The organism is Bradyrhizobium sp. AZCC 1588, from assembly GCF_036924735.1.
GTDB lineage: Bacteria > Pseudomonadota > Alphaproteobacteria > Rhizobiales > Xanthobacteraceae > Bradyrhizobium.
In genome coordinates this window covers 3,984,422-4,040,798 of sequence record NZ_JAZHSC010000001.1, presented here as the reverse complement: position 1 = coordinate 4,040,798, position 56,377 = coordinate 3,984,422, and the positions used below count along the sequence as shown (strand labels likewise).

The following is a 56,377-nucleotide window of genomic DNA, read 5'->3' as shown; positions in this document are numbered from 1 at the left end:
GGGTTCCGGCGCGGCTGATCGGCGAACACCGCGCGCTCTGCGTCTACTCCTTCGTCCATCGCGGCACGCCGGAAAAGCCCGGCCTTGTCCTCGGACTCGATCGCGGCGGCGCCTGCCGCGGCATCGCATTCCGCGTCGCGGAGAAGCACCGCGCCGCCACCATCGCCTATTTGCGCGAGCGCGAGCAGGTCACCTCGGTCTACCGCGAGGTGATGCGGTCGGTGTGGCTGGAGAACGATGCGCGTCAACGCGTCAGCGCACTCGTCTACGTCGTCGATCGCGGCCACGTGCAATATGCCGGCCGGCTGTCGCTGGCAGAACAATTACGTCACGTGCTGCAGGGGCACGGCCAGTCCGGCGTCAACCGCGATTACGTTCTGGCCACCGTGAAGGCGATCGAAGCGGAAGGCCTTCGCGATTCGCAACTGCACCGGCTCGCGGCGATGCTGCACACCCAGCATCCACCGCCTGTTCCCGCAGAGGACAGCGACCGTTGAGCTGGGGTGTGTACTCATAAGCGGACTGGAATGAAACCCAGTGGCCGCGATAGCCAGTATCCGGCATTGGAGGCAAAGCGGACCTCGAAAGTCGGGACTGGGCATGTTTGTTAATGGGCCCTTAGCGGACGTCGAGCGCGCCAAAATCAACGCCGCTTTTCAAGCGGCAGGCTAACTTGCTATCTCGTATTTGACACGCGAGCAGCAATCAGACGGGCGGCTTGTAGTGCGGCCCGCCTACCACCGGCTCCGCCATTTGCAAGAATTCGTCGAACGCGATGGCGCCTTCCGCAACAGTGTGACATGCGCGGCTGTCGACAAAAAGTTGCGCGTCATGGTCAAAGACATCGACGATGAAAAGCGGCTGCTTCGCGGCACTAGTCGGCGCGGCCGCGTGCATACGAATTTCATAGTCTCCGATCCACGCCAGAGAAATCGCCGTCGCGTCACCCTCAGGGCGGGACAGCAGGCTGACATATGCTCGGGAAATTCTCAGCGTTGTAAGATTGTATTCCAACGCACGGCCCACAACAAAACCTCACGCTTTGATGGTTCGCCGCATGATTGCCAACTCCGCCATTACGAGATGCTGGCGGAGAAATTAATATTTCGAAAGAGGGGGCACAGCTTCAGGTGCAAATGGCCCGCGACTGCGCGGGTTTAGTTCCAGGGCTATTGCGGTTGACCGTCCCGTCCGCTTCATGGCCCGTTTGAGACATGGCAGCTATCAGGCCGAACGGGCGATGTCGCCTTTGGCCCAATGCGAGCATGCCGACCGTCTGACTGATGTCCGCCTTGGGGGTAAAAGTCGACACGGAGCCGGTCGCACCCTCCCCAGATTCATGCACACGCCCTAGTTGACCTGCGCCGTCGCCGGCCGGGACGGCGCCGGCGTGGGCTGATCGGAAGGTTCGGGCACGAGATCGATGCCCGCACTGGCGAGGCGAACGCGCACCTCCGCGGCGACATATTTCGCATATTCCGACAGCAACAGACGCAGCGTCGCGCCGCTGGTCCACCAGGGCTCGTCGCGCCATTTTTCGCCGATCACCGCGAACGGAATCAGCGTGACATCAGGCATCGCATGCGACAATTCCAGAATGGCCCGCGGCATGTGGTAGTTCGACGTCACCACGATCAGCGACTTGAAGCCGCGCTCGCGCGCCCAGCGCCGCGTCTCCGCGGCATTGCCGCGCGTGTTGGCGGCGGAGCGGTCGAGATCGACGCAACAGCCGAGTAGCGACTGGTTGTCGGGCAGCGAGCGCGAAATGTCGCGCGCGGCGTTGGTCGGATGCACGCCCGAAATCAAAAGCCGCTTGCCGTAGCCGCCGGCCAGCAATTCCATCGCATCCGCCACCCGCGACGAGCCGCCGGTGAAGACCACGATGCCGTCGGCGTTGCGCGCCGGCTTGATTTCGGCGCCGCGCAATTGCGAGAGAAAGGCAATGAAGCCTACCGCCGCAGCGACGAACAGGATCGCCATGGAGCCGACGATGGCCGCGCGCAGCCATCCGCGCGGCCGCGCGGCACCCTCCCTCGGCGTGCTATCGTCGTGCTGCAAAACCATATGGCCCGGCGATCCCTCTTCCCACACACAATTCTAGAACGTTTTCACGCGAAGTGGAGTCCCGGTCCGCGGGTCAAGTCCGTGACTTGCTTCACTTGAAAATACCAATGGCCCAAATCAATCGATATCGTCCAGCGTCGCAAACAGCGTCCGCCGCGACGCCCAGGCGGTAATGGCGGCAATCGCCACGGCCTGTACCGCCAGCGCCAGATAGCCAGACGGCGGCAGCGAAAATGTTCCGAGCAGCGCTGCGAACTGATCGCCGACGGGGGTGCCCGAGAACCAGCCGGCGATCGATTCGGAGAAGCCGAAACCCAGCATCGCGGCGCCGCCGCCGATCACCCCGCCCTCCAGCCCGAGCCTGAGAAAATGCCGCAGGAAATGGTTGGCAATATAGCGGTCGCCGGCGCCGACGAAGTGCAGCACCTCGACGATCGGGCGATTCGCCGCCATCGCGCCGCGAGTCGCGAACGACACCGAAATGATCGTCGCCACGATCACCAGCGCGAGAATGCCGATGCCGGCAAATACGGTCGCTCCGGTCATCGAGCGCATGCGCTCGATCCAGGCGCGGTGATCATCGACGCTCGCCGACGGCGCCACTTGCGTCACCCTGGAGCGCAATGCCGCGAGGTCGAGCGTGGTGCCGGGCTGGACGCGCGCGACGACGACGCGCGGCACCGGCAACTGCTCGATCGACAGCCCGCTGCCGAGCCACGGCTCCAGCAATCTGGCCGACTCATCCTTGCTGAACGGCTTGACCTGGACGATGCCGGGCTGCGTCCGCATCGCCTCCACCACCGCAGCCGCGTCGCGCTCGAGATCGCGCCCTGCCTGCGGGCGCACCTGAACGGTGATTTCGCTGGCGACTTCGGATTGCCATTCCGCGGCGGACGCGCTGACGAGCAGCACGGTGCCGGTGGTGATGGAAGCGAGGAACGTCATGATGGCGACGACGGCGACCAGCGCGCGGCCGGAGATCGACGCCCGCGGCACGATCGGCGACATGTTGCGCGCCCGCGCCGGCACCTGCGGACGTTCGTTGCCGAGGTCCACCAGCGGTCCATGCTCGTCACCGGCCCTACTCATAGATGTGCAGCCGTCCCTGGTGCAGCACCATCCGCCGCGCCTCGTACTGGTCCATCAGCGTGATGTCGTGGGTCGCGATGATCACCGCGGTGCCCAGCCTGTTCAATTCGATAAACAACCGTAGCAAGCGCCGACCGAGCGTCGGATCGACGCTGCCGGTCGGCTCGTCCGCCAACAGCAATTGCGGCCGCGAGATCACCGCGCGCGCGATCGCCGCGCGCTGCTTCTCGCCGCCCGATAGGATCGGCGGCAGCGCGTCCATGCGCTCGCCGAGGCCAACCCACTTCAGGAGATCGATCACCTCACGGCGATAGCTGGATTCGTCACGGCCCATCACGCGGAACGGCAGCGCCACGTTCTCGTAGGTCGTCATGTGGTCGAGCAGACGAAAATCCTGCAGCACGATACCGATGCGCGTGCGCAGACCCGCAATCTGATCCTTGCCGAGCAGCGAGACGTCCTGGCCGAACAAGTTGACGAGACCGCGGGTCGGCCGCAGCGACAGAAACAACAGCCGCAGCAGCGAGGTCTTGCCCGCGCCCGAGGGACCGGTGAGAAACTGGAAGGAATGGGCGGGAATCACGAAGGAAAGGTCGCGCAAAATCTCCGGGCCGAGCCCGTACCGCAAACCGACATTTTCGAACCGAACCAAGCTCAGCTCCGCTCGACATGGACCATGGCCGAGCTCTGCTCGGCATGGATCGTGGCCGAGCTCCGCTCGGCGTGGACCGTGGCCGGAAACCCCGGACTTGAACCTGAACCTGGACCCGAACCTGAACTTTGGGCTCGTGGCCCGCTGGTTTGGGCGCCAACCGGACAAAACGGTTTTGCGGCCGTTATGGTTTCCGATTCGTTAACGGTCGGTATGTAGCATCCCGGCGAAGACACTGGTGAGCTGGGCTCCATGCATATCGTTTGTCCCCATTGTACAACATCTTACGCCATCAATCCGGCCACCCTGGGCACCGGCGGGCGCACCGTCCGCTGCTCCCGCTGCAAGGAAACCTGGCTGGCGCGGCCCGAGGACGCGATCGAACTGGCCGCCATGCCGGCAGCCATGCCAAGTGCTCCGCTGCCAAGTGCTCCGCCAGCTCCGGCGCAATCGAGCCAGCCGGCCGCAAACGATGCCGCGGCCGAATGGGAGGCGATGGCGCGCGAGGAAGAGGAACAGGACACCCCGGTGATCGACAGTCCCTCGATTTCGGCAGGCTGGCCGGCCGAGGGCGAAGGGTCGCGCCAAGGCGGCGACAGCGACTGGCCAACGGTTGCCCGGCGGGATGCAGAAGACCATGGGGATATCCCGATCACCACGCACCGCGAGCGGCTGGCCCGTCTTTTCCGGCTGCCCTCCCTGCCCCGTATTCCGTTCATCCCGTCCGTCGGCCTGCCGACCGCCTGCGCCGCAATGGGCGCGCTGATCCTGGCGCTGATGATCTGGCGCACCGAAATCGTGCGGCTGCTACCGCAAACCGCGACGTTCTACAAGATGGTCGGGCTGGAAGTGAACCTGCGCGGGCTGGCGTTCAAGGACATCAAGATCACCAACGAGACCGTGGACGGCAAGCCGGTTCTGGTCATCGAGGGCGTGATCGTCGGCGAGACCCAAAAGCCGGTCGAATTGCCGCGGCTGCGCTTCTCCGTCCGCGACGCGCAGGGCGCCGAGATCTACGCCTGGAACGCGGTGCTGGAACAGCCGGTGCTCAAGCCCGGCGAGCGCGCCTATTTCAAATCGCGGCTGGCTTCGCCGCCGCCCGAAGGCCGCAATATTGACGTACGCTTTTTCAACAAGCGGGATCTGGCCGGCCACGCCTGAACCCGGCCGCGCTTCCGCAAGGCGAGAGATCAAGACTTCATGCCACGCGTGCTGATTGCCGATGACGAAGACTCCATGCGCTCGCTGGTGGCGCGCGCCATCGCTATGGATGGCCACGAGACCGTCACCGCCGAGGACGGCGCCGACGCGCTCGATATCCTGACGCGCGAGCAAGGCCTATTCGACCTGCTCTTGACCGATATCCAGATGCCGGTCATGGACGGCATCGCGCTGGCGCTGACGGCGGCGCGCGATTTTCCCAACCTGAAGATCCTGCTGATGACGGGCTTCGCCGACCAGCGCGAACGCGCCTCCGGCCTCAATGCGATCGTGCATGACGTGGTGACGAAACCGTTTTCGGTGCACGACATCCGCACCGCGGTGGCGGACGCGCTGGCGGCGAGCAAGGCGGGGTAACCCGTTAGTCCGTAGGGTGGGCAAAGCGAAGCGTGCCCACCTACTCGATGAGAACAAAAATGGTGGGCACGGCGCAAAATGCGCCTTTGCCCACCCTACAAGATCAATAATCCTTCAACAGCCGCTCGATGTAATCCAGTTCGATCTGCGGACGGGCCGGATCGCCGAGACGGCGGCGCAGTTCTTCCAAAATCCGGCGGACCCGCTGCACGTCGATCTCGCCGGGGATCTTCACCGAATAGTCGTCGGTGAATTCGTTATGGCGCATCGGCCGGCCGAGCGGATCGGTCGAGTTGGCGGCGCCCTGCTGGCGGCCTCGGGGGTTGCCGGGGCCGTCGCCCGGCTGGTCGCCGTCACCTTGCTGCATGGCTTCCGCAAGGCTCTGGGCGCCCTTGCGCAGCGCGTCGAGCGCGCGGCCCTGCGAGTCCACCGCGCCTTCGGCATTGCCCTCGCCGAGCCGGCCGGTTGCATCGCCCATGGCCGAATCGGCCTGATCGAGCCCGTCCTCGCCGTCGCCTTGCTCGCCGCCTTGACCCTGCTGGCCCTGACCCTGTTGGCCCTGCTGCCCCTGCTGGTCACCACGCTGGCCCTGCTGGCCGCGCTGGCCCGGGCCCATGCCGCGCTTGGCGAGCTCTTCCTGCAACTTCTTCAGGCGGTCGCGCAGGCCCTGCTGGTCCTGCTGCAGGTCGCCCATGCTCTGATCGCCCTGCTTGTCGCCTTGCTTGCCGCGCATGCGGTCGCGCCGCGAATCCTGGCCCTGCTTGTAGGTCTTGTCGCGCAATTGCTGCTGCTTGCGGATCATGTCGCCGAGCTCGTTCAGCGCCTGCTCCATTTCGTTGTCGCCGCCCTGGCCGGGCTGCGCCATCTGCAGGTTTTCCAGCATCTGCTGTAGCTGTTCCAATAGCTGCTTGGCGGCATCCTTGTCGCCGGAACGCGACATCCGCTCCAGCCGGTCAAGCATGTTCTTGAGATCCTGCTGGCTCAGCATTTTCGTGTTGGGATCGAGCGGGCGCGCCTGTTGCTGCGGGTTGTTGCGGAACTGCTCGGCGAGCTGGCGCAGGAAATTATCCAGCGCAGCGCGCAGATTGTCCGTCAGCTTCTTGATCTCCTCATCGGTGGCGCCACGCTCCAGCGCCTGTTTGAGCGCGTCCTGCGCCGCACGCAGCGCCTTCTCGACATCGGTGATGTTGCCGTCCTCGATGGTGACGGCAAGCGCCCACATGCTGGCGACGACGTCGCGCATCGCGGCATCGGTGCGCGCCTCCTCCAGTTGGTGCTTAACACTGAAGAGACCGAGATAGTGACCGGCTTCGGGCGTGAACAATTCCGGCGCGATCATCAGCGCATCGAGGGCGGTATGGACTTGCGAATTCTGATTGGCATCGAGCGCCAGAATGCGGCGCTGTTCGATCAGGGCGCGGGCGAGGGGCTTGGTGAACAGCCGTTCCGGCAGCCGCATGTTGAACGGCTCGCTCTTGCCCTCATTGCCGGCCTCGTCCTTGGCCGTGAGCGTCAGCGTTACATCGGCGCCGGCATAGGGATCCTCGCTGAGATCCTTCACCGTCTGGCCGACGCCATTGCGGGTGCGCGCATTCGGCAGCACCAGCGCAAACTGCGGCGGCTCGAACAGCGGCCGTGGCTCGGCCTTCTCGGCCTCCTTGCTCTTGTCTTCCTTGTTGCCTTCCTTATTCCCTTCCTTGCCGGAATCGGGAACACGGACGGCGAATTGCGCGCGCGCTTCGGTGACGCCGTAATCGTCCTCGAGCTTGTAGGACGTCTGCAGCGAGCCACGGGCCTGGCGCTCCGGATCTTTCGCCAGCGAGATGGTCGGGGCACGGTCTGGCGTCGCCGCGAAGCGCCACAGCGGCTGGCCGGAGGGCGCGCGGACATGCGCGGTGCCGTCACCCGTGATCTTGAAATGCCGTTCGTTGGTGCCCTTCGGCGCCTGCTCGCTGGGCGCGACCTCGGTCACGCCGCCGCCGACCACGACGTCGATGTTGCCGCCGCTGGAGCGCACCAGCAGCGTGCTGCCTGCAGGCACCGACAATGATGGTGCCCCGCTATCGGGAGAAGCCGCATCCCTGTTGGCGGCAGACAGAATGACCGGCGGCTTGCCGGTATAGAGCGGCGGGGTCACCCAGGCATCGACCCGGACATTGGCCGGCGCCAGCACGCCGTTCCAGTCGAACGCCGCGGCAATTCGCAGCCGGCGCTCGTCGCCGGCGGCGACATAGGCGGCCGCCAGCATCACCATGACCAGCGCACGCAGCGCCCAGGGGTCGTGGATCGCCAGCCGCGGCGAAGGCAGCCCGGCGCGGATCCGCTTGATCGAGGCCAGCGTGCGCTCGCGCTGCTCCCGCCACAGCGCCTGCGCGATCGGATCCCTGGTCGAGAGTGTATCGGTCAGCGCGGTCGCCGGGCGATGGCGAATGCCGGTGCCGCGGTCGAGCCGGCTCAACGCCTCTTCGCGGCTCGGCCAGCGAAACCGCGCGAGCGGGAACAATGCGGCGAGCGCCGCGAGGGCGAACAGGCCAAGGCAGATCGCGCGAGCAAGGAACGGCAGCGCCAGCCACAATCCGGCCCAGGACGCCACCAGGAACAGCCCAATGACGCTCAGAAACCGGACGAGCCCCGGCCAGGTACGTTCCCACGCAATCGCGTATTGGGCCCGTTGCAGAGCCTGCGTCAGTTGAAGCCGCGCGACAGCATCCGGCTCGCGCGCTGGCTTTGTGGGGTCGGGGGAAGCGCCGCTCAACAATCTCTCCGGGTTGTCGATAAGTCAGCCTAGCACAACGGCGGCAATGAGGCACCCGTTCCCGGGGTAACCCACACCCGGAAATACGCATAACATTACACGAAGGCGTGACTGCGGGCGTCCCTCCCCGTAACGTTCGCGCCGAACCGTAAAACTACGAGGAAGCGACATGGACCAGAAGACGCACGACAAGGGACTGGAAATTCGCAAAGCGGTGCTCGGCGAGGCCTATGTCGACAACGCGCTGAAGAGCGTCGACAGTTTTAACAAGCCGTTCCAGGAACTCGTCACCGAATACTGCTGGGGCGCGGTGTGGGGCCGCGAGGAACTGCCGCGCAAGACCCGCAGCATGCTCAATCTGGCCATGATCTCGATCCTGAACCGGCCGCATGAACTGAAGGCGCACATCAAGGGCGCGCTGACCAACGGCGTCAGTCGCGACGAGATTCGCGAGATCTTCATGCAGGTTTCGATCTATGCCGGCATCCCCGCCGGCGTCGACAGCTTTCGCATCGCGCGCGAGGTGTTCGCGGAATTGGACAAGGGCTGAGGCGTAGCACCATGGAAATCGGATTCATCGGCCTCGGGAAAATGGGCTTCCCGATGGCGCGCCGCCTGATCGAGGCCAAGCATCAACTCACCGTGTTCGATACGCGGCAGGAAGCGATAGGCAAGCTCGGCGCGCTCGGCGCGCAAGCGGCATCGTCGCCGAAGGATATCGCCGACCGCTGCGAGACGGTGCTGGCGAGCTTGCCGTCGCTGCAGGCTTCGCTCGAGGTTGCGACCGGCGCGGGCGGCGTGATCGAAGGGAGGCGCGTCAAACGCTTCGTCGATCTCTCCACCGTCGGCTCTCAGATGGCGGCCAAGATTCACGGTCTTCTGGCGAAGAACAACATCGTGCAGATCGACAGCCCCGTCAGCGGCGGCGTCGGCGGCGCCGAGAAGGGAACGCTGGCCGTGATGGTCTCCGGCCCGCGCGCCGATTACGAGCTGGCAAAACCCGCGCTCGACGTGATCGGAAAAGTGTTTTTCATCGGCGAAAAGCCCGGCTCGGCGCAAACGATGAAACTGGCGAACAACTTCCTGTCGGCGACCGCGATGGTGGCGACGTCGGAGGCGGTTGTGATGGGCGTCAAGGCAGGGCTCGATCCGGCCGTGATGATCGACGTCATCAACGCAGGCTCCGGGCTTAATACGGCGAGCCGCGACAAGTTTCCGCGCTCGGTGCTGCCGCGCAGTTTCGATTTCGGCTTCGCCACGGGACTGATGGTCAAAGACGTGCGGCTTGCGCTGGAGGAGATGAAATCGCTCGGGCTGTCGATGGAAGTCGCCGAAGCGGTCGGACGCTTGTGGGAAGTCATCATCCGCGACGAGGGCGCAGAGTCGGATTTCACCGCGGCGATCAAGCCGATCGAGAAGGCAGCGGGCGTGGTGGTCGGCGGTGCGAAGTGAAGGCCCGCGTTCCCCGGATGCTGCGCAGCGCGTCGCGCTTGCGGCGTGGTGCGCTGCTGATCCGGGGTCTATCGTGGTTGGTCAGGTATGGATCCCGGCTCTGCGGAGCAGCGTTTCACGCTGCACCGCGTCCGGGACACGAAACATCACAGCCACGGCGCCGGCTTATCCATCGCGATCAATTCCTCGACCTCGATGCGGGGGCGGACCACGGCGTACTGGTCGTCCTTGACCAGGACTTCCGGCACCAAAGGCCGCGTATTGTAGAAGCCGGACTGCACCGCGCCATAGGCGCCGGCGGTCATGATGGCCAGGAGATCGCCGGCTTTGGGCTCGGGCAAATTGCGATCGAGCGCGAGATAGTCGCCGGTCTCGCAGACGGGTCCGACCACGTCGGCCGTGATCGTCCGCGCATCCTTGGCCGCCTCGTGAACCGGGAGGATGTCGTGGTGGGCTTCGTAAAGCGTCGGGCGGATCAGATCGTTCATCGCGGCGTCGATGATGACGAAGTTCTTGGCTTCGCCCGGCTTCACATAGATGACGCGGGAGACGAGGATGCCGGCATTGCCGACGATCATCCGCCCCGGCTCGAACATCAGCGTACAGCCGAGATTGTGCGTCACCCGCTTGACCATCGCGGCATAGGCCGACGGCAATGGCGGAGCCTCGCGGTCGGCGTGATAGGGGATGCCGAGCCCGCCGCCGAAATCGATATGCTCGATCCTGTGGCCGTCGGCGCGCAGTGTCTGTACGAATTCGGAAAGAATCCGGAATGCGGTTTCCATCTTGGAGAGATCAGTGATCTGGCTGCCGATGTGCATATCGGTGCCGGTCACCTCGATCCCCGGTAAGCTGGCCGCACGGGCATAGACCTCGCGTGCGCGTGCAATGGGAATGCCGAACTTGTTCTCGGACTTGCCGGTGGCGATCTTGGCATGCGTGCCGGCGTCGACGTCAGGGTTGACCCGCAACGAAATCCGCGCGGTCTTGCCGGTCTCGACTGCGAGCTTCGACAGCAGTTCCAGTTCGGGTTCGGACTCGACGTTGATGCAGAGGATGTCGGCCGAAAGCGCGGCGCGCAGCTCGGCCTCGGTCTTGCCGACGCCGGAGAACAGAATCTTGTTCGGTGGAAATCCGGCCGCCAGCGCGCGCTTCAATTCGCCGCCCGAAACGACGTCGGCGCCCGCCCCGAGCTTTGCCAGCGTGCGCAGCACCGCCTGGTTTGAATTCGCCTTCATGGCGTAGCAGACCAGCGTCTTCTCGCCGGCAAAGGCCTCGGTGAAGACGCGGTAGTGACGCTCCAGCGTCGCCGTCGAATAGCAATAGAACGGCGTGCCGACGGCATCCGCGAGGTCGGACAGATTCACGGCCTCGGCGTGCAGCACGCCGTTGCGATAGTCGAAGTGATTCATGGCATGCTCAGTCCAGCAGCGGATCGAGAACGAATTTCTTCTTGCCGCCCTTGGGGGCAGTGGGGCCTGCCTCGGATCCATAGGTCGAATTGAAGACGCCGGGCTGCGCCGCGCGCTCGGCCTCGGTATCCGACGTGGCCTGCGCCTGCGGCGGTGCGCTCGGCGGCAGATCGAGCCCGCCCTTGCGTCCGCAGCCGGCGAGTGCGAGCGCGGTCACGCTCAACAGGATGATGGCCCATCCCGATGATGACGGGCGGTAGTTACTGATCACGACGAAATCCCCAATGCGCGCCGCACCATACAAAGGTTGCCGCAGTCTGGCGAGTGCCGATCGGCCACGGAAACCCAAGAAAAACCCAAGGAAACCCAAGAAATTGCAGCGAAATTTTTCACTCAGCCCGATTTTCGCTCTTTTTCCAGCCGCTTCAGCCAGGCTTTGGCCTGCGAAAGCACGTTCTTCGGCGCGGTGCCACCATAGCTGGTCCGGCTTTTGACCGAGGCCTCCACCGACAGCACGCGCAGGGCATCGGCTGTGATCTTGGGCTCGACCTCCTGCATCGCCTTCAGCGGCAATTCGTGCAGCGCCACGCCTTGCTTCGACGCGAGCGCCACGATTCGCCCGGTAACATGATGGGCGTCGCGGAACGGCATTCTCAGCGTCCGCACCAGCCAGTCGGCGAGGTCAGTGGCGGTGGCATAGCCCTCGCCGGCCGCGGCCTTCATCCGCGCCTCGTCGGGGACGAGATCGAGGACCATGCCGGTCATCGCGCGAATCGCGAGCGAGAGCGCGGAAAACGCCTCCATCGCGCCCTGCTTGTCCTCCTGCATGTCCTTTTGATAGGCGAGCGGCAGCCCTTTCATCACGATCAAAAGCCCATTGAGCGCGCCGATCACCCGGCCGGTCTTGGCGCGCACCAGTTCGGCCGCGTCCGGATTGCGCTTTTGCGGCATGATCGAGGAGCCGGTGGTGAACTTGTCGGAGAGCCGCACCAGCCCCACCAGCGGCGAGGTCCAGATCACGATTTCCTCGGCAAAGCGCGACATGTGCACGGCCGCGATCGACGCCGCCGACAGGGTTTCGAGCACGAAGTCGCGGTCCGATACCGCGTCCAGCGAATTGGCCATTGGGCGGTCGAAGCCGAGCGCCTTGGCGGTGGCAGGGCGATCGATCGGAAACGAGGTTCCGGCGAGCGCCGCGGCGCCGAGCGGCGATTCGTTCAGCCGCTTGCGCGCGTCGGCAAAACGGCCGCGGTCGCGCGCCGCCATCTCGACATAGGCGAGCAGATGATGCCCGAAGGTGACGGGCTGGGCGGTCTGCAGATGGGTGAAGCCCGGCATCACGGTTGCGGCATGCTCCAGCGCGCGGGCAGCCAAAGCGTGCTGGAAGGCCGCCAGCGCCGCATCGGTCTCGTCGATCGTGTCACGGATATAGAGCCGGAAATCGGTCGCCACCTGGTCATTGCGTGAGCGCGCGGTGTGCAGCCGCCCAGCGGCGGGCCCTATCAATTCGGAAAGCCGGCTCTCGACATTCATATGGATGTCTTCGAGCGCGCGCTTGAAGTCGAACGAGCCCTTGCCGATCTCTGACAAAATCGTGTCTAGACCCTTGCCGATATTTTTCGCATCACTCGCGGTGATAATGCCTTGCGCGGCCAGCATTGCCGCGTGGGCCTTGGACGCGGCAATGTCCTGGGCATAGAGGTGACGATCGACGTCGATCGAGACGTTGATTTCCTCCATGATCGCATCGGGGCGCTCGCTGAACCGGCCGCCCCACATCTTGTTGCTCATGACTTCCCAAGCCCTGCCATCTATATCGTCGGAGTTACGCGAAACGCCGCGCCGGTTTCGACCGTAATTCGACCGTAACCTTGAGCCCTGCATAGCCGTATCTGACACAGGATGACAAACGATATGCCCGAAATGTCCCCGCCCCGCCCCGCCACGAGGCGCCGGATCCCGATCGCCATCGGCGCGGTGGCGGCTGCGGGCGTGGTCGGATTGGGCGCGTTCTACGGGCTCGGCAGCTTCAAGCGCGGAACGGGCGGCGATCCGTCCTGTGCGGCAGCCGTCGAACTGGCCCGCAAGATATCGCCATTGGCGCATGGCGAGGTGGCCGCGCTGACCATGGCGACGACCCCGTTGCGGCTGCCCGACCTCGCCTTCGAGGATGCCGAGGGCAAGCCGAGGAAGCTGTCGGAATGGCGCGGCAAGACCGTGCTGGTGAATCTGTGGGCCACCTGGTGCGTACCTTGTCGCAAGGAAATGCCGGCGCTGGAGAACCTGCAGGCCAAGCTCGGCGGCAAGGATTTCGAGGTGGTCGCCATCAACATCGACACCCGCGACCCCGAGAAGCCGAAGAACTTCCTCAAAGAGGCCAATCTGACCCGGCTCGGCTATTTCGCCGATCAGAAAGCCAAGGTTTTTCAGGACCTTAAGAACATAGGCAAGGCGCTGGGCATGCCTACTTCAGTGCTGGTCGACGCCCAGGGCTGCGAGATCGCCACCCTTGCCGGCCCCGCCGAATGGGCCAGCGAGGACGCCATCAAGCTGATCAAGGGCGCGATGCAGCCGATGAAGGCGGGGAGTTAGGCGCTAGCATGTAGGGTGGGCAAAGCCAACGGGTCGCGCGAATGCGCGCCCGATGACAGGCTCCGCGCGCCCACCAAACCCTGTCCGGGCGCAACGATGGTGGGCACGGCGCAAGCGCGCCTTTGCCCTACAAGACTGTCAGGCCGCAATATTGAGGTTGCCGCCGACGCCGGGCGCGAGATTGGTGGTCGAGGGCGCGCCGAGCAGCGTCTGAACCGCGGCCTTCTCGGCGTCTGCATTCTGCTTGATGATCGAGGTCTGGATCTGCTGCTGCGTGCCCGCCGCCTGCATCGCAAGCATGCTCGAAACCATAGCCATCATATCCATACGCAGCACTCCTCAAACCTGAGGGCACCGTACCCCGGCACCGGTTAATGAAGTCTGGAGATTGAGGGGATGTAGGGTGGGCAAAGCGAAGCGTGCCCACCATTTCGAGCGGCATATTCGGAGACGTGGTGGGCACGCTATCGCTTAGCCCACCCTACGGCACTGCGATCGTCAGCGCGTCGGGACCGGTTTGTCGCCGCGGTAGTCGTAGAAGCCGCGCTGCGTCTTGCGGCCGAGCCAGCCGGCCTCGACATATTTCACCAGCAGCGGGCACGGCCGGTATTTCGAATCCGCCAGCCCCTCATGCAGCACCTGCATAATCGACAGACAGGTATCGAGCCCGATGAAATCGGCCAGTTCCAGCGGCCCCATCGGATGATGCGCGCCGAGCTTCATGGCGGCGTCGATCGCCTCGACGTTGCCGACGCCTTCATAGAGCGTGTAGATCGCCTCGTTGATCATCGGCAGCAGGATGCGGTTGACGATGAAGGCCGGGAAATCCTCGGACACCGCGATCTGCTTGCCGAGTTTCGTGACGAATTCCCTGGCGGTGTCGAACGTCAAGTCGTCGGTGGCGATGCCACGGATCAGCTCGACCAGTTCCATCTGCGGCACCGGATTCATGAAGTGAATGCCGATGAAGCGCTCGGGACGGTCGGTCGAGGCGGCGAGCCGGGTGATCGAGATCGACGAGGAGTTGGTGGCGACGATCGCTTCCGGCTTCAATACCGCGCAGAGTTCGTGAAAGATCTTGCGTTTGACCTCTTCCTTTTCGACCGCGGTCTCGATCACAAGATCGCAATCCGAAAGCCCGTCGAGCGTCTCGGTGGAGGTAATCCGGTCCAGCGCCTTCTTGCGCGCGTCCTCGGTGATGACCTGCTTGGCAACCTGGCGCGACAAATGACCGTTGATGGTCGCCATCGCCGATTTCAGCCGTTCGTCGGAGACGTCGTTTAGCACCACGTCCAAGCCGGCGAGCGCCGCCACATGCGCAATCCCGTGGCCCATCTGGCCCGAGCCGATCACGCCGACCTTCTTGATTGTCACCGCCATTTTGTCATCCACCGGAACGGCGCGCATATCGCGCCTGTTCATCTCTAAACCTCAGCTACGATATCATCAGACGCGAGGTTTCAGTCCCACCATTGGCACGTATTCTTCACGCGAAGCTTAATCCCCTTCGCCCGCATCCGCTTAAGGTAAACACCGGCCGGACGTTTGCGCGTCCGGCCGGTGTTCCGTTACTTGCCGAGCTTGCCGAGCGCGTCGGTCAGTTCAGGAACCGCCTGATAGAGGTCCGCGACCAGGCCGTAATCGGCGACCTGGAAGATCGGCGCGTCTTCATCCTTGTTGATCGCAACGATCACCTTGGAATCCTTCATGCCGGCGAGATGCTGGATCGCGCCGGAGATGCCGATTGCGACATATAGTTCCGGAGCGACCACCTTGCCGGTCTGGCCAACCTGCCAGTCGTTGGGCGCATAGCCGGCATCGACCGCGGCGCGAGAGGCGCCGACGCCGGCGCTGAGCTTGTCGGCGAGCGGCTCGATATATTTGGCAAAGTTCTCGCGGCTCTGCATGGCGCGGCCGCCGGAAACGATGATCTTTGCCGAGGTCAGTTCCGGACGGTCGCTCTTTGCCACCTCTTCGCCGATGAAGCTGGAGAGGCCTGGATCAGCCGCAGCGGCGACATCCTCCACCGGAGCACTGCCGCCCTCACCCGCCGCGGCAAAGGTCGAAGTCCGCACCGTGATGACCTTCTTGGCGTCCTTGGACTTAACCGTCTGGATCGCGTTGCCGGCATAGATCGGCCGCTCGAAGGTATCGGGCGAAACCACCTTGATGATCTCGGACACCTGCATCACGTCGAGCAGAGCTGCGACGCGCGGCATCACGTTCTTGAAGCGCGAGGTCGCAGGCGCGACGAAGGCGTCATAGCTAGGGGCCAGCGACACGATCAGCGCGGCCAGCGGCTCGGCTAGATCATGGGCATAGACGGCATTGTCCGCCAGCAGCACCTTCTTGACGCCAGCAAGCTTGGCTGCGGCATCGGCCGCACCCTTGGCGTTCTCGCCGGCGACCAGCACGTGCACGTCGGCGCCGAGCGCAGCGGCTGCCGTCAGCGCCTTGGTGGTCGCATCCTTGATCGACGCGTTGTCGTGTTCGGCAATCAATAGCGTCGTCATCAGAGAACCCCGGCTTCGGTCTTGAGTTTGGAAACAAGCTCAGCGACGTCCTTGACCTTGACGCCGCCCTTGCGGCCGGGCGGTTCCGCTGTCTTGAGCACTTCGAGATGCGGCGTGAGATCGACGCCGTAATCGGCGGCGCTCTTGTCGTCGATCGGCTTCTTCTTCGCCTTCATGATGTTGGGCAGCGACGCATAGCGCGGCTCGTTCAGCCGCAGGTCGGTGGTGACGATCGCCGGTCCCTTCAGCTTCACGGTCTGCAGGCCGCCGTCGACCTCGCGCGTAACCTTGAAGTCGGAGCCTTCAACTTCGAGCTTGGAGGCAAACGTCGCCTGCGACCAGCCGAGCAGCGCGGCCAGCATCTGGCCGGTCTGGTTCGAGTCGTCGTCGATCGCCTGCTTACCGAGAATGATGAGGCCGGGCTTCTCGGCATCCGCTACGGCTTTGAGAAGCTTCGCGACCGCCAGCGGCTCGACATTACCTTCGGCCTTGACGAGGATGCCGCGGTCGGCGCCCATGGCGAGACCGGTCCGGATCGTCTCCGAGGCCTGCGCCGGGCCAATCGACACCACCACCACCTCGGTCGCCTTGCCGGCTTCCTTCAGCCGCAACGCTTCCTCGACGGCGATTTCGTCGAATGGATTCATCGACATCTTCACGTTAGCGAGTTCCACGCCGGTTCCGTCGCTCTTGACGCGGACCTTGACGTTGAAATCGACCACCCGCTTTACCGGCACAAGAACCTTCATCGATCCTCTTTCGCTTGAATTCTGGGGTTTGATCAGCTTGTTATTAGCTTGGGCGCGGAACCTAAAGGTCCCGCTATCGGCGGTCAACGCGCGAAAGCCAAAAATCGGCCCCCGAGGGCCCTACCTTCAAGGCTTACCTTAACGGTTCTGACCCGGCACCCACAACACGTCTCCGGCCCCATTATCGTTCATGGCGCGGCTGGCCACGAACAGGAAATCGGACAGGCGGTTCATATACTGAATGGCGGCCGCGCTCACCGGCTCCTCCGGCCGCGCGGCGAGTTCCACCATGATCCGTTCCGCCCTGCGGCATGTGGTACGGGCGAGGTGCAGGTATGCGGCAGCGGGGGTGCCGCCGGGCAGCACGAACGAGGTCAGGGGCGCGAGATGATCGTTCAGCGCATCGATGTCGCGCTCGAGCCGCTCGACCTGGCTTGACAGCATCCGGAGCCGCTCGGCCTTGCCGTCGCGCTGGGGCACCGCAAGGTCGGCGCCGAGATCGAACAAATCGTTCTGGATCCGGCCGAGCATCGCATCGAGTTCGCGGGCATCGCCGAGGTGCAGCCTCACCACGCCGATGGCGGCGTTGGTTTCATCTACGGTGCCGTAGGCGCTAATGCGCAGATCGTATTTCGGGCGGCGCTCGCCGCTGCCGAGCGCCGTAGTGCCGTCATCGCCGGTCTTCGTATAGATGCGGTTGAGCACGACCATAGCCGCTTCCCCTTTCCTGCCCTTATCTACCCAACGCCCACACCACGACCATGGTGATGACGATCGCGATGAACTGCAGCAGCACCCGAAGCCGCATCAGGTTCTGCGAGCGGTTCGGCGACCCGCCCCGCATCATGTTGACGAGGCCGAGCAACAGTACGATAGCCACGGCCGCAACCGCGATGGGGAGGACGATCGAACTCAAAAAGGATGTCATCGGCGCTACATAACACCGTGAGGCGCTGACTTCCACACGTTCACAACTCGCGCACTCCCGCTCGACGATCTGGCTTTTAATCCAATAATATCAGATGCTAGCCCCGGCCTTAGGACCAGCCCGCGATACCCCGATCGAGGTGAGATGTGAAGCTCATTCGCTACGTCTACCTCGTCGTCATGGAGGCGTTTTATACGTTCCTCGCCGATGACGGCTGGGCAATCGCGAGCCACATCGCGCTGTCGACGTTGATGGCGCTATTTCCGTTCCTGATCGTGCTGACGTCGCTGGCTGGCTTTTTCGGCTCCAAGGAACTCGCCGATGGAGCCGTGGGACTGTTGCTGCAAACCTGGCCACAACAGGTCGCCGACGCGCTGTCAGGCGAAATCCACGACGTACTGACGACCACGCGCGGCGACATCCTGACCGTCGGCGCGGTGCTGGCGGTATATTTCGCCTCCAACGGCGTCGAAGCGCTGCGGGTCGCGCTGAACCGCGCCTATTCGGTGGTCGAGCCGCGGGCGTGGTACTGGCTGCGGCTGGAATCGATCGGCTATACGCTGGTCGCCGCCGTCACGTCGCTCTTGATGGCGTTCCTGATCGTGCTCGGTCCGCTGATCCTGGAGACGGCGCGCCGCCACATTCCGTTCTTCGTCGAGTCCAACGAAAGCCTTCTCACCTTCGCCCGCTACGGCATCACGATCACGGCGATGACAGTGGCGCTGTTTGTGCTGCATGCCTGGCTGCCCTGCGGCCGGCGGAGTTTTCTGCAGATCCTTCCGGGCATCGTCTTTACGATGGTGGGATCGCTGATCTCGGGCGTCGTGTTCGGCCAGTATCTGGCGCGCTTCGCCAGCAACTATGTGACGATGTATGCGGGGCTTGCCTCGGTCATCATCGCGCTGGTGTTTCTGTATTTCATTTCGGCGGTTTTCGTCTTTGGCGGCGAACTGAACGCTGCCATCATGAAGTCGCAACTGCCGAAGGGGATGTCGCTGCATGCAGCGCAGTCGCCAGGGCGCGCGGGCTCACAGGCTTGACCAGAAAGATCTCGGCCCCGGCGGCGCGCGACGCCGCCTCGTCTTCGCTGCGGCCAGATATGCCGATGATCGGAATGCTCCCGAGCGGCGGCTCCAGCGCGCGAATGCGCCTGATCGCCTCGACGCCGTCGATTCCCGGCAGGACCATGTCCATCAATACCGCATCGAATGCGCCTTGCGCGAGCCGCTCGGGCGCCGCCTCGCCCTGGCCGATGAAGTCGGTCTGATGACCGAGTTCGGTCAGGATCGTGTTGAGCACGACGCGGCCGAACGGGTTGTCTTCGACGCTGAGCAGGCGCAACGGCCGAGGCGAACTGATCGATACCTCGCCATCGGCACCGGACGCCGCCGTCACGGCGTCCTTTGCGGGCGACATTACGACGTTAAGGGTAAAGGTGGTGCCGCCGCCGCGGCGTTGCGTCACGATGATGTCGCCGCCCATGGCACGCGCCAGTTGCTTGACCGACGACAATCCAAGACCGGCGCCGCCGAAGCGCGATGCGATGGAGACATTGGCCTGCGAGAACGGCCGGAACAGGCGCTTGATTTCGTTCAGCGCAAGGCCGATCCCGCTGTCGGAGATCGCGAATGAAACGGCGACCTTGCCCTTCGGACCCCGCACAGGCGTGACCTGCAGCCCAACGCTGCCCTGTTCAGTGAATTTTACCGCATTGTCGATCAGGTTCTCCAGCGCGGCGCGCAGGCGGACGGGATCGCCGATCGCAAACCCTGGAAGCTTTTCGGAAATATCGACCGACGACTGCAGGCCCTTGGCCGCGGCGCGCCCGGTCAGCGAATCGCCGGCATTGCGAGCGAGCGTATGCAGGTCGAAGTAGTCCTGCCGCACCTCGAGCCCGGGGCCGCCGCTGCGCGCGGCGTCGACGAACAGGGTCGCAAGGCTCGCCAGATGTTCCGCGCCCGCCTTGATGGTATCGACCCAGCGCCGTTCGCGTTCGTCGAGGTCCGAGGTCGCGAGCAGATTGCTGATCGCGAGAATGCCGGTCAGCGGCGTGCGGACCTCGTGCGCAAAGGCCGCCAGCGCGGTCTCGACCATGCCGGGCGCAGCGATGGCGGACTTGCGCGTGCCGCGTTTTTTGACCGCGGCGCCGGGTACGCGCTTTTTCGCTCGCCGCTTCTTCACTGTTCCCGTGGTGCCTGGTGAGCGCCGCTTTGCCGCCATGATCCCCCTTCCTCTGCCGCGACCAGCATGACACGCGATGGCGGCCGGTGTCACGGAGACGTTTTCAACAACCCGCAGTAGTACTACAGGAATCGTCGGGCAAACCGACGAGGCTGCGAATATCCGCAGGCGTGGCACCTTGCCTACGCAATTCGCGCAAGGCCGTAGCCTGCGTCGATTTCGACAGCTTGAGTCCCGACGCATCCTCCATGAGGCGGTGATGCCGATACAACGGTTGCGGGATAGTGAGCAACTGTTGCAACACCAGGTGGACGCTCGTCGACCAGAACAGGTCCCTGCCCCGTACCACGTTGGTCACGCCCTGCAGGGCGTCGTCGATCACGACCGAGAGATGATAGCTGGTCGGCGTCTCCTTGCGCGCCAGGATGACGTCGCCCCACGCTTCAGGGCGCGCGGCGACGACGCCGGTCTCGCCTCCGGGCCCGGCACCCTCTTCCTGCCAGGCCAGATCCTTCGTGCGCGCGAGCGCTGCCCGCATGTCGAGCCGCAGCGCGTAAGGCACGCCTTGCGAGATCAACTCTTGGCGCCGGTCCGGCGGCAGCGATTTCGCGACGCCCGGATAGAGCGGCGCCCCGTCGGGATCCTGCGGCCAGGGCGCGCCGGCCTCGCGCTGCGCGACCAGACGGGCGATTTCCGCGCGGCTCTCGAAGCTCGGATAGATCAGGCCTAAGCCTGCCAATTTTTCGACCGCCTCGTGATAGCGCGCAAAATGCTCCGATTGCCGCCGCACCGGCGTTTCCCAGGAAATCCCGAGCCAGCCGAGGTCCTCATAGATCGCCGCCTCGAATTCCGGCCGGCAGCGCGTCGCGTCGATATCCTCGATCCGCAGCAGAAACCGCCCACCGCGCTCGCGCGCGAGGTCAAAATTCACGAGCGCCGAATAGGCGTGGCCGAGATGGAGGTAGCCGTTCGGGCTCGGAGCAAATCGGAAAACGGGTGGCATGATTCTCCAAGCCCTTGTCATTGCCGGGCTTGACCCGGCAATCCATCCATCAAGTGTCTTTTACGATATAAGATGGATGCTCGGGTCAAGCCCGCGCATGACGAGAAAGCCAGCCGAAAGTTTCAATGACTATCCACCTCAACAGCCAGTCCGACCTCGAGGACGCCATCCAAGCACTGGTCAAGCAGGACGCGCGGCTGAAGCCGATCCTCGAACTCACCGGCATGCCGGCGCTGCGGCAGCGCGCGCCGGGGTTCGCGGGGTTAGCTGCAATCGTCTGCGGCCAGCAATTGTCTACCGCGAGTGCCGGCGCGATCTGGGCGCGGCTGACGGCCGCGTTCGATCCGTTCGATCACGAGGTGATCCGCAAGACCCGCGCCGACCGCCTCGGCCGGCTCGGGCTTTCGGCCGCCAAGATCAAGACGCTGAAGAACATCGCGCGCGAACTGGCCGCCGAGCGGCTCAATCTCGAGGTGCTGGCGGAAGAGGATGCGGATGCCGCCCACCACACGCTGACCGCGCTGCCCGGCATCGGCCCCTGGACGGCCGATATCTATTTGCTGTTCTGCCTCGGCCATGGCGACGCCTGGCCGGCCGGCGATCTCGCGGTGCAGGAGGCGGTCAAGATCGGGCTCGGCCTGAAGGAGCGGCCGACTGCCAAGCAGATGGCGCCGCTGGCGGAACCCTGGCGTCCCCTGCGCGGCGCGGCGGCGCATCTGTGGTGGAGCTATTATCGCGTGCTGAAGAAACGCGAGGGCGTGCTTCCTGACAAACTCATCCCCGCAACCTCACCCGATCCTCCCGCGCGGAAGCCGTGACGAAATCGATCACGGCGCGCACGGCGGGGAGGTCGACGAGATCGGGATGCGCAAGCAGCCAGAGATCGGCCACGCTGACGAGTTTTTGCGGAGCGACGCGGACGAGTTCCGGATAGGCGGCGGCGACGAAACAGGACAGCGTCGAAATTCCGAGACCGGCGCGTGCGGCGGCGAGCATGTCGCCTTGCGAGGAGCAGCGCATCACCATCGAGCCCTGCCGCGTGATCGCGTCGCTCCAGCGCGCCAGCCGCTCGTTCGACAACCGGTCGGCGAAGCCGATGACGCTGTGGCCCTTCCATTCGTCGCGCCGCTCGGGCAGGCGCCGCCGCGCGGCATAATCGCGTGAGGCGTAAAAGCCGGTGCCGAGCCGGCCGATCTTGCGGCCGATCAAATTCTCCTCGCCGCTATCGACGGGGCGCAGCACGACATCGGCCTCGCGGCGGCGGACGCTCGCCGGATAGGGATGCGTGATGATCTCGAGTTGAATATGGTCGTGCTGGCGCAGGAACGGCCCGAGCCGCGGCATTAGCCAGTGCGAGGCGAGCGTGGCGCCGATCGACAGCTTGACCACGCCGCGCGCCTGCGCACCGGTCGCCGATACCGCCGCCTCGGCGCGCAACGCCGCCGCGGCCATCGCATCGACATGCTCGCGAAATTTCTGCCCGTGCGACGTCAGCGAAAGACCTTCGTTGGACCGGGCGAACAAGGGAATGCCGAGCTGACCTTCCAGTTCGGCAATCTTGCGCCCAACCGTCGGATGACTGGAGCGCAAGCGGCGCGCGGCCGCCGCGAAGCTGCGGGTCTCGGCCACCGCGACGAAGGTCTTGCACAGGTCCCAGTCCATCGGTGCTCCCCGCGGTTCAGATCGGTCCGTTCATAACTGGATGAACGTCTGTTCAATATTGAACGGATGGCGGCTGCCGTCCAGCCTTATAGTGGCGGCAACAACAGCGCCCGGTCAGCGGCTCCGCCCGCGGAACGGCGCTCTCAATCAACATCATCGACGCAGTCCGGATTTTAAGTCCCGGCTTGGCGTTGCAAGGGAGAGACCCGAATGCCGTTGCCTGCTTCGCTTGCCAATTCGCTCGAACTGCCGGTGGTGGGCTCGCCGCTGTTCATCGTGTCCGGGCCCGAGCTCGTGATCGCCCAGTGCAAGGCCGGCATCGTCGGCTCGTTCCCGGCGCTGAACGCGCGACCGGTCGAAAAACTCGACGAGTGGCTGAGCCGAATCGAGAACGAGCTCGGCGAGTACAAGGCGCTACATCCGGAAAAGAAGGTCGCGCCCTACGCGGTCAACCAGATCTGCCATTCATCCAACGACCGGCTGATGAAGGACATGGAGACCTGCGTGAAGCACCAGGTTCCGGTCATCATCACCTCGCTGCGCCCACCGATCGAAATCGTCGAGGCCGCGCATTCCTATGGCGGCGTCGTGTTCCACGACGTGATCAACGTCAAGCATGCGCGGAAAGCGGCCGAACATGGCGTCGACGGCCTGATCCTGGTCTGCGCCGGCGCCGGCGGCCATGCCGGCACGCTGTCGCCGTTCGCGCTGCTGCGCGAGGTGAAGCAGTGGTTCAAGGGCACCGTGCTGCTGTCGGGCGCCATCTCGGATGGCTGGGGCATTGCGTCCGCGCTCGCGCTCGGCGCCGACATGGCCTACATGGGCACGCGCTTCATCGCGACGCAGGAGGCCAATGCCGATCCGGCCTACAAGGCCGCGCTGATCGGCCACGCCGCGCATGACATCGTCTATTCCAACCTGTTCACCGGCGTGCACGGCAACTATCTCGGCCCGTCGATCGTGGCCGCGGGCCTCGATCCCGCCAATCTGCCGCAAAGCGACAAGTCGAAGATGAATTTCGGCTCCGGCGGCAACACCAAGGCCAAGGCGTGGCGCGACATCTGGGGCTCCGGCCAGGGCATCGGCCAGATCGCCGACGCGCCGCAGGTCGCAGAGTTGGTGGAGCGGCTCAGGTGCGAATTCGCCGACGCCAGCGAGGATTTTCTAAAACGAGCGCGTGCGTAAGACACGCCGGATTCAACGACAAGACAATCAAATAAACAGAGGGATGGGAACCATGAGACTGTCGCGGCCTGTGTTGACTATCGCACTCGCGTTGCTGGGAAGCGCCACGGCTCTCGCCGAAGGAGACAAGGGTGAAATCCGCATCGGCCAGACGCTGCCCTATAGCGGCCCGGCATCCGGCTTCGGCATCATCAGCCGGGCGCAGGAAGCCTATTTTGAGAAGATCAACGCCGATGGCGGCATCAACGGCCGCAAGATCAAGTTCTTCAGCCTTGATGACGCGTACTCGCCGCCCAAGACGGTCGAGCAGACCCGAAAGCTCGTCGAGCAGGAAGAGGTGCTGCTGACCTTCGGCTCGCTCGGAACCGCCACCAACAACGCCGTGCATCGCTACCTCAATAGCAAGAAGGTGCCGCAGCTGTTCGTGCTGAGCGGCGCAACCAAATGGGCCGACCCGAAGAATTTTCCGTGGACCATGCCGGGAATGGCGACCTATCAGTCCGAAGGCGTCGTCTACGCCAAGCATGTCCTGCAGACCAAGCCCGACGCCAAGATCGCCATCCTGTCGCAGAACGACGATTTCGGCCGCGACTACGTCGCCGGCTTCAAGCGGGCACTCGGCGACAAGGCCGCGACCATGATCGTGTCGGAGGCAACCTACGAGACCAGCGCGCCAACCATCAGCTCGCAGCTTGCGACACTGAAGGCCTCGGGCGCCAACGTAATGTTTGGTGTCGTGCTCGGCAAGTTCACCTCGCAGATGATCAAGGGCGTGGCCGAGATCAATTGGAAGCCGGATCTGTTTTTTGTGCCGACCTCGGCGTCATCGATCTCGTTCCTGGAGCCGGCCGGGCTGGAGAACGCCGTCGGCCTGATCTCGTCCAGCAACCAGAAGGACACGATGGACGTTCAATGGGCAAATGACCCAGGCGTGAAAGAGTATTTCGCGTTCATGAAGCAATATTTGCCGAATGCGGACCTCTCCAATTCGAACTACGCCGCCGGCTATCACTATGCGAACCTGATGGTGAAGGTTCTGATGGCCTGCAAGGATGACTTCAGCCGCGAGAACATCATGAAGCAGGCCGCCTCGTTGCGTGATGTGCCGCTTCCACTGCTATTGCCGGGCATCACGGTAACGACCGCTGCCGATGACTACCTGCCGTTCCAGCAATTACGGCTGCGCCGCTTCGACGGCAAGAGCTGGGTCGGCTTCGGTGAAATTCTGGACGACCGCTAAGCGGCGCGTCCGGTTAGCCCGGGAGGGAATATGACATCGATCATCAGCGGCGACCGCCAGATCAGCTACCCCGACATCCACGCCCGCATCGCGCGGGCGGCGATGGGCTTCAAGGCGCTCGGCGTCAGTGGCGGCACGCCGGTCGGCATGATGCTGCGCAACGATTTTGCATTCTTCGAAGTCTCCAGCGCCGCCGCGACGCTGGGCAGCCCCGTGGTGCCGATCAACTGGCACCTGAAGGCCGAGGAAGTCGCCTATATCCTCGCCGACAGCGGCGCGAAAATCCTGGTCTGCCACGCCGACTTGCTGCCGCAGATCAGCGATGGCCTGCCCGCCGACGTGCGGCTCCTGGTGGTGGCTACGCCGCCGGAAATCGCAGCCGCCTTCAACGTCGCGCCCGCGCTGACGCAAATCCCCGACGGCATGACCGATTGGGACCGCTGGCGCGATACGCATGCGCCCTCGCAGGACGCGCCGATCGGCAGCGCGCCTATGTTCTATACGTCGGGCACCACAGGCCTGCCGAAGGGCGTGCGCCGCAAGCCGATGACGCCGGAGCAGGCTGCGGCTTCCGCGCGCGTCGGCGGCATCGCCTATGGCGTCAAGCCGAACGAGGACCAGGTGATCCTGATGAACGGCCCGATGTACCATTCGGCGCCGAACTCCTACGGCATGCTGGCATTCCGCAGCGGCTGCGCAATCGTACTCGAACCGCGCTTCGACCCCGAAGACATGCTGCAACTGATCGAGCGTCATCGTGTTACCCACATGCACATGGTGCCGACGATGTTCGTGCGCCTGCTGCGGCTGCCGGATGAAATCAAGCGTCGCTACGATCTGTCGTCGCTGCGCTTCATCGTGCATGGGGCTGCGCCCTGCCCGCCGCAGGTCAAGCGCGACATGATCTGTTGGTGGGGACCGGTCATCAACGAGTATTTCGGATCGACCGAAACCGGCATCCCGGTGTGGCATTCGGCCGAAGAAGCGCTGGCAAAGCCCGGCACTGTTGGCCGCGCTATCGAAGGCGGCGTCGTGAAAATCTTCCGCCCCGACGGTTCACTGTGCGGCGTTGGCGAACCCGGCGAAATCTATATGCGGCAAATGTCCGTGCCGGATTTCGACTATCACGGCAAGGCCGAGGCCCGTGCCGAGGCCGGCCGCGACGGCCTCGTCAGCGTCGGCGACGTCGGCTACCTCGACGCGGACGGCTATTTGTTCCTGTGCGACCGCAAGCGCGACATGGTGATCTCCGGTGGCGTCAACATCTATCCGGCGGAGATTGAGAACGCGCTGATCGGCATGGATGGCGTGCGCGACTGCGCGGTGTTCGGCGTTCCCGACGACGAATTCGGCGAGCGGCTTTTTGCGTGCATCGAGCCGGAAGCGGATGCGGCGCTGTCCCCGGCCGCCGTGCAGGATTTTTTGCGCGGACGTCTCGCCAACTTCAAGGTGCCCAAGGACATCCAGTTCATGGACGCCATGCCGCGCGAAGCCACCGGCAAGATTTTCAAGCGCAAGCTGCGCGATCTATATGCCGAGGGTAGGCTGCAGGCGATGGCGTAAAGGGTCGCCTTCCGGCCCCTCCACGTCATTGCGAGCCAAGCGAAGCAATCCATGTTTCCGCTTGTGGCGCGATGGATTGCTTCGTCGCTGCGCTCCTCGCAATGACGGCGGAGGCATTTCGAGACTAATCCAAACACCGTTTTAAACATCATGGCTGTTGCAAAACGGTCATCGGTCGGCGCAAAGATTGCTGCATGTGAAACGCAGGGATCAAGGTCATGCCAGCCACCGACTTCATCGTCGCCCGCAACGACCTGCAGCAATGCAAGGTGATCGAGACGCAATTGCCCGATACCGCCGCGCTGCCCGACGACGCGCTGCTGGTAAAGGTCACGCGCTTCGCCTTCACCGCCAACAACATTACTTACGCGGTGCTCGGCGACCATCTAAAGTATTGGCAGCTCTTCCCGGCCCCCGAAGGTTATGGCAACGTTCCCGTATGGGGCCTTGGCGAAGTGATTGCTTCGAAGCATCCCGCCATCGCCGCAGGCGAAACTCTGTTCGGCTATTTCCCGATGGCGACGCATCTCGTGATCGAAGCCACCGACGTCGCCAAGCGCGGTCTGCGCGATGCAGCGGCGCATCGGCAAGGCGTGGCGCCGGTCTATAATGCCTATACCCGGGTCACCGGCGATCCGGCATTTGCCGGCAAGCAGGGCGACTATCAGGCGCTGCTGCGACCGCCATTCGGGCTGTCGTTCACGGCTGATGACTTTCTCGCCGAGAACGAATTTTTTGGTGCAAAGAGCGTGCTGCTGTCCTCGGCTTCCAGCAAGACCGCTTACGCCCTCGCACATCTCGTGCACGCGCGGGGCATCAACACCATCGGACTGACATCAGCGGGCAATGTCGATTTCGTCAAGTCGCTCGGCTGCTACGACAGGGTCGTGACCTATGACGACGTGAATTCGCTGCCGGCGGACCAGCCCGTGGCCTATGTCGACATGGCCGGCAACAGCCCGCTGCGCGCGACGCTGCACCGGCATTACGGCGAGCAGATGAAATATAGCGGCATCGTTGGGCTGACCCATCGCAAGTCATCGCCCGGTGATGTGGCGCAGGCCCTGCAAGGTGCCAAGCCCCAATTCTTCTTCGCCCCCGATCATATCAAGCAGCGCACTAAGGACTGGGGACCGGGCGGTTTCAGCGAACGATTCGGCGCCGCATGGTCCACCCTCACTCCGAAGCTGGATCAATGGATGAAGGTGAGCGAGCACCATGGGCCCGCGGCGGTCCAACGCGCCTATCTCGACACCCTCAACGGCCGCGTGCCGCCGGATCACGGGTTGATCCTGTCGTTATCGGAATAGGCGGCATCTCTTCCCGCCCTTTCTGGGCCGTCCCGAATGGGTATAGGCTCCTGCGCAGGGAAAACGCCGCGCAGACGGCCAGCGATGGGAAACGCCCATGCTCGACAGGACGGACGACAGCTCGGTTGCCGCCGACACTTGGCTTGCGCAGTTTGAGGAAGCGCTCGGAAAACCCGACGAAGGGTTGTTGAAGACGCTATTCCATCCCGACAGCTACTGGCGCGATGTGCTGGCGCTGAGCTGGAATATCCAGACGCTGAATGGCGCCGACGCCATTCTGGAAGCGCTTCCGCCGCTGGCTCACCGCATGGCTCCCGCAGGCTTTGCCATCGCACCCGATCGCGCTGCGCCGCGCAAGGTGATGCGCGCGGGCACCAACGCCATCGAGGCGATCTTCAGGTTCGAAACCAGGGTCGGGCGCGGCAACGGCATCATCCGCCTGATCCCGGATGCGAACGATGGCAACCGGCTGAAAGCCTGGACGCTGCTGACCGAACTCGGCGAGCTCAAGGGCTTTGAGGAGCAGCTCGGCGTCAATCGCCCGCGCGGAAACGCCTATTCGCGGGACTTTCGCGGGCCGAACTGGCTCGACCTACGCAAGGCCTCAGCCGGATATTCGGATCGTGATCCCACCGTGCTGGTCATCGGAGGCGGGCAATCCGGGCTGTCCATCGCCGCGCGGCTGAAGCAATTGAATGTCGATACGCTGATCGTCGATCGCGAAATGCGCATCGGCGATAATTGGCGCAAGCGTTATCACGCGCTGACGCTGCACAACCAGGTGCAGGTCAATCACCTGCCCTACATGCCCTTCCCGCCGAGCTGGCCGACCTATATCCCCAAGGACAAGCTCGCCAACTGGTTCGAAGCCTATGTCGAGGCCATGGAGCTGAATTTTTGGACCGGGACCGAGTTCGAGGGCGGCAGCTATAACGAGACGGAAGGCCGCTGGACGGTGACGCTGCGCTGCGCCGACGGCAGCAAGCGCAGCATGCATCCACGCCATGTCGTGCTGGCGACCGGCGTCAGCGGCATTCCGAGCGTGCCTGACATTCCGGGATTAAAGGACTTTGCCGGCAAGGTGCTGCATTCCAGCCAGTATGACGACGGTGAGAACTGGAAGGGCAAGCGCGCCATCGTGATCGGCACCGGTAACAGCGGTCACGACATCGCGCAGGACCTGCATTCGAGCGGCGCTCACGTCGCGCTGTTCCAGCGCTCCTCCACGCTGGTCGTCAGCATCGAACCGTCGGCGCAACTGGTCTACGCGCCTTACAATGAAGGCACGTTGGAGGATAACGACCTGATCGTGACCTCGATGCCGCTCAAGCTGGCGCGCAAGAGCCACGCATTGACCGCGGAAAAATCCAAGGCGCTCGACACAGAATTGCTCGAAGGGCTGGAACGCGTCGGCTTCAAGCTCGATTTCGGCGAGGACAATACCGGCTGGCAGTTCAAATATCTCACCCGCGGCGGCGGCTATTATTTCAACGTCGGCTGCTCCGATCTTATTGTCAAAGGCGATATCGCGCTGAAGCAATTTGCCGATCTCGACACGTTCACGGCCGCAGGCGCGAAGATGAAGGACGGCGAGACCATCGCTGCCGATCTCGTCGTGCTGGCGACGGGCTACAAGCGCCAGGAAGAGCTGGTGCGAAAACTGTTCGGCGAGGCGGTGGAAAAGCGCGTCGGCACGATCTGGGGATTTGGCGAGGAGCAGGAGCTGCGCAACATGTACAGGCGGACCGGCCAGCCCGGGCTGTGGTTCATCGCCGGCGGTCTTGCGCAATGCCGCATCGGCTCCAAACATCTGGCGCTGCAGATCAAGGCGATCGAGGAAGGGCTGTTGCCGCGGGGCGCGTGAGTTCCGCCTCGCGATCGCTGATTTGCCTGACGATGAAGGCTGCCGCGCGGCGCCAGGCTTCGTCATTGTCGCCGCGGAAGCTGACGAGGCGTTCGAACACCGCCTTCCGTGCCTTCACGTCGATGATGTCGAACTTCGCCCATTGCACGAGCGTGCTCATCTTGTGAACGCTGCCGATCAGGAGAAGGTCGGCGCCGGCCGCCTGCGCCTTGCCGAGCAACTGAGCGGCGGTGAGGTCGCCGACAGAACAGGCGTTTGCCGGACAATCGAGATCGGCGCTTCGCAGCTTTCCGCTCGCCGCCAGATCGGTACGCAGCGAGGCTTCGAAAGCGCGCAGGCGCCTCATATGGTCGGCGCTTTGATCGATGACCTCGCCCGAGGTGTCGATATATTCGATTTCGGCGACTGCGAAGATGAGCGGCTTGTCCTGCGCCCGATCCAGCAGACGGTTCTGGATCAGCCACCGCGCCCCGCGGCTCCAGGCCACATTGGCGCCCATGCGCAAATCCGTCTGCTCGACCGCGACGATTGCCCCGGATCTGGCGTCGCGTATCTTGAAGGTGACCGCGTATTCCGTTCGCGTGATGCGCGTGACGATCCCGATCATCGACTGATCTGCGCCGAGGCCGGCGGCGATCCTGGCTTCGCAGCCTTCGCAATCCCGCAACCCGCCTGCGTTCGCCGTCGGGTCGTTCGCAGCGCTGACGTCGACGATTTTGTAGCGCCCGGACGCCGCGATCAGCCGGCGCGCTTCCTCCGTCGAAAGCCGCAATTGCTCGCGGTCGATATCGTCAGGCGGGACGTAGGCGGCTGCGGCGCTGAAATCCTCCAGTTCGAACGGAAAGACTGCAATGGTAGTCGGAGGCGGCGCGGCCGCTTCGGCGGCCCCAGCCGCCGCGAGCGTAGCCAGCACAATAGCCGGAGCGAGGATAGTGGCGATGGAGCGCATGGATCACCTCGGAACTGCTAACGCGGAGCTGACTTACTCGCCGCGATTTCGCCCGATCTGCTGCCCTGCCGAAACGGCAGCTTTCCCTGCATCGGCCGGGTGAAATACCCGATCTTGGCTTGCCCCGCTTTCTTCCCGGGGAAATTTGCTTCTATAGTCTAGGCCTATGGGAGGGAGCTTGCGACAGGCATCCAACTCCGTGGCGAGGCCTGTGCCCGCCATCGATCTGAAGCTGCGGCTGGCGCTACGCGTCGCGGCGCTAGCGGCAGTTTGCTTCATCGCCGTCGCAGCCTACGCCTTGTTCGACAGCGACCGTGCCGCGAAGGCCAAAGCGAGCCGTATCGCCGAGATCGTGGCCCGCGATCTTTCGTTGCAGCAATCGCAGGCGCAGTGGCTCTCCGTCTCCATCAACGCGACGCCGGATTTGCAGGGAATCGCGGCGTTGATGGAGCCGGGCCTTTGCATTGCCTACCGCGACAATACCGGCGCGTTTCGCCAGGGCGTCTGCAGCGGAGCGCCTGCCGACGAAATGGCCGCGCCCGAAAGCTTCGCCTCCCTCTATCGCGCCGTCTTTCGTCCGGGTGAACCGGTCTCGATGCCGGTCCTCGTTGCCGGCAGCGCTCGGGGCATGGCGGTCGCGACCTTCGACCCCGCCACGCAGATCGGCCAGAGCTGGCGCGAGGTGAGCCGGCTGCTCTCCATCATGGCGTTCGCGCTGGCCGGGCTTTGTGTTGCGGTCTATGCCGCGCTGGCGCGGGCGCTGCGGCCGACCCAGGCCATTGCCACAGGACTGCGGCAACTGGCGGCGAACGATCTTTCCGCGCGCCTGCCGCGTTTCGACCTTGCGGAATTGTCGGCAATTTCCGGCGTCTTCAACACCCTTGCACAGCGGCTGCAGGCAACGCTTGCCGAACGCAACGCCTTGACGCGAAAACTGATCGAAGTGCAGGACGAGGAGCGGCGCCATCTAGCGCGCGAGCTGCACGACGAATTCGGCCAGTCGCTTTCCGCCATCGCGGCGCAGGCTGCCGCCGCCGCTCACACCGCCGAGCGCCAATGCCCGCCACTGTACGAGGAATGCCGGGGCATCTCCCGCACGACCGCGCATATGATGGAGACCCTGCGCGGCGCGCTGGTGCGCCTGCGGCCGCCCGACGTCGAGGAACTCGGCCTCACCCTCAGCCTCGAAAGCCTGGTTGCGAGTTGGAATGGTTTCGAGAAGGGCCGCACCCGATTCGGGATTGCCGTCAGTGGCAAGGCCGACGATTTTCCGCCCGGTGTCAGCGCCAGTCTTTATCGCATCGCGCAGGAGGCGATCACCAATGCAGCCAAGCACGCACAGGCGAGGTGCGTGCAATTGCGTCTCGAGGCCGGAGACGCCGAGATCGTCCTGACCGTCGAGGACGACGGCGAAGCAGCCAGCGCCAGCCGGACGCCAAAAGCCGGTATGGGACTGCTCGGCATGCAAGAGCGCGTGCTTTCGCTCGGAGGGACCTTGCAATTCGAGCGGCGAGAGACGGGCGGCGCCCGACTTGTCGCGCGCATTCCAACGATGCGGGTGGAGTCTTAGACATGGCGGACGCCGGTGGCCGTACGCGCGTGATGCTGGTGGACGACCATGCCATCGTGCGCGAGGGCTATCGCTCGCTGTTGCAGAAGCAGGATCGCCTGCAAGTCGTCGCTGAAGCCGACAATGGGGCCGACGCCTATCGCGTCTACAAGGAAGCCAGGCCCGACCTCGTCATCATGGACCTGTCGATGCCGGGAATTGGCGGGGTCGAGGCTATCAGGCGCATCCGGCAATGGGACAAGTCGGCGCGCATCCTGGTCTTCACGATGCACCAGAGCGCCGCCTATGCGGTCCAGGCAATCAAGGCGGGCGCACGTGGCTTTGTCACCAAAAGCAATCCGCCCGACGCGCTGCTGCGCGCGATTGCCGAAGTCATGGCCGGACGCATCGCGCTCAGCCCCGACATCGACCACGAACTCGCCATCAACCGGCTCGCCGACGAGCCTTCGGCAGTCGACGCACTGAGCCCCACGGGAATTCGAAATCCTGCGCATGCTGCTGGCGGAGAAATCCGTGGATGAGATCGCAAACACGCTGCATATCAGCGTGAAGACCGCGGCCAACACGCGCTATCAGATCCGTGCCAAGCTCGGCGTCGCCTCCGACATCGAATTGGTCCGCCTGGCGCTTCGCCAGCGCATCATCGCGGCGGAGGACATAGGGAGCTAGTCTGGAAGAAACGTGCCATGCGCAAATCCCCCTCGTGCTTCGGGCAGGTCTCTGCGACACTCCCGGCCAACAAATATCAGATCGGGAGAAGCGCATGCCTACCATTCTCGGCTCGGGCGAACATCGATACCGCGTCGTCGAAAACTGGGCGAAACTGCCCGACGGCTGGAGCCTGACCGACGTCGCCTCTGTCGCCGTTGACAGCAAGGACCGCATCTACGTCTTCAACCGCGGCGCCCATCCGATGGTGGTGCTGGACCGCGAGGGGAATTTCATCAAGAGCTGGGGCGAAGGGCTGTTCAACCGCGCCCACGGTTTGCACGTCGATGCCGACGACAATCTGTATTGCACCGACGACGGCGACCACACCGTGCGCAAGTGCACCACAGACGGCAAGGTGCTGCTGACCATCGGCATTCCAAACAAGCCCGCGCCGTTCATGAGCGGCGAGCCGTTTCACCGCTGCACCCATACAGCGCTGTCGCCGAAGGGCGAGATCTACGTCTCCGACGGCTACGGCAATGCCTGCGTTCACAAATATTCGCCTGACGGTAAGCTCTTGAAGACCTGGGGCGAGCCCGGCACCGATCCCGGCCAGTTCAACATCGTACACAACATCGCCACCGACGCCGACGGCTGGGTCTATGTCGCGGACCGCGAGAACCACCGCGTGCAGGTGTTCGACGGCAACGGCAAATACGAGACGCAGTGGAATTATCTGCACCGACCGTGCGCGCTGTGCTGCTGCGGCGGCAAGCAGCCGAATTTCATCGTCGGCGAGCTCGGCCCCGGCATGGCTGTCAATCGCAAGGTGCCGAATCTCGGCCCGCGGCTCTCGATCGTGGATTCAAAAGGCAAGCGCATTGCCCGCCTCGGCGGCGAAAACGGCCCGGGGCTGGAGGCCGGCAAATTCCTCGCCCCGCACGGCATCGCGCTGGATTCCAGGGGCGACATCTATATCGGCGAGGTCGGCGTCACCGACTGGAAGACCAGCTTTCCGGACACGCCGATGCCGCCGGAGGTCGGGGTGACGCGCTGCCTGCAGAAGCTGGAGAAGATCTAGGGCGGCGCCGACAGCAAAGTGCCGGAGCTTGCTATGGTCGGCGACCGGAACGGCCTCGCCCGTCAAACAGGCTGTGCTCACGCGCCAGCCCATCTCCAACGATATCGAAGAAGGCACGCACGCGCGCCGTCTTCTTCAGATCAGCATGTGTCACGATCCACAGTTCACCAACCAGATCCGGCACCGGATCGGGCAGCGCGCGGGCGAGATCGCGATCCTCATCGCCGAGATAGCAAGGAAGCAGCGCGAGACCGATGCCGGCCTTCGCGGCGATGAACTGATTGACGAGGCTGTTGGTCCGGTAGACGAAGGCGTCACCTGGCACCGTTCGATTGAGCCAGTCGGCAGCCATGATGCCAACAGCCGTTTCCTCCCATCCGATCAGAGCGTAGCGGCCGAGATCTTCGGAGGATGAAACGGCCCGGCCTCTTTCCTCGAGATAGCCGGTTGCGCCGTAAACTGTCCATGCGACATCGGCGAGCTTGCGGCCCCAGAGATCGCCCTCCTTCGGCCGCATCGGACGAAGCGCGATATCAGCCTCGCGACGCGAGAGATTGAGGACGCGGTTGTCGACCACGAGCTCGACGACGATGCCGGGATGGGTTCGCCGGAACGCGGCGAGATGGCTGGTCAGTTTTCGATACGCCAGCGTCTCCGAGGAGGTTACGCGCAGGCGGCCGGAGGGGCGGTGGTCCCGCCCCGCAATGTCGCGGTCGATGGCGAGCGCCTCATCTTCCATCCGCTCGGCCGCTGCCGCCATCCGCTCGCCGGCCGGCGTCGCTTGATAGGCTCCGCCGGGAAGCCGCTCGAACAGACGCACGCCGAGCCGCGTTTCCAGGGCATTCAGGCGCCGAAACGCGGTCGAGTGATCGATATCAAGCGCTTTGGCGGCGCCTGTGAGGCTGCTTGCCCGATGCACCGCCAACACGAGTTGGGGCTCGTTCCAGTCCTCCATGGCGCAGACGTAAGCGCCGCTTGCAGTTTCGCAAGTGACGCTGGCGTATTCCCAACGTGCTTTCCGTCGCGCCAAACGTTACCTACCGCAGCGAAAAGCGAGATGAGGAACTTAAGGTGACACCGATCCGGCCTTGCACCGGAGCGTGAGGCCACGGCCTCCTCGCATCGACAACCTTCAACACATGGGAGTCCAAGAAATGGGTGCTCCGTCCCCCGAACTTTGCAATCTATGGCTGGCACGCGCGTTCAATGCGCAGGACGTTGACGCCGCGGCAGCGATGTATCACCCCGAAGCATCGATCGTTCAGGTCGACGAGGTCCATGGCGGCAGCAGCGTCGCGCGCGGCGCCGACGGCATCCGCAAGACGATGGCGGCCTATGTCGGATTGAAGCCGCACATGGATGTTGTGACCCACCACACGACAGTTTCCGGCGACTTCGCGATGACGCGGTCGCAGTGGCTGATCAAGGGCACCGACGAAAACGGCAAGCGCACCGAGGTGCATCACCATGGTATGGAAGTTCACCGCCGGATGCCCGACGGCACCTGGGTGTTCTTCATGGATCACCCGTTCGGTGCCGATCCGAGCTGGGCGGTCGAAGCTCCGCCGCACACCGAGTAGTCCGCGCCACAAGCAGAATTCGGGCGCTTGCCACAGCCCTGGGCATGGGTGCAGGCGGCGCCGCCTTCGGTGCAGCGGCGCTGCTTGGACTGCAGGGCATCTTGACCAGCGCCGCCAAGCCGCCAGCGCCATTCCTCCTATGAGGTCTTCGAAATGCGTGCCTACCGTCGAATCGCCCCGCTGGGCCGCCTATCACGATGGGTTGACCGCGAATGTCCGACATTGGCGAGCTCAGGAACCAAGGCTTTTTCCAGGGCCACGGCAGAGAATCACGCGTTCCCGCTGCTGGATAAGCCCCGGAACGCTCTTCACAATCCCGTCACGCTGCCTGTAGTATGCAGAGCGCACGCTGCTTCGCAGCTAACATGGGGGTCAGGAGCGTTACTTGAACGCACATGTCTCGCAGGGCGGTTGGCCGGTACTGGTGCTGAACGCGGATTTCCGGCCGCTGAGTTACTACCCGCTGTCTCTCTGGTCGTGGCAGGACGCGATCAAGGCGGTGTTTCTCGATCGCGTCAACATCGTCGAGCACTACGACCGCGCGGTGCACAGCCCGAGCTTCGAGATCCAGCTTCCGAGCGTGGTGTCGCTAAAGTCCTTCGTCAAGCCGACCACGCATCCCGCCTTCACCCGGTTTAACGTCTTCCTGCGCGACCGCTTCGTCTGCCAGTATTGCCACGCGCATGACGACCTGACCTTCGATCACATCATCCCGCGCAGCAAAGGCGGCCAGACCACCTGGGAGAACGTCGTCGCGGCCTGTTCGCCATGTAACTTGCGCAAGGGCAATCTGACCCCGCAGCAGGCGAAGATGTTTCCGCGGCAACACCCGTTCGCGCCGACGGTGCATCAGTTGCATCGCAACGGGCGATTATTTCCGCCGAACTATCTGCACGATAGCTGGCTGGATTATCTCTATTGGGATACTGAGCTCGATCCGTAAACCCCGCCGCAGCTGTTTTCGCCCGTAGTACAGTTCCGCACGGCCGAAAGGCCGAGCTTCTTGCAGTGCGCCTCACATGGAATTCTCGGACATTCATCCTGAGAATGTCCACTGTTGGAAGTGAGCCGAGCTGACGGCGACTTCCCGTTTTGACCCATCTCAGATGATGCCGGTCGCTCTGCGGGCGAGCCACTCGGATCACTCATCCGACCTGGAAAATCGCTCCACCAGACGCCGGCCTACCATTTTTCACACTTTTTTGACGCCGGGCTGATGGGCTTCCTTTGATGCAGTTCAAGCGCGTCGACCGACTGCGCGTCCGTTGGGCTAACCGGACGGAATAGGATCTGGATAAGGAGATCTAACGTGAACAAGCCTTCTTCGATCAGGAAAAATTCTCTGTTTGGATCGGGCCGTTCGATGGCCATCCTTGTCGCCGCCTGTGCGATCGTCTGGACCGGTCCTGCAGCGGCAAACCTTGTCGCGAACGGCAGCTTCGAGCTGGGGACGTTCCCTGGAGGAAATTCTCTCGCTCAACAAGTTCAGCCCGGTGGCAGCGAGCTTGCTGGCTGGACAATCAGCGACGCTCCTGCGACGTGGTATGCGAGCGGATGGAGCAACAACCCTCAGCAGATCGCGCTGACGCCACGCACCGGAAATTTCGGCCTTAGCCTGGCTGATGGCACCGTAAACACCATAAGCATAAGTCAGACCATCAATCTTCTGCCATTTCAGCAGTATCAACTTAGCTTCTGGGTTGGAAACTACAGCGCCAACAATGGTTCTGCAGGGCTCAACGTCAGTATCACCGACGGAACGTCCAATACGCTCCTGTTATCGGAGAGCGTGACGGCCCCGGCAACGAGCGAGCCCTCTACATGGGTTCGGTTTGCGTTCAACTTTATCGCAGACGGGACCTCCAACACGATCAGCTTCAACGAACTCAACGGCCCTTCCTACATTGGCCTGGACGACGTGAGCGTCGCAGCCGTGCCTGAACCCGCGACCTGGGCGATGATGATATTGGGCTTCTCTGCTGTTGGCTTTATGGCCTACCGCCGGAAGTCAACGCCAGCATTGATGGTTGCCTGATCGGAGGCACACCGAGCTCGATCCATAGGCGGAGCGGTTCAGAATTCGTGGAGCGAGATACCCATCGCCGATGAACTGTGATTGGCGCGGTCGAAGACGCGCCAATCACTCGCGAGTTAGATCTGATAATCCATGTCAGCCATGCTCGCACCCGCGCCTGGAACTGTCGGTGGCCCCTTCTTCTTCGGGAGCTCAGCGACCATTGCCTCAGTGGTGACGAGCAAGCCTGCCACCGAAGCGGCGTCCTCAAGCGCAGTGCGCACCACCTTGGTGGGATCAATAATGCCCTTTGAGATCAGGTTGCCGAACTCGCCGGTCTGGGCATCAAATCCGAAGGCGTATGTATCCTTGTCCAGGATCTGTCCGACCACGAGCGAGCCATCCTCGCCCGCGTTGATGGCGATCTGGCGGGTCGGCCATGAAAGCGCTTTCTTCACGATCTCGACGCCGTAGCGCTCATCCTCGTTGACTGCTTTCAGCCTATCGAGCGCCTTGACGGCGCGAAGCAGGGGAACACCGCCGCCGGGCAAAATGCCTTCCTCGACTGCCGCCCGGGTGGCATGCAGCGCGTCGTCGACGCGATCCTTGCGCTCCCTCACCTCGACCTCGGTGGCTCCACCGACACGGATCACCGCGACGCCGCCCGCGAGCTTGGCGAGCCGCTCCTGGAGTTTCTCACGATCATAGTCGGAGGTGGTCTCCTCGATCTCGGCCTTGATCTGGGCAATGCGAGCCTCGATATCGGCTTTCTTGCCACCGCCGTTGACGATCGTCGTATTCTCCTTCTCGATCCTCACCTTCTTGGCGGAGCCCAGCAGGTTGATCGTTACGCTCTCCAGCTTGATGCCGAGATCCTCTGAGATCATGGTGCCGCCGGTAAGGATGGCGATATCCTGAAGCATCGCCTTGCGGCGATCGCCGAAGCCGGGCGCTTTCACCGCCGCGACTTTCAGTCCGCCCCGCAGCCTGTTCACGACGAGGGTGGCAAGCGCTTCGCCCTCCACGTCCTCGGCAATGATGAGCAGCGGCTTGCCTGACTGCACGATCGATTCAAGCAGCGGCAGCAGCGGCTGCAATCCCGACAGCTTTTTTTCGTAAATCAAAACGTAGGAGTCTTCGAGCTCGACCCGCATCTTCTCGGCGTTGGTAACGAAGTAGGGCGAGATATAGCCGCGCTCGAACTGCATTCCCTCCACCACTTCGAGCTCGGTCTGCAGCGACTTGGCCTCTTCCACGGTAATGACACCGTCGTTACCGACCTTCTTCATGGCATCGGCGAGGAAGCGGCCGATCTCAGCATCGCCGTTGGCCGAAATGGTTGCAACCTGCGCGATCTCGTCATTCGACGTGATCTTTTTCGAGTTCTTCTCGATATCACCGATCAGCGTATCGATCGCGCGGTCGATACCGCGCTTGAGGTCCATCGGATTCACGCCTGCGGCGACGGCCTTCGCCCCCTCTTTCACGATCGCCTGCGCAAGCACGGTGGCAGTCGTGGTGCCGTCGCCAACGCGATCCGAAGTTCTCGACGCCACCTCGCGCACCATCTGCGCGCCCATGTTCTCGAACTTGTCGTCAAGCTCGATCTCTTTCGCGACGGTCACGCCATCCTTGGTGATGCGTGGCGCACCGAACGACTTCTCGATAACGACGTTTCGTCCTTTCGGACCAAGCGTGACTTTCACCGTATTGGCGAGAATGTCGACGCCGCGCAGCATCTTCTCGCGGGCATCGACCGAAAATTTGACTTCCTTGGCAGCCATGGTCATGCTCCTAAGATACTGTTCCTCGGTTGCTCATCACATCGGGCGGCTTTCAAGCGGCCTTACGACTGGCGCCGGCCTCCCACCAGCACGCCCACAATGTCGTCTTTCAAGATCAAGTCGGTGCCATCGATCTTGCTCGGTGCCGATCGTTTGCCGAACAGCACGCGATCGCCACCTGAACGTCGATCGGAACCTACACCATGCGACCTAGGTGGGTCAGAATTGCGCTGCAAGGGGGCTTGCAAAAATCACCGGGCATCGGGCACCTGGCCGTTCTAGGAACAAACCGGCCGCTCGCGCAGTTATCTAATCCCTTGGCCTGCAGGGGGTGCCGCCGCCTTGCGGATCATGTCCCTCCTGAGCAGGATTGAAGCAACCGACGCTTAAGGCGCAACCGTGCTTACCGCGCCCGTACATCTATTGCGTCCCCCGCCCCATGTCGTCGTGGTTGGTAATGAGAAGGGCGGCTCGGGCAAAACCACAATCGCGATGCACCTCGCCGTTGCGCTGCTGAAGGCCGGCCAGCGCGTCGCAACCGTCGACCTCGATGGCCGGCAGCGGACCCTCACCCACTACGTCGAGAGCCGGCGCGGTTGGGCGCGGCGGAGCCAGGTCGATCTGGAGCTGCCAACGCATTTCTGCATTGCACGCGTCGAAGGCCCCATGGTGGCGGAAAACGAGGCCTCCGAATCCTCCGATTTCGAGCGAGCCGTTGCCGCCGCGCAGGATCGCCATGACTTCGTCGTGATCGATACGCCCCCGCATGACAGCTACCTGATGCGGCTCGCCCATTCGATCACCGATACCCTGGTAACGCCGCTCAACGACAGTTTTCTCGACCTCGACGTGCTGGCGAGGCTCGATCCGGTCACGTTGACGGTCACCGGGCTCAGCCATTACGGCGAGCTGGTACGCGAGATACGTCGCCATCGCCGCCCGGTTGACGGCGCCCTCATCGATTGGGTGGTCGTGCGCAACCGGATTTCGCCGCAACAATCATCTACCGCCCAGGTCGTTTGCGGCTGCCTGCAGGAGCTGGCCCTCAATGCAGGTTTCCGGGTTGTAACCGGCTTTCACGACCGCCCGATTTATCGCGACCTGTTTCCCCGCGGGCTCACCGCGCTGGACGAGCTATGCGAGACAGTGCCCGGCATCGACGTGGACGTCTCTCGCCGCCCCGCGTGCGGCGAGATTGAGGACCTGATCGAGGGGTTGAAACTGCCGGTCAACGATCGCGGTCGCCGCCGCGTGGCGCTGCGCGCCGAGTGGTTTGCTTCTCGCGACAGCCCGCTGGATACCGATATCCTGGCCGGTCCGTAAGCGGAGGGTGTCATTACGGAGCGTGCGGCCAACAACTTCGTGAGCGCCAGGAACGACCGTGCGTGGTGTGGGTTCGTTGGAAGCCGTAACAAGCAGCAAAGGAGATTGCGGAACATGACAATGAGATCGCGCATTTGCTCGATGGCCGGCGTGGCAGTCGCCGGCTCGTTGGCCTTCGGCGTCACCAGCGCATCCGCGCAGGCAATCTATGTCGATTCGTACGTCGACCCCTATCCCGTGGCAGTGGCTCCCGGCAGCGTTTACGTCGCACCGGCGCCGGTTGTCACGGCACCGCCGATTGTGCGGCCACGCACCGTCGTGGTCAGTCGTCGGGCCTATGTGCCGACCCCTGCGTTTGGCGCGCCGGTGCCTGTCGACTACGGACCCTACGGCTACACCACGGAAGTCGGTTATGGCATTTCCGACTGGTGAGCCCATCGCGTAGACGCCCGACGCCTGCGTTGGAAGGCCCCGCCGAGGCGGGGCCTTTTCTTTTCGCGGTCTGCCTTGCACGCTCCGGTCTCCCTTCACGCCGCCATCCAATTCTGTCACGATAGTTTTTGAGGCGCTCGCCTCATCAGAAACTAAGAGCGGCCTCTCACGCCTGCCGACGGAAACGCCCCATGCTCATCCCTATTGCCGACGTGCCGCGCTGGTATGCCGAACGCAAACCGGCGGACACCATCGCGATCAGCCACGGTAACGACACGCTCACCTGGGCACAGCTCGAGCACAATGCCAACCGCCGCGCCCGTGCCTTCGCCGCCAAGGGCGTCAAGCCCGGCGATTTCGTCGCAATCGGGCTTCCCAACAGCAACGTGTTTTTCGAAACCACCTTTGCGGTGTGGAAATGCGGCGCGACGCCGACGTCGCTGACCTGGCGGCTGCCGCGCGGCGAGGCCGCAGCCGTGCTCGATATCCTCAAGCCATCGCTGGTGGTCGGCGGCCAGCCAGACTGGAATGCGCCGAATTCGCTGCCGGCCGACTTCGTGCCTGAAGGCTTCTCGGACGAGCCCGTCGACAATCCCGTCGCACGCTACTGGAAGGCCATGACCAGCGGCGGCTCGACCGGACGGCCCAAGGTGATCCTCGATCACATGCCGGCGGTGGTGGAGACGACATTTCCCTCTCCGCTCGGCATTCCGCAGAACGCGTCGCTGCTCAACCCTGGCCCGCTCTATCACAACGCGCCGTTCATCGTGTCACACACCGCGCTGTTCAACGGCGGCCGCGTCACTGGCCTCGTCAAGTTCGATGCCGAGGAGACACTGCGCCTGATCGAGAAGAACCGCGTGCAATGGGTCAATTTCGTGCCGACCATGATGCATCGCATCTGGGCGCTTCCCGACGAGGTGCGTAACGCCTACGACCTATCCAGCCTGCAGATCGTGTTTCACATGGCAGCCCCCATGCCGCCATGGCTGAAGGAGAAATGGATCGAGTGGCTGGGGCCGGAGCGCATCTACGAGCTCTATGGCGGCACTGAGCGGCAGGGTGCCACGATCATTTCCGGCACCGAATGGCTGGCGCACAAAGGCTCGGTCGGCAAGATCGGTGACACCTGCCGCTTGCGGATCATCGGCGAGGACGGCAACGATGTAGCGCCGGGCGAGACCGGCGAGATTTATTTCCTCCCCAATGACGGCGCGGGCTCCACCTATCACTATCTCGGCGCCGAGCCGAAACGCCGGCCTGACGGCTGGGAATCGCTCGGCGATATCGGCCGGCTCGACGCGGAAGGTTATCTCTATCTCGGCGACCGGCTCGCCGACATGATCCTGCGCGGCGGCGCCAACATCTATCCGGCCGAAGTCGAGGCTGCGGTATCGGCGCATCCCGATGTGCGCTCCTGCGTCGTGGTCGGCCTGCCCGATCCCGAATTCGGGCAGCGCGTGCACGCTATTCTCGAACTCGACCGGGGCACAGACGCGAAGGCTATCGCCGACGGCATGGCTGCGTTCCTGGCCGACCGGCTCAGCCGCTACAAGCACCCGGAAAGTTTCGAGGCCGTCCATCTCGGCCTGCGCGACGATTCCGGCAAGGTTCGCCGCACGTTGCTGCGCGACGAACGCGCCCTCTGGCTGAAGGAGAACCGCGATTTCCGGATCATGCCGGCCCGCGCGCGGGCCAACGTGGAATGATCCTTAATTGGCTCTGGAACAATTGTGAATCTGCCCCCTTATGAGTCCCATGCCGGCTTATTTTGGGGGACACTTTCAAGACGGCCGTTTGCAGCATAGATTGTGATGAATTTCCCGCGCCTTCGCCCGAAACGCGCGCCGGTTCGCCAGGAGACCATCCATGCCTTCTTTGACCGAATGGAGAGTGCCGCCCGCAAACCAGCCGCGCCCGGGCGATTACGCCTTCGACCTCGACAAAGCCCTGTCGTCGGTGGTCGGTCTGCATTCGATCATTCCACCCGATGCGTTCAGCGCCGAGACGCTCGGCACCGAACGCGCCGGCAATGGCGTCGTGATCGATAACGGGCTGGTGCTGACGATCGGCTACCTCATCACCGAGGCGGAGGCCGTCTGGCTGCACCGCAGCGACGGCCGCGTGGTGGAAGGCCACGCGCTCGGCTTCGATTTCGAGTCCGGCTTCGGCCTGGTGCAAGCGCTCGGCGACCTCGACCTCGATCCGCTGCCGTTCGGTTCTTCCGCCACTGCTGCAATCGGCGACCGCGTCGTGGTCGGCGGCGCCGGCGGGCGCACGCGCTCGGTCGCCAGCCAGATCGCGGCAAAACAGGAATTCGCAGGCTACTGGGAATATCTGCTGGATGAAGCGATCTTCACCCATCCCGCACATCCCAATTGGGGCGGCACCGGGCTGATCTCGAGCCGCGGCGAACTGATCGGCATTGGCTCGCTGCAGCTCGAACGCGAGCGCGACGGCAAGGCCGAGCACGTCAACATGATCGTGCCGATCGACCTGTTGAAGCCGGTACTCGACGACATCAGGAAATTCGGCCGCGTCAACAAGCCGGCGCGACCGTGGCTCGGCATGTTCACCACCGAAATCGACAACCGCGTCGTGGTGGTCGGCATCGCCGGCAAGGGACCCGCGGCGCTCGCCGAACTGAAGACCGGCGACGTCATTCTCGCTGTCAATGGCGACAAGATCACCAGCCAGACCGGCTTCTATCGCAAGCTCTGGTCGCTCGGCAGCGCCGGCGTCGACGTACCGCTCACGGTCTACCACGAGGGTCTCACCTTCGACGTGGTGCTGGCCTCGACCGACCGCGCCAAGCTATTGAAGGCGCCAAGACTGCACTAGATCAGACTCCACTAGATCAGACTTCACTAGATCAAGACTTCACTAGAGGCTGCATTGAAATAAGGGATGGCGTGATGAGCGAGGCCGTGGTGGACGACATCGTGGCCGTGCTGCCGCCGCTGTTGCAATCGCTGGAAGCCCTCGGCTTTGTCGCGCGCTACCTGAACCCGCCCGATTTCGACCGCGTGATGGAGGCCGCAGGCCAGCCTGACGAGGCCTTGCGCGCGGTTCGCTCGAAGCTCGCAGAATGGCCGGCGGAGTTCGCAGATATCAAGACCTCCCTCGAAACGGCGAGCGATGCGGCACTCGCCGCGTTCGCTGCCCTGCGCGTCGTGCAAAATGGCAATGGCGATCTCGTCAGCGTGTTTCGCGCACTTCGCTACGCTCCGCGTGCGCAGGAGGCGCTATACGCGCTGGCGACAAAATTGCCGCCGGTGAGCGAGTTCTTCGTCGATCCGTCGCTGCGCGACGACGGCGATCTGGCGGCGCGGCTGGCGGCGCCAGCCAATCCAAGCGCCGGCGTCTTTCACGACCATAACGAGTTGGGCAGCCGCGGCGGCTTCTCGCTCTACGTGCCGGAATATTACACCCCCGACCGCGCGCTTCCGCTGGTGATGGCGCTGCATGGCGGCAGCGGCAATGGCCGCGGTTTTCTGTGGAGCTGGCTGCGCGATGCCCGTAGCCGCGGCGCGATCCTGGTCGCACCGACGGCGACCGGCTCGACCTGGGCGCTGATGGGCGACGACACCGACACGCCGAATTTGCTGCGCATCCTGGACGCCGTGCGCTCACGCTGGAACGTCGATCCCAGGCGGATGCTGCTGACCGGGATGAGCGACGGCGGCACGTTCTGCTACGTCACGGGATTCGAGAGCGCCTCGCCCTTCACCCATCTCGCACCGGTCTCGGCAACGTTTCATCCGCTGATGGCCGAAATGGCCGATGCCGACAGGCTACGTGGCCTGCCCGTTCACATCGTGCACGGGCGGCTCGACTGGATGTTTCCTGTGCAGGTGGCGCGGCAGACAGCCCAAGCGCTGTCGTCCGCAGGTGCCAACGTCATCTATCGCGAGCTCGACGATCTCAGCCACACCTATCCCCGCGAGATGAATGCGGAGATTTTGCAATGGCTGAACGGCCAGGCCTGACCACCGACGATGCATGAATGGACGGATGGATGGATGGATGGATCGGCGGTGCCGTCCTGCCGGCGAGCTTAAGCAGGACACGCCTTCGCTGAACCTTCCCAATGCGGTGCCATCCATTCTGGCTCAACTCGCCGGGCGGCCCGGTCAGCCATGCGTTGGCGATGGGACGGCTCATTCGAGAGCGTAATTTCGCGACCGAGATCGAGGCCGGCAAATACTGCGCCTCATCCTGCTCGCTGATGTTCGCTGGCGGCGCCATCCGCCGCGGCACCCCGCCCGGCGCCGCCGAAGGTGCGATCGTAGATCGGGGAACCATCCCTCGTCCTCCGCGTTAGTGAGCGGTCACGGAGGTATCGCATGCGGACGTTTGTCGGAATGATTTTGGGCGCGCTGCTGCTGGTTTTCGGCGTCTATGTCTACGATTCCATGCGGACATCGAGCGTCGCCAGCGGCCAGGTCGCGCAGGCCAATCGCACCCTCGTCAACTGGGATGTCGTGGCGGAGGACTGGAAGGCGCTGAAAACGCGCGCCCACGACGATTGGGTCAGGATCTCGTCGCGATAATTGCTTGATAATTTCCGGGCGAGATCAATCGCAACAACATTCAAACGCCGTCGTACCGAACGACGGCGTTTTGATGCGCGCGAGCTAATTGCTCTTCTTCGCCTTGCGCGCGTCGGCAATCACCATCTCGAATTCCGCCATGGTCAGGATTCCCGGCACCCGGAACTTGCCGACGATGAAGGACGGCGTTCCCTTGAATCCGAAGGCCACCGCCTGATCGTGGTTGCGGGCGAGAATGGTGTCGATCGCCTTCGCCTTCGAAGTGAGGTCGCGGTTGAGGCGGTCCATATCGATGCCGGCGCCTGCCACCAGTTCGCGGATGCGCGGTTCGGTCAATTTCGAACTGACGCCGATCATCGCCTCGTGCGCCGGCAGGTACTTATCCTGATACTTGGCGGCGAGCGCCACCCGCGCGGCATATTTCGAGACGTCGCCCAGAATCGGCCAGTCCTTCAGCACCAGGCGGACCTTGCCGTCGTCCTGCACGACCTGCTGGATCTCGGGCGCGATCTTGCGGCAGTAGGGGCAGTTGTAATCGAACCATTCGACGATGTTGATGTCGCCGTCGAGATTGCCGGTCGCGGGAGCGTCGGGGTCGCGGAGCACCAGGGCTTCGGTCAGGACGTCATCGCCTTGCGCGAACGCCGGACGCATCATGCCCGCGCCGAACAGGGCCACGCCCGCGCCGAGCAGGCCAAGCGCTTCGCGCCGCGTCGGGCCTGGGATCGTCCCGGCCGGATTATTCAATCGCTTCATCTAGGTCTCGCCAAGGGCTGCATTTCCTGTCTACGGCTGAGGTAGGGATATGTTACGCGCCAGCATATAGAGCGCCACGGCAATAATGACCACGGCGAACACGATGTTGAGCGCGCCGCGGCGCTCGGCGAGGTGCCGCGCCGAACGCGTGCCTGCCAATCCGCCGGCGAGGCCGCCCGCCACGAACAATCCCGCCAACGCCCATGAGACCAGCCCGGACCAGGCATAGCTGGCGGCCGTGGTCAGGCCGAACGCGGTAACCGCGACCAGCGAGGAGGAGACCGCGTTCATGATCGGCATGCCGGTCGCCAGCATCAGGGCCGGCACGATCAGGAATCCGCCGCCGATGCCGAAGAATCCCGACACCGTTCCGGTGGCGAGGCCGAGGCCGACGATAGCCGGCATGTTCGCCATCGAGACCTTGACATCAGGCAGGCCGATCCGCGAGCGCGTCTTCAGCATCAGCAGCGCGATGACGATCATCACCAGCGCGAATAGCGCCAATAGCCGCTGACCGTCCATCATCTTGCCGAGGATCGAGCCGCCGAAGGCGCCGGCCATGCCGGCCGCGGCGAAGATCAGCGCGCAGGACCAGATCACGGTGCCGCCACGTGCATGGTTGGACAGGTTGAGCGCGGCGTTGGCGGCCACCGCAATCGCACTGGTGCCGATCGCGACATGGGGCTCCGCCACACCGACCACATAGACCATCAGCGGCACCGCCAGGATCGAGCCGCCGCCGCCGACCAGGCCAAGCGAGAACCCAACCAGCATCCCCGACGCCAGTCCCAGCACGCCTTGCGCGGTGGAGATGATCAAGTTGAAAGACTCAGTTGCACGGCGCGACCATAGAAGGATTTTCTGCAAATCGCCATGGCCGCAGCACGAAGCTGCACTGCAATACACATCAGCCGATCAGGCTGCGACGTGCCCCCTCTCTGGCGACGCGCCCTCGCGGCTGGTCAGCGCCATCAGCGTGCCGGTCATGGTCGCGATCAGCGTCTCCTTGCCGTCATGCGCCGCATAGGCGCGGGCCTCGCATACCGTCAGCGTGCGGCCGGGCTTGACGACGTTGGCGCGGAACGCGAACCGCTCGCCGCGCGCCGGCGCCAGCAAGTTGGTCTTGAATTCCACGGTGAGGATTCCCGCACCCGGCGGCATCAGCGTGAAGGCGGCGACGCCGCAGGCATTGTCGAGCGCGGCCGTGATGATACCGGCGTGGATGAAGCCGTGCTGCTGGGTGAGGTCGAGCGAATAGTCCATCGCGAGATCGACCTCGCCCGGCTCCAGCCGCACGATCGAAATGCCGAGCGTCTTCATCGCGCGCTGCTGCTCGAACATGTCGGTGGCGAGGGCGCGATAATCCGGGTTCTTCGGCTGGTAGAGCGGCATCGGTCAGGCCAGCGCCGGTTCGAGATGCCTCGTTGCGGCGATGTTCTGCTGCACGGCGGCCATGCCGCGGCCGGAGTTGCTCGTCTCCATCGTTTGCTCCCGCTCTTTGTCTCTTGATACGGTAGCGTATCAGACCCTCTCCAGGTTAGCAATACGGTACCGTATCAACACTCGGCGAGACCGCACCAATGAGCGACGCCAAAGGAGAGCCGCGAACCGGAGAGGCCCGCGCCGGCGAGGTTCGCCACGAGAGCTGGATCGAGGCTGGCTTTGAGGAAATCGCCCGGACCGGCGTCGAGGGCCTACGGGTCGAGGTGCTGGCCAAGAACCTCGGCGTCACCAAGGGTGGCTTTTACCGCCGCTTCCGCGACCGCGCGGCGCTGCTGGACGCCATGCTGCAGCACTGGAGCGCAGGCCGCGTCGCCGCGATCGAGAAACAGACCAGCCTCGACGGCGCGACCGCGCGCGAGCGGCTGAAGGCGCTGATCGCGCTCTATTCCGAGCGCATGAACACCGAGGCCATGGCGGTCGAACTGGCGATCCGGCAATGGGCCCGCTCCGACGAGCTGGCTGCCAATGCGGTGGCGAGCGTGGACGCCGCGCGCCTGAAGAATGTCGGGCATCTCTATCGCGCGACGGGACTGGCGGCCGAGGAGGCCGACGCGCAGGCGTTCCTGTTCTACTGCTTCGTGTTCGGGCAGAGCTTGCTGTTTCTCGAACGCGGCCAGCGCAAGCGCGCGCAATTGGTGGCGAAGTCGGCCGAAACATTGCTCCGCGAAACATAGGCGCGGCCGAAACCTCCGGCCGCGCCCACGTCGATTGCTGGCTAGGCCGAGCCCTTCAGCTTCTTGTTGCATTCGCTGTAATAGCCGCCGCCCTTCTGGATCCACTTCATCCCGCCATTGGCGTTGCTGGCCTTGTTGGCGTTGTATTGATCGAGGCAGGTGTGGAAGCGCTGCTTCGTCGCCGTCTCCTTCGAATATTTTGCGTCGACCGCGGTCGGAAAAGTCGCGGGGCCGGATGGCGCCGCCGGCGCAGCCGCAGGTGCGGCGTCCTTCTTGGCAGCCGTCTTCTCTTCCTTCGGCGCGGCGGCCGGAGCCGCAGCGGCGGCAGCGGGCGCGGCGTCGGCTCCGCACTGGGCTTTCCGGAAGTCGTTCCACTTCTGGCCGCCGAGCGTGCCGGCAGCCTTCGCCGCCTGGTATTTGGCGCTGCATTCCTGCGCCGTCAGGGCATTCGCCTGCGAGGTCATCGCAAACGCAGCCAACGCCGACAGCGCACACGCGCCCAGTATTTTTGCTTGAATAGTCATCCCTGGTCTCCTTAGGGCAGTAGTCATCTGCGGCGACCATCCTAGCGCAACCACAGCTTGCGACAACGCATCGGGCCACCGCTGTAGTAAAAATTTTTCTGGCGGCGAACAGGCGCGATCCGCCGTCGCATTCAGCCCGCGTTCAGCCAAGGCTACGGGACGTTTGTGCAGGCATTGTGCAGACGCTACCCATGCATTGCTGCAATCGCGTGACGCATTTGTCCGGTGCAAGCGGATTTGCCATAAGGCGGCGTGAGCCTGATCCCCGCCTCGATATCCTCCGCTATGTCCGACCGCGCCAAGATTCTCGGCACGCTGGAGACGCTCGTCATCGGCGCCGCCGGCGGCTTGCTGTTTCTGTGGCTTAACCTGCCGGGCGGGTTGATTTCCGGCGCGATGGCCGCGGTGGGCATCGCCGCGCTGGCAGGGCGGTCGGTCACCATGCCGGCGATCCTGACGCAGAGCGTTTTGGTGCTGCTCGGCATCACGCTGGGCTCGCTGGTATCGCGGCAGCTGATCCAGCACATGAGCGCCTATCCCCTGACCATCGGCCTGTTGGCGCTGGCGACGTTCTGCTCGACCTTCGGCTCGAGCTTCTATCTGCAGCGCGTGCACGGCTGGGACCAGACCTCGGCGCTGCTGGCGGGAAGTCCCGGCGCGCTGTCGCAGATCACCATGCTCGCCGCCGAGAAGGGCGCCGATGTCGCGGCAATCGCGGTGGTGCAGACCATGCGCGTGATCATCCTGACCGCCGCCCTGCCGCTGCTGCTGGCTTTGACCGGCATTGCGTCGATTACGCCGACGGAAGTGGCGAGCCTCATTGCTTCGCCGCTCGAGCTCGCCGTGCTGGCAGCCGCGGCCATCGCCGTCGCACTGCTCTTGCGGCTCGCCAAATTTCCGGCGAGCTGGATGTTCGGCGCGATGATTGCTTCCGCCGCGCTGCACGGCACCGGCCTGATCGACGGCGGCCTGCCGCCCTGGATGCGCGGCGTGGCGCTGGTCGGCATCGGCGCCGTGATCGGCACGCGCTTTGCGCGCATCAGCAAGTCGACGCTGCTCAGCCACATCAATGCCGGGCTCGGCTCGTTTGCGGTTGCGATTCTCATCTCCGCCATTTTCGTCACGGTGATCATGCTGGCCACCGATGTGCGCTTCGCCGACGTCGTCGTCGCGTTTGCACCAGGCGCGATGGACGCCATGCTGGCGCTGGCGCTCACGCTGCATATCGATCCAATCTTCGTCGGCGCCCATCATCTGTCGCGCTTTGTTTTCGTCTCGATCACGACGCCCGGCATCGTGCATCTGTTCGGCCGCCCGCAGGAGGATGTGGATGATTAGGGGACGTTTCCTCGTCGCAAATAGCGTGCGATGTATCTGAGGTCTCGCCGCAACATGGCTGTCATCCCCGCGAAGGCGGGGATCCAGTACGCCGCGGCTTATCGGCTCAATCACCGCTATCTCTGGAATACTGGATCCCCGCCTTCGCGGGGATGACAACTGAATATGAGGCAGCGTTCTCGCGACATGCTTTGCCCGAGGTTTGCTGTTCACCTCCCGCCCTCTCCCATCTGAGGGCGCAGGGAAGACCGGGTGCGCGCCGCACCCGCGGTCTCGTGTGCAAAGTGCGCAAAGGAAAACGCACACGAGCATACAGGTACAGCGGGAGCATCCCGGCCTTCCCTGCGCAATGGCTTTACGGCTTACTTCGTGCTCTTCCCGGAGAACGGCTCTTTTGCCTCCGTCGCTGCGCAAATAGTTTCACGCAACTTAACGCCAGCACCGCGGCGCCCGAACCACACGACTTCGCCGTACGCTTCCTGCGCGTACGTCTAGCGCGCCATCCGCGTCCATCGCATCTCACTGCACGTTCGTGACGATCGCGAAGCGCCCCTCATCCGCCGTGAGACGGGCGGAGTTATGCGACTGATTTGGGTAAGAACGAAAGCGGAATATTTTTTATTCCTGGGCTTGACATAATTTCGGAAAATCAGAAGTGATTTGCCCGTCGTGCCAGTTGGTCGCAGCCGCGCGTTGAATTTTCGCTTGTGCGCGCGGCAAATCAGTCGGCGGTCTCGTAGGGTGGGCAAAGCGCAAGCGTGCCCACCATCACGAAGCGTGCTCGATGATGAATGGTGGGCACGGCGCTACCGCGCCTTTGCCCATCCTACGAGGCTGCCCGCTTGGCTGACACGATGCCCCACATGGCGATCGCCGCCATCGCCAGCGAGATCAGCACGTTGTAGCCGGCAAGCGAGAGCCCGAGGAAGCGCCACTGCACCTCGTCGCACCGCACCACTTTCACAGTGTCGAGACGCTGCAGCAGCGTGCCGGCGCTGCCGAGATCGGCCAGCGGGCCGGAGCAATCGGTCGGGCCCTGCCAGAATTGCCATTCGACGCCGGCGTGATAGCCGCCGAGCCAGGCATTGGCGAGCACAGCGAGCAGAAGCACCGCAAACCCGGCCAGCGCTACCTGCCGCGGCGCCCCGCGCGAAGCGGCAAAGGCGACCAGAAGGCCGAGCGGGACCGCCAGATAATAGGCGTAGCGCTGTTCGAGGCAGAGCGGACAGGGGCGGATATCCAGCACAAGCTGGAAGAACCAGGCGCCTGCCAGCGTCGCCGCGGCGACGAACGCGATCGCCAGCGCCGCAACGACGACCGGATCGGCGGGACGGCGCGCGTGCGACGAATGGAGGGCGTCTGACGTCACGGATGTTCTCCGGAGCATGGATCCATGCTCAAAATAGGCATCAGCCTCCTATCCCGCCACCGCCCAGGTGTCGAGATGCCCACAATCACTTCCACGCGGGTTGACCCGGAAGCGCCGCCCGCTATATTCCGCCGGCTTCGCCGCACCGGCCTCCCGGCCTCGCGTCCGAAGGCCCCTGTGGCGGAACTGGTAGACGCGCTCGACTCAAAATCGAGTTCCGCAAGGAGTGCTGGTTCGATTCCGGCCAGGGGCACCATTCAATGCCAACGATCGCCGGTTACCCGCGGGATTCCTGCCACGACGTCAGGCCGGTTCTTTTCTAGCCAGGCCACAGCCTCCGAGCCGTCGACAATACACTCGAATGTTTCCCAGGTTGGGTCCTCCAGGGATTCTAGCTGCAGGCGCTTTGCCGCGTACTCGACGAGGTCATGCACGCGTTCGTATCCTCGTCGATGCTCCACGGATTCTGCGATTGCTGTGCTGGCCCACCCTCGTTGGGCCAAATCGATAATGCGTGGAGCATCGGCCTCGCTGAACCATGGTGTGACATCGAACTCGATACACAGGATATTATCGGCGGTATGGCAAGTAGCGTGGATCATTGAGTCCCTTTCTGTCGTGCGTGCCCATCAGCCCTTGACCAGGCCCCCCAGCAAATTGGCAGTCACCATCAGCTTGGCGAGCGTCAGGCCGCTGGCCGCGATCTCCTCGACCGAGCGGCGGATGCGTGTCGCTTCAGGATGAGCCGCGAGCCAGTTGCCAACGGCCTGCTGGCCGGACTCGCCGGTTGCCAGCATGTTGGCGACCAAGGTTCTTTCCGCACCAGCGATCTGGTCAACGGCGCGATCGATGGCGAGACGTTCGTAATTATCGTTCGCGGGCACGCTACGCGCGGCAGCGATGATGCGATTGAGGCTGAAATCGGCCTCGGCAGCGAAGAAGGTCGTGGCGGCGTCACCGATGGCCCGGTTGGTGCGCGCCGCAACGGTTACGATATCCAGTGCCGAAACCAGGGCATCGAGATTAGCGAGCTCGGCGGCAAGGTCGGCCGGCACGCCGGCATCGATCAGGTCCTGCCGCCGCCTGGTGCGCCCGCTTCGCAAGTCCTCCGGCAGGCTCTTGTCGAGCCCGGCGGCAATCTGCCGGATTCCGGGGCCGAAGCGTGCGATCACGGCATCGAGGCCCGCCTTGAAATCGACATTGCGCACATACCAGACCATGCGGGAGAGCAGGAGATCCTGAATCGCCGCGTAGAGGGTAAGTTGCAATTGCCCGTCGATGCGGGTGTCGAGTGCGTCGATCGCGGCATTCAGCCGCTTGAGCCCATAGCATTCATCCACCGCCACATAGGCCATGACTATGGTCGGGATATCGGCATCGGTCTCATCAATCAGGCGTACGACACAGGCCGGGCCGCCGCGGTTGATCACGGCATTGGCGAGACTGGTCGCGATGATCTCCCGCCGCAGCCGATGCAACTGCACCGCTGTCGGGAATTTGTCTTGAACCTCGCGCGGAAAATACTGGGACAGCTCGCGGGCGAGATAAGGATCGTCGGGTACGCCGGTGACGAGCAGGTCATCGTAGAGCGTCAGCTTGGCGTAAGCGAGCAACACGGCAAGTTCAGGCCGCGTCAGGAGCGCACCGCGCCTCGTGCGTTCGGCGATCGCCGCGTCGTCGGGCAAGAATTCAACAGCGCGGCTAAGCAGCCCGCGCTGCTCCAGCGATTGCATCAAGCGGGTGAGGAAGCCCATCTCGGCCAGGCCCCTACGTTCGGCGAGGGAGAGCGTCAGCGTCTGCAGATAGTTGTTGCGCAGTACCAGCGTGCCGACCTCCTCGGTCATCGCGGCGAGCAGGCTATTGCGGTCGTCAGGGGTGAGGCGTCCCTCGCGCTCGGGGCGAGCCAACGCGATCTTGATGTTGACCTCGACGTCGGACGTGTTCACGCCGGCCGAATTGTCGATCGCGTCGGTGTTGAGCTTCACGCCCTTCTGCGCCGCTTCAATGCGGCCGCGCTGGGTGACCCCGAGATTGGCGCCTTCGCCGATCACCCGGGCACGGACATCCGCGCCCGCGATGCGGATTGGATCGTTGGCGCGATCGCCGACATGATCGTCGCTTTCGCCCGACGCGCGGATATAGGTGCCGATGCCGCCAAACCACAGAAGGTCCGCGCGCGCTCTCAGGATCGCCGTCATCACCTCGAAAGGCGTCGCTTGCGACCTGTCGAGATCGAGAAGGATCCGCAGTTCCGGTGTGAGCGGGATCGCCTTGAGCGAGCGCGAGAACACGCCGCCGCCTGGCGAGATCAGCGACTTGTTGTAGTCCTGCCAACTCGAGCGTGGCAGGTCGAACAGGCGCTTGCGTTCGGCGAAGCTGATCGCCGGGTCGGGTGCAGGATCGATGAAAATGTCGCGGTGATCGAAAGCCGCCACCAGCTTTGTCGCCGGCGAGAGCAGCATGCCGTTGCCGAAGACATCGCCGGACATGTCGCCGACGCCGACCGCGGTAAAGGGCATGGTTTGAATGTCGGTGCCGAGCTCGCGGAAGTGACGCTTGACCGCCTCCCAGGCTCCTCGCGCCGTGATCCCCATCTTCTTGTGGTCATAGCCCTGGCTGCCGCCGGAGGCGAAGGCATCGCCGAGCCAATGGTTCTTCTCGGCCGAGATCGCGTTGGCTATGTCGGAGAAGGTAGCGGTGCCCTTGTCGGCGGCGACGACGAGGTAGGGGTCGTCGCCGTCATGGCGCAGGGTGGAGTCCGGTGGCACGATGATGTCGCCGTCGAAATTGTCGGTGAGCTCGAGCAGCGTGCGAACGAAGATGCGATAGGCTTCGGTGCCCTCGGCCAGCCAGGCCTCGCGATTGGACGGCGGCGGCAGTCGCTTGGGTACGAAACCGCCTTTGGCGCCGACGGGAACGATTACGGAGTTCTTGACCTGCTGGGCCTTGACCAGACCGAGGATTTCCGTGCGGAAATCCTGCGGCCGGTCGGACCAGCGCAAGCCACCGCGCGCCACCTTGCCGAAGCGCAGATGAATGCCTTCGACACGGGGCGAATAGACGAAAATCTCGTAGAGCGGTCGCGGAGCCGGCAGGTCCTCGATCCTGCGCGCGTCGAACTTGAAGGAAATCACCGGACGCGGATGTCCGTCCTCGCCGACCTGCCACAGGTTGGTGCGGATGGTTGCCTGCACCAGATTGGTGAACCGGCGCAGGATGCGGTCTTCATCGAGTGAGGCGACGGATTTGAGCTGCTCCTCGATCTCGGCAAGCAGGGCGCTCTCGCGCGCCGAACGTTCGGCGTCGGTGGCGGCGAGGCGTGGATCGAGGCGGGCCTGGAACAGCGCGACGAGGTTGGCGGTGATCGCGGCGTTCTTGCGCAGGGTTTCCCACATATAGTCCTGGGTGAACGGCGCGCGGATCTGGTGCAGGTAGCGGGACAACGCGCGGATGGCCGAGACTTCCCTCCAACCCAGAGCCGTGCGCAGGATTAGCGCGTTATAGCCGTCGGACTCGGCGCGGTCGCGCACCACCGCCATCATCGAGGCTTCCAGGCGATGGCTGAATTCCGGGCTGATCTCGATCGGCTGGCCGTCGCTGGTCTCGATCGTCATATCGTGCAGCCATACCGGCGCCGGCCGGGCGACGGGCACGATCTGATAAGTCCGTTCGTTGACCACGCGCAGGCCGTGATTCTCGATCACCGGCACGCGGTAGGACAGCGACAGCGGTGCGGTGTCGGAGAAGACCTTGAGGCCGAAGCGCCTGGGATCGTCGTGGCCCTCGTCGCGGTGAACCAAAATCGCCACCGGGCGCGCTGTCGTGAGCTTTTCGATGGCGGCGATGTCGGCGATCGCTCGTTCCGCACTGAAAACCTCGGTGTAGCCGCCGGCGAAGGCCCGGGCATAGCGGTTGGCGAGCATGCGCGCGCGCATGCCATCGGTAGACGCGTTAAGCGCGACCTTGAGCTTGTCGGCCCAGGTCGCGGCAATGGCGCTGATCCCGGCTTCGAGTGTCGCGCGCTCGACGACGGGCGTTTTGCCTTCATAGCGCCCGATAATGTAATGGACGCGCGCAAGTGATCCTTCGGGGAAGGACACGTAGGAGGCCGCCAGCCGTCCCTCATAGGCCTGCGACAGGAAGTTGGCGACGCGCGTGCGCACGTCGGTGTCGTACTTCTCGCGCGGAATGAAGGCGAGGATGGAGACGAAGCGATCGAACTTGTCCACCCGTGACAGCGCCCGGACGCGGGGACGCTCATAGAGGATCAGGATCTCCATGACGAAATTGTAGAGCGTGTCGACGTCGACCTGGAATAGCTCGTCACGCGGATATTCTTCGAGAATATGCATAAGCGCCTTGCCCGAATGGCTGTTCGGGTCGAAACCCGCGCGCTGCAGGACTCGCTCCACCTTATGGCGGACATAAGGGATCTGCCGTGCCGACCGCGTGTAGGCGCCCGAGGTGAACAGGCCGACGAGCCG

General features: G+C 63.8%; 54 protein-coding genes, 1 tRNA gene and 1 pseudogene (2 of these 56 cut by a window edge). 29 read left to right on the top strand and 27 right to left on the bottom strand.

What is annotated here, in order from left to right:
- Window positions 1-497, top strand: partial view of a gamma-glutamylcyclotransferase gene (locus V1277_RS18995; protein ID WP_334417629.1) — the 3' portion only. It extends 103 nt beyond the left edge of the window; 497 of the gene's 600 nt are visible here — the last part of the coding sequence; its start codon lies off the left edge, out of view; its stop codon occupies window positions 495-497.
- A 208-nt stretch (window positions 498-705) separates the two neighbouring features.
- On the opposite strand, the gene V1277_RS18990 is transcribed toward V1277_RS18995, so the two are convergent.
- From V1277_RS18990 to ftsE, 4 genes are all read right to left on the bottom strand, one after another.
- Window positions 706-1,014, bottom strand: a complete 309-nt coding sequence (locus V1277_RS18990; RefSeq protein ID WP_334417628.1) for a hypothetical protein — start codon at window positions 1,012-1,014, stop codon at window positions 706-708.
- 336 nt (window positions 1,015-1,350) lie between these two features.
- Complete coding sequence (locus tag V1277_RS18985) at window positions 1,351-2,064, bottom strand: YdcF family protein (RefSeq protein ID WP_334370485.1); 714 nt, start codon at window positions 2,062-2,064, stop codon at window positions 1,351-1,353.
- A gap of 117 nt (window positions 2,065-2,181) precedes the next feature.
- Window positions 2,182-3,153: a cell division protein FtsX gene (locus V1277_RS18980; RefSeq protein ID WP_334366522.1), complete on the bottom strand. Its 972-nt coding sequence runs from the start codon at window positions 3,151-3,153 to the stop codon at window positions 2,182-2,184.
- Window positions 3,146-3,805 (bottom strand): cell division ATP-binding protein FtsE, encoded by a 660-nt coding sequence (ftsE, locus tag V1277_RS18975; protein ID WP_028348200.1) that lies wholly within the window; start codon window positions 3,803-3,805, stop codon window positions 3,146-3,148. Before ftsE ends, V1277_RS18980 begins: the two co-directional genes overlap by 8 nt.
- A gap of 252 nt (window positions 3,806-4,057) precedes the next feature.
- On the opposite strand from ftsE, the gene V1277_RS18970 reads away from it, so the two are divergent.
- On the top strand, window positions 4,058-4,966 hold the full coding sequence (locus tag V1277_RS18970; RefSeq protein WP_334417627.1) for an MJ0042-type zinc finger domain-containing protein: 909 nt from the start codon (window positions 4,058-4,060) through the stop codon (window positions 4,964-4,966).
- 39 nt (window positions 4,967-5,005) lie between these two features.
- Complete coding sequence (locus tag V1277_RS18965; protein ID WP_334417626.1) at window positions 5,006-5,383, top strand: response regulator; 378 nt, start codon at window positions 5,006-5,008, stop codon at window positions 5,381-5,383.
- A gap of 103 nt (window positions 5,384-5,486) precedes the next feature.
- Here the strand turns inward: V1277_RS18965 and V1277_RS18960 are convergent, their stop codons facing one another.
- The gene (locus V1277_RS18960) at window positions 5,487-8,138 is read right to left on the bottom strand and encodes a TIGR02302 family protein (protein WP_334417625.1); all 2,652 of its coding nucleotides are present in this window, start codon (window positions 8,136-8,138) and stop codon (window positions 5,487-5,489) included.
- A gap of 169 nt (window positions 8,139-8,307) precedes the next feature.
- On the opposite strand from V1277_RS18960, the gene V1277_RS18955 reads away from it, so the two are divergent.
- Together V1277_RS18955 and V1277_RS18950 are read left to right on the top strand one after the other, a co-directional pair.
- A complete protein-coding gene (locus tag V1277_RS18955) occupies window positions 8,308-8,688 on the top strand; it encodes a carboxymuconolactone decarboxylase family protein (protein ID WP_334417624.1) in 381 nt (126 codons plus the stop codon).
- An 11-nt stretch (window positions 8,689-8,699) separates the two neighbouring features.
- Window positions 8,700-9,590 (top strand): NAD(P)-dependent oxidoreductase, encoded by an 891-nt coding sequence (locus V1277_RS18950; protein WP_334417623.1) that lies wholly within the window; start codon window positions 8,700-8,702, stop codon window positions 9,588-9,590.
- 146 nt (window positions 9,591-9,736) lie between these two features.
- Here the strand turns inward: V1277_RS18950 and lysA are convergent, their stop codons facing one another.
- The 3 genes from lysA to argH all read right to left on the bottom strand — a co-directional run bounded on the left by lysA (window position 9,737) and on the right by argH (window position 12,793).
- Entirely contained in the window at window positions 9,737-11,002 is a 1,266-nt protein-coding gene (gene lysA / locus V1277_RS18945; protein WP_334417622.1) for a diaminopimelate decarboxylase, read from the bottom strand.
- A 7-nt stretch (window positions 11,003-11,009) separates the two neighbouring features.
- Window positions 11,010-11,273, bottom strand: a complete 264-nt coding sequence (gene lptM, locus V1277_RS18940; protein WP_334417621.1) for an LPS translocon maturation chaperone LptM — start codon at window positions 11,271-11,273, stop codon at window positions 11,010-11,012.
- A gap of 122 nt (window positions 11,274-11,395) precedes the next feature.
- Window positions 11,396-12,793 (bottom strand): argininosuccinate lyase, encoded by a 1,398-nt coding sequence (gene argH, locus V1277_RS18935; RefSeq protein WP_334417620.1) that lies wholly within the window; start codon window positions 12,791-12,793, stop codon window positions 11,396-11,398.
- 123 nt (window positions 12,794-12,916) lie between these two features.
- Between argH and tlpA the strand changes: the two genes are divergently transcribed.
- Window positions 12,917-13,594, top strand: coding sequence for a thiol:disulfide interchange protein TlpA (gene tlpA / locus V1277_RS18930; protein ID WP_442894501.1), 678 nt, complete (start codon window positions 12,917-12,919; stop codon window positions 13,592-13,594).
- 138 nt (window positions 13,595-13,732) lie between these two features.
- Here tlpA and V1277_RS18925 read toward each other — a convergent pair whose 3' ends face one another.
- The 6 genes from V1277_RS18925 to V1277_RS18900 form a co-directional block, all read right to left on the bottom strand.
- Complete coding sequence (locus V1277_RS18925; RefSeq protein ID WP_334417618.1) at window positions 13,733-13,921, bottom strand: putative motility protein; 189 nt, start codon at window positions 13,919-13,921, stop codon at window positions 13,733-13,735.
- A 171-nt stretch (window positions 13,922-14,092) separates the two neighbouring features.
- Entirely contained in the window at window positions 14,093-14,974 is an 882-nt protein-coding gene (locus tag V1277_RS18920) for a 3-hydroxybutyryl-CoA dehydrogenase (RefSeq protein WP_334370504.1), read from the bottom strand.
- A gap of 188 nt (window positions 14,975-15,162) precedes the next feature.
- On the bottom strand, window positions 15,163-16,107 hold the full coding sequence (locus V1277_RS18915) for an electron transfer flavoprotein subunit alpha/FixB family protein (protein ID WP_334417617.1): 945 nt from the start codon (window positions 16,105-16,107) through the stop codon (window positions 15,163-15,165).
- The gene (locus V1277_RS18910; protein ID WP_334370508.1) at window positions 16,107-16,856 is read right to left on the bottom strand and encodes an electron transfer flavoprotein subunit beta/FixA family protein; all 750 of its coding nucleotides are present in this window, start codon (window positions 16,854-16,856) and stop codon (window positions 16,107-16,109) included. The genes V1277_RS18915 and V1277_RS18910 overlap by 1 nt, the downstream gene beginning before the upstream one ends.
- Before the next feature lie 138 nt (window positions 16,857-16,994).
- Window positions 16,995-17,567, bottom strand: coding sequence for a cob(I)yrinic acid a,c-diamide adenosyltransferase (locus tag V1277_RS18905; protein WP_334417616.1), 573 nt, complete (start codon window positions 17,565-17,567; stop codon window positions 16,995-16,997).
- A gap of 22 nt (window positions 17,568-17,589) precedes the next feature.
- The gene (locus tag V1277_RS18900) at window positions 17,590-17,784 is read right to left on the bottom strand and encodes a twin transmembrane helix small protein (protein ID WP_334370511.1); all 195 of its coding nucleotides are present in this window, start codon (window positions 17,782-17,784) and stop codon (window positions 17,590-17,592) included.
- Between the two features lie 146 nt (window positions 17,785-17,930).
- On the opposite strand from V1277_RS18900, the gene V1277_RS18895 reads away from it, so the two are divergent.
- The gene (locus V1277_RS18895; RefSeq protein WP_334417615.1) at window positions 17,931-18,824 is read left to right on the top strand and encodes a YihY/virulence factor BrkB family protein; all 894 of its coding nucleotides are present in this window, start codon (window positions 17,931-17,933) and stop codon (window positions 18,822-18,824) included.
- Here V1277_RS18895 and V1277_RS18890 read toward each other — a convergent pair.
- Entirely contained in the window at window positions 18,748-20,004 is a 1,257-nt protein-coding gene (locus V1277_RS18890) for an ATP-binding protein (RefSeq protein ID WP_334417614.1), read from the bottom strand. The genes V1277_RS18895 and V1277_RS18890 overlap by 77 nt on opposite strands.
- A gap of 64 nt (window positions 20,005-20,068) precedes the next feature.
- Window positions 20,069-20,968 carry a tRNA glutamyl-Q(34) synthetase GluQRS gene (gene gluQRS / locus V1277_RS18885; RefSeq protein WP_334417613.1) on the bottom strand — a complete coding sequence of 300 codons (900 nt, stop codon included), beginning with the start codon at window positions 20,966-20,968 and terminating at the stop codon, window positions 20,069-20,071.
- A 125-nt stretch (window positions 20,969-21,093) separates the two neighbouring features.
- On the opposite strand from gluQRS, the gene V1277_RS18880 reads away from it, so the two are divergent.
- On the top strand, window positions 21,094-21,786 hold the full coding sequence (locus V1277_RS18880) for a DNA-3-methyladenine glycosylase family protein (protein ID WP_334417612.1): 693 nt from the start codon (window positions 21,094-21,096) through the stop codon (window positions 21,784-21,786).
- Here V1277_RS18880 and V1277_RS18875 read toward each other — a convergent pair.
- Entirely contained in the window at window positions 21,743-22,630 is an 888-nt protein-coding gene (locus tag V1277_RS18875) for a LysR family transcriptional regulator (RefSeq protein ID WP_334370518.1), read from the bottom strand. The genes V1277_RS18880 and V1277_RS18875 overlap by 44 nt on opposite strands.
- 210 nt (window positions 22,631-22,840) lie before the next feature.
- Here V1277_RS18875 and V1277_RS18870 point away from each other — a divergent pair, with 210 nt between their 5' ends.
- The 5 genes from V1277_RS18870 to V1277_RS18850 all read left to right on the top strand — a co-directional run bounded on the left by V1277_RS18870 (window position 22,841) and on the right by V1277_RS18850 (window position 29,792).
- Window positions 22,841-23,815: an NAD(P)H-dependent flavin oxidoreductase gene (locus V1277_RS18870; RefSeq protein WP_334417611.1), complete on the top strand. Its 975-nt coding sequence runs from the start codon at window positions 22,841-22,843 to the stop codon at window positions 23,813-23,815.
- Window positions 23,816-23,867: 52 nt separating this feature from the next.
- The gene (locus V1277_RS18865; RefSeq protein WP_334417610.1) at window positions 23,868-25,055 is read left to right on the top strand and encodes an ABC transporter substrate-binding protein; all 1,188 of its coding nucleotides are present in this window, start codon (window positions 23,868-23,870) and stop codon (window positions 25,053-25,055) included.
- Window positions 25,056-25,085: 30 nt separating this feature from the next.
- Window positions 25,086-26,618: an acyl-CoA synthetase gene (locus tag V1277_RS18860; RefSeq protein ID WP_334417609.1), complete on the top strand. Its 1,533-nt coding sequence runs from the start codon at window positions 25,086-25,088 to the stop codon at window positions 26,616-26,618.
- A gap of 218 nt (window positions 26,619-26,836) precedes the next feature.
- Window positions 26,837-27,928 (top strand): DUF2855 family protein, encoded by a 1,092-nt coding sequence (locus V1277_RS18855; protein ID WP_334417608.1) that lies wholly within the window; start codon window positions 26,837-26,839, stop codon window positions 27,926-27,928.
- Between the two features lie 97 nt (window positions 27,929-28,025).
- The gene (locus V1277_RS18850) at window positions 28,026-29,792 is read left to right on the top strand and encodes a flavin-containing monooxygenase (protein ID WP_334417607.1); all 1,767 of its coding nucleotides are present in this window, start codon (window positions 28,026-28,028) and stop codon (window positions 29,790-29,792) included.
- On the opposite strand, the gene V1277_RS18845 is transcribed toward V1277_RS18850, so the two are convergent.
- Window positions 29,752-30,741, bottom strand: coding sequence for a DUF2380 domain-containing protein (locus tag V1277_RS18845; protein ID WP_334417606.1), 990 nt, complete (start codon window positions 30,739-30,741; stop codon window positions 29,752-29,754). The genes V1277_RS18850 and V1277_RS18845 overlap by 41 nt on opposite strands.
- Before the next feature lie 166 nt (window positions 30,742-30,907).
- Between V1277_RS18845 and V1277_RS18840 the strand changes: the two genes are divergently transcribed.
- From V1277_RS18840 to V1277_RS18830, 3 genes and pseudogenes are all read left to right on the top strand, one after another.
- Complete coding sequence (locus V1277_RS18840; protein ID WP_442894500.1) at window positions 30,908-32,311, top strand: histidine kinase; 1,404 nt, start codon at window positions 30,908-30,910, stop codon at window positions 32,309-32,311.
- Window positions 32,312-32,313: 2 nt separating this feature from the next.
- Window positions 32,314-32,980 (top strand): annotated as a pseudogene (locus V1277_RS18835) (response regulator).
- A gap of 94 nt (window positions 32,981-33,074) precedes the next feature.
- Window positions 33,075-34,043, top strand: a complete 969-nt coding sequence (locus V1277_RS18830; RefSeq protein WP_334417604.1) for a peptidyl-alpha-hydroxyglycine alpha-amidating lyase family protein — start codon at window positions 33,075-33,077, stop codon at window positions 34,041-34,043.
- Between the two features lie 31 nt (window positions 34,044-34,074).
- On the opposite strand, the gene V1277_RS18825 is transcribed toward V1277_RS18830, so the two are convergent.
- Window positions 34,075-35,073 (bottom strand): LysR family transcriptional regulator, encoded by a 999-nt coding sequence (locus V1277_RS18825; RefSeq protein ID WP_334417603.1) that lies wholly within the window; start codon window positions 35,071-35,073, stop codon window positions 34,075-34,077.
- Window positions 35,074-35,197: 124 nt separating this feature from the next.
- Between V1277_RS18825 and V1277_RS18820 the strand changes: the two genes are divergently transcribed.
- The 3 genes from V1277_RS18820 to V1277_RS18810 all read left to right on the top strand — a co-directional run bounded on the left by V1277_RS18820 (window position 35,198) and on the right by V1277_RS18810 (window position 37,658).
- Window positions 35,198-35,623: a YybH family protein gene (locus V1277_RS18820; RefSeq protein WP_334370540.1), complete on the top strand. Its 426-nt coding sequence runs from the start codon at window positions 35,198-35,200 to the stop codon at window positions 35,621-35,623.
- 385 nt (window positions 35,624-36,008) lie between these two features.
- A complete protein-coding gene (locus V1277_RS18815) occupies window positions 36,009-36,566 on the top strand; it encodes an HNH endonuclease (protein WP_334417602.1) in 558 nt (185 codons plus the stop codon).
- A gap of 366 nt (window positions 36,567-36,932) precedes the next feature.
- Window positions 36,933-37,658: a PEPxxWA-CTERM sorting domain-containing protein gene (locus tag V1277_RS18810; protein WP_334417601.1), complete on the top strand. Its 726-nt coding sequence runs from the start codon at window positions 36,933-36,935 to the stop codon at window positions 37,656-37,658.
- Window positions 37,659-37,774: 116 nt separating this feature from the next.
- Here the strand turns inward: V1277_RS18810 and groL are convergent, their stop codons facing one another.
- Window positions 37,775-39,421: a chaperonin GroEL gene (gene groL, locus V1277_RS18805; RefSeq protein WP_334417600.1), complete on the bottom strand. Its 1,647-nt coding sequence runs from the start codon at window positions 39,419-39,421 to the stop codon at window positions 37,775-37,777.
- A gap of 399 nt (window positions 39,422-39,820) precedes the next feature.
- Between groL and V1277_RS18800 the strand changes: the two genes are divergently transcribed.
- The 7 genes from V1277_RS18800 to V1277_RS18770 all read left to right on the top strand — a co-directional run bounded on the left by V1277_RS18800 (window position 39,821) and on the right by V1277_RS18770 (window position 45,729).
- Window positions 39,821-40,744: a division plane positioning ATPase MipZ gene (locus V1277_RS18800; RefSeq protein ID WP_334417599.1), complete on the top strand. Its 924-nt coding sequence runs from the start codon at window positions 39,821-39,823 to the stop codon at window positions 40,742-40,744.
- Window positions 40,745-40,858: 114 nt separating this feature from the next.
- Window positions 40,859-41,176: a hypothetical protein gene (locus V1277_RS18795; RefSeq protein ID WP_334370548.1), complete on the top strand. Its 318-nt coding sequence runs from the start codon at window positions 40,859-40,861 to the stop codon at window positions 41,174-41,176.
- Between the two features lie 191 nt (window positions 41,177-41,367).
- Window positions 41,368-42,885, top strand: coding sequence for an AMP-binding protein (locus V1277_RS18790; RefSeq protein ID WP_334417598.1), 1,518 nt, complete (start codon window positions 41,368-41,370; stop codon window positions 42,883-42,885).
- Window positions 42,886-43,045: 160 nt separating this feature from the next.
- Complete coding sequence (locus tag V1277_RS18785) at window positions 43,046-44,017, top strand: S1C family serine protease (RefSeq protein ID WP_334417597.1); 972 nt, start codon at window positions 43,046-43,048, stop codon at window positions 44,015-44,017.
- A 74-nt stretch (window positions 44,018-44,091) separates the two neighbouring features.
- The gene (locus V1277_RS18780; RefSeq protein ID WP_334417596.1) at window positions 44,092-45,165 is read left to right on the top strand and encodes a phospholipase; all 1,074 of its coding nucleotides are present in this window, start codon (window positions 44,092-44,094) and stop codon (window positions 45,163-45,165) included.
- A gap of 101 nt (window positions 45,166-45,266) precedes the next feature.
- Window positions 45,267-45,500: a hypothetical protein gene (locus V1277_RS18775; protein ID WP_334420549.1), complete on the top strand. Its 234-nt coding sequence runs from the start codon at window positions 45,267-45,269 to the stop codon at window positions 45,498-45,500.
- Between the two features lie 22 nt (window positions 45,501-45,522).
- Complete coding sequence (locus tag V1277_RS18770; RefSeq protein ID WP_334417595.1) at window positions 45,523-45,729, top strand: hypothetical protein; 207 nt, start codon at window positions 45,523-45,525, stop codon at window positions 45,727-45,729.
- 84 nt (window positions 45,730-45,813) lie between these two features.
- On the opposite strand, the gene V1277_RS18765 is transcribed toward V1277_RS18770, so the two are convergent.
- The 3 genes from V1277_RS18765 to V1277_RS18755 form a co-directional block, all read right to left on the bottom strand.
- The gene (locus V1277_RS18765; RefSeq protein WP_334417594.1) at window positions 45,814-46,485 is read right to left on the bottom strand and encodes a DsbA family protein; all 672 of its coding nucleotides are present in this window, start codon (window positions 46,483-46,485) and stop codon (window positions 45,814-45,816) included.
- 30 nt (window positions 46,486-46,515) lie between these two features.
- Entirely contained in the window at window positions 46,516-47,301 is a 786-nt protein-coding gene (locus V1277_RS18760; RefSeq protein ID WP_334376936.1) for a sulfite exporter TauE/SafE family protein, read from the bottom strand.
- Between the two features lie 99 nt (window positions 47,302-47,400).
- Window positions 47,401-47,877 (bottom strand): PaaI family thioesterase, encoded by a 477-nt coding sequence (locus tag V1277_RS18755; protein WP_334417593.1) that lies wholly within the window; start codon window positions 47,875-47,877, stop codon window positions 47,401-47,403.
- A 188-nt stretch (window positions 47,878-48,065) separates the two neighbouring features.
- On the opposite strand from V1277_RS18755, the gene V1277_RS18750 reads away from it, so the two are divergent.
- On the top strand, window positions 48,066-48,662 hold the full coding sequence (locus V1277_RS18750) for a TetR/AcrR family transcriptional regulator (RefSeq protein ID WP_334417592.1): 597 nt from the start codon (window positions 48,066-48,068) through the stop codon (window positions 48,660-48,662).
- 41 nt (window positions 48,663-48,703) lie between these two features.
- Here the strand turns inward: V1277_RS18750 and V1277_RS18745 are convergent, their stop codons facing one another.
- Entirely contained in the window at window positions 48,704-49,186 is a 483-nt protein-coding gene (locus V1277_RS18745) for a hypothetical protein (RefSeq protein WP_334417591.1), read from the bottom strand.
- Window positions 49,187-49,438: 252 nt separating this feature from the next.
- Here V1277_RS18745 and V1277_RS18740 point away from each other — a divergent pair, with 252 nt between their 5' ends.
- Window positions 49,439-50,524 carry an AbrB family transcriptional regulator gene (locus V1277_RS18740; protein WP_442894499.1) on the top strand — a complete coding sequence of 362 codons (1,086 nt, stop codon included), beginning with the start codon at window positions 49,439-49,441 and terminating at the stop codon, window positions 50,522-50,524.
- A gap of 826 nt (window positions 50,525-51,350) precedes the next feature.
- Here V1277_RS18740 and V1277_RS18735 read toward each other — a convergent pair.
- Window positions 51,351-51,911, bottom strand: a complete 561-nt coding sequence (locus V1277_RS18735) for a disulfide bond formation protein B (protein WP_442894498.1) — start codon at window positions 51,909-51,911, stop codon at window positions 51,351-51,353.
- A 153-nt stretch (window positions 51,912-52,064) separates the two neighbouring features.
- On the opposite strand from V1277_RS18735, the gene V1277_RS18730 reads away from it, so the two are divergent.
- Window positions 52,065-52,149: transfer RNA gene (locus tag V1277_RS18730), tRNA-Leu, on the top strand.
- A gap of 1 nt (window position 52,150) precedes the next feature.
- On the opposite strand, the gene V1277_RS18725 is transcribed toward V1277_RS18730, so the two are convergent.
- Both V1277_RS18725 and V1277_RS18720 read right to left on the bottom strand, forming a co-directional pair.
- Complete coding sequence (locus V1277_RS18725; protein ID WP_334417588.1) at window positions 52,151-52,495, bottom strand: hypothetical protein; 345 nt, start codon at window positions 52,493-52,495, stop codon at window positions 52,151-52,153.
- Between the two features lie 27 nt (window positions 52,496-52,522).
- On the bottom strand, window positions 52,523-56,377 hold the 3' portion of the coding sequence (locus V1277_RS18720; protein ID WP_334417587.1) for an NAD-glutamate dehydrogenase. It continues 975 nt past the right edge of the window; 3,855 of the gene's 4,830 nt are visible here — the last part of the coding sequence; the start codon falls outside the window, past its right edge; the stop codon is at window positions 52,523-52,525.

Excerpts from the sequence above, each read along its gene's own strand:
- V1277_RS18985 (WP_334370485.1), bottom strand. The coding sequence starts at position 2,064 with ATGGTTTTGCAGCACGACGATAGCACGCCGAGGGAGGGTGCCGCGCGG.
- V1277_RS18980 (WP_334366522.1), bottom strand. The coding sequence starts at position 3,153 with ATGAGTAGGGCCGGTGACGAGCATGGACCGCTGGTGGACCTCGGCAAC.
- V1277_RS18970 (WP_334417627.1), top strand. The coding sequence starts at position 4,058 with ATGCATATCGTTTGTCCCCATTGTACAACATCTTACGCCATCAATCCG.
- V1277_RS18965 (WP_334417626.1), top strand. The coding sequence starts at position 5,006 with ATGCCACGCGTGCTGATTGCCGATGACGAAGACTCCATGCGCTCGCTG.
- V1277_RS18955 (WP_334417624.1), top strand. The coding sequence starts at position 8,308 with ATGGACCAGAAGACGCACGACAAGGGACTGGAAATTCGCAAAGCGGTG.
- V1277_RS18950 (WP_334417623.1), top strand. The coding sequence starts at position 8,700 with ATGGAAATCGGATTCATCGGCCTCGGGAAAATGGGCTTCCCGATGGCG.
- lysA (WP_334417622.1), bottom strand. The coding sequence starts at position 11,002 with ATGAATCACTTCGACTATCGCAACGGCGTGCTGCACGCCGAGGCCGTG.
- argH (WP_334417620.1), bottom strand. The coding sequence starts at position 12,793 with ATGAGCAACAAGATGTGGGGCGGCCGGTTCAGCGAGCGCCCCGATGCG.
- tlpA (WP_442894501.1), top strand. The coding sequence starts at position 12,917 with ATGCCCGAAATGTCCCCGCCCCGCCCCGCCACGAGGCGCCGGATCCCG.
- V1277_RS18925 (WP_334417618.1), bottom strand. The coding sequence starts at position 13,921 with ATGGATATGATGGCTATGGTTTCGAGCATGCTTGCGATGCAGGCGGCG.
- V1277_RS18920 (WP_334370504.1), bottom strand. The coding sequence starts at position 14,974 with ATGGCGGTGACAATCAAGAAGGTCGGCGTGATCGGCTCGGGCCAGATG.
- V1277_RS18915 (WP_334417617.1), bottom strand. The coding sequence starts at position 16,107 with ATGACGACGCTATTGATTGCCGAACACGACAACGCGTCGATCAAGGAT.
- V1277_RS18910 (WP_334370508.1), bottom strand. The coding sequence starts at position 16,856 with ATGAAGGTTCTTGTGCCGGTAAAGCGGGTGGTCGATTTCAACGTCAAG.
- V1277_RS18905 (WP_334417616.1), bottom strand. The coding sequence starts at position 17,567 with ATGGTCGTGCTCAACCGCATCTATACGAAGACCGGCGATGACGGCACT.
- V1277_RS18900 (WP_334370511.1), bottom strand. The coding sequence starts at position 17,784 with ATGACATCCTTTTTGAGTTCGATCGTCCTCCCCATCGCGGTTGCGGCC.
- V1277_RS18890 (WP_334417614.1), bottom strand. The coding sequence starts at position 20,004 with ATGGCGGCAAAGCGGCGCTCACCAGGCACCACGGGAACAGTGAAGAAG.
- gluQRS (WP_334417613.1), bottom strand. The coding sequence starts at position 20,968 with ATGCCACCCGTTTTCCGATTTGCTCCGAGCCCGAACGGCTACCTCCAT.
- V1277_RS18880 (WP_334417612.1), top strand. The coding sequence starts at position 21,094 with ATGACTATCCACCTCAACAGCCAGTCCGACCTCGAGGACGCCATCCAA.
- V1277_RS18875 (WP_334370518.1), bottom strand. The coding sequence starts at position 22,630 with ATGGACTGGGACCTGTGCAAGACCTTCGTCGCGGTGGCCGAGACCCGC.
- V1277_RS18870 (WP_334417611.1), top strand. The coding sequence starts at position 22,841 with ATGCCGTTGCCTGCTTCGCTTGCCAATTCGCTCGAACTGCCGGTGGTG.
- V1277_RS18865 (WP_334417610.1), top strand. The coding sequence starts at position 23,868 with ATGAGACTGTCGCGGCCTGTGTTGACTATCGCACTCGCGTTGCTGGGA.
- V1277_RS18860 (WP_334417609.1), top strand. The coding sequence starts at position 25,086 with ATGACATCGATCATCAGCGGCGACCGCCAGATCAGCTACCCCGACATC.
- V1277_RS18855 (WP_334417608.1), top strand. The coding sequence starts at position 26,837 with ATGCCAGCCACCGACTTCATCGTCGCCCGCAACGACCTGCAGCAATGC.
- V1277_RS18850 (WP_334417607.1), top strand. The coding sequence starts at position 28,026 with ATGCTCGACAGGACGGACGACAGCTCGGTTGCCGCCGACACTTGGCTT.
- V1277_RS18845 (WP_334417606.1), bottom strand. The coding sequence starts at position 30,741 with ATGCGCTCCATCGCCACTATCCTCGCTCCGGCTATTGTGCTGGCTACG.
- V1277_RS18840 (WP_442894500.1), top strand. The coding sequence starts at position 30,908 with ATGGGAGGGAGCTTGCGACAGGCATCCAACTCCGTGGCGAGGCCTGTG.
- V1277_RS18830 (WP_334417604.1), top strand. The coding sequence starts at position 33,075 with ATGCCTACCATTCTCGGCTCGGGCGAACATCGATACCGCGTCGTCGAA.
- V1277_RS18820 (WP_334370540.1), top strand. The coding sequence starts at position 35,198 with ATGGGTGCTCCGTCCCCCGAACTTTGCAATCTATGGCTGGCACGCGCG.
- groL (WP_334417600.1), bottom strand. The coding sequence starts at position 39,421 with ATGGCTGCCAAGGAAGTCAAATTTTCGGTCGATGCCCGCGAGAAGATG.
- V1277_RS18795 (WP_334370548.1), top strand. The coding sequence starts at position 40,859 with ATGACAATGAGATCGCGCATTTGCTCGATGGCCGGCGTGGCAGTCGCC.
- V1277_RS18790 (WP_334417598.1), top strand. The coding sequence starts at position 41,368 with ATGCTCATCCCTATTGCCGACGTGCCGCGCTGGTATGCCGAACGCAAA.
- V1277_RS18785 (WP_334417597.1), top strand. The coding sequence starts at position 43,046 with ATGCCTTCTTTGACCGAATGGAGAGTGCCGCCCGCAAACCAGCCGCGC.
- V1277_RS18780 (WP_334417596.1), top strand. The coding sequence starts at position 44,092 with ATGAGCGAGGCCGTGGTGGACGACATCGTGGCCGTGCTGCCGCCGCTG.
- V1277_RS18775 (WP_334420549.1), top strand. The coding sequence starts at position 45,267 with ATGCGGTGCCATCCATTCTGGCTCAACTCGCCGGGCGGCCCGGTCAGC.
- V1277_RS18770 (WP_334417595.1), top strand. The coding sequence starts at position 45,523 with ATGCGGACGTTTGTCGGAATGATTTTGGGCGCGCTGCTGCTGGTTTTC.
- V1277_RS18765 (WP_334417594.1), bottom strand. The coding sequence starts at position 46,485 with ATGAAGCGATTGAATAATCCGGCCGGGACGATCCCAGGCCCGACGCGG.
- V1277_RS18755 (WP_334417593.1), bottom strand. The coding sequence starts at position 47,877 with ATGCCGCTCTACCAGCCGAAGAACCCGGATTATCGCGCCCTCGCCACC.
- V1277_RS18750 (WP_334417592.1), top strand. The coding sequence starts at position 48,066 with ATGAGCGACGCCAAAGGAGAGCCGCGAACCGGAGAGGCCCGCGCCGGC.
- V1277_RS18745 (WP_334417591.1), bottom strand. The coding sequence starts at position 49,186 with ATGACTATTCAAGCAAAAATACTGGGCGCGTGTGCGCTGTCGGCGTTG.
- V1277_RS18735 (WP_442894498.1), bottom strand. The coding sequence starts at position 51,911 with ATGCTCCGGAGAACATCCGTGACGTCAGACGCCCTCCATTCGTCGCAC.
- V1277_RS18725 (WP_334417588.1), bottom strand. The coding sequence starts at position 52,495 with ATGATCCACGCTACTTGCCATACCGCCGATAATATCCTGTGTATCGAG.